This is a genomic window from Limnothrix sp. FACHB-406, from assembly GCF_014698235.1.
In the GTDB taxonomy this organism is placed as follows: domain Bacteria; phylum Cyanobacteriota; class Cyanobacteriia; order CACIAM-69d; family CACIAM-69d; genus CACIAM-69d.
This window is the reverse complement of sequence record NZ_JACJSP010000005.1, coordinates 172,653-230,323: the sequence shown is the minus strand read 5'-3', so window position 1 is coordinate 230,323 and position 57,671 is coordinate 172,653. Positions and strand designations below refer to the sequence as shown.

Below are 57,671 nucleotides of genomic sequence, written 5' to 3'. Positions count from 1 at the left end.
CATTTGCCAATGGCATGACCTTTTGGTTAATTTCCCTAATCCCGATCGGTTTTAGAATTTGGCAACAACCTAATCGCAAGGCATGGGCTTTTCTTTTGGGTTGGCTGGCCTGCTTTTCTGGGACGTTGATTTTTTATTTTCATGGCTATGTGAAACCACCTGATTCACCAAGTTTGTTGTCGGGCTTAGAAGATCCATTCAAGCTCGTGCAATATTTTTTGGGTTTTCTGGGTGCGCCCTTGAGCTTTTCTGATCAGCAATTGGCTCAGGTCTTGGGAGCCTTTGCGCTGATCGCTTTTGTGGGGGGTGTGGCTGTTTACGCTTGGAGTGCTTGGCAACAATTTCAGAAATCAGGCGATCGCCCAAATTTCCACAGTACTTTGATGGCCATGATCCCTTGGCTGTCTTTGGGCAGCTATAGCCTTCTGAGTGGAACCATTACGTCATTGGGGCGAGTGGGCTTTGGGATTGAGCAGGCGTTTTCTCCGCGCTATATTACGGTTTCTAATTATTTGTGGGTTGCTATTACTGGACTGATTGTCACTAGCCTGGGTCGAAGCAATTTATATGCTCTGAGACCTGCGCAAGGGATTGCTGCTGAAGCCGATTCAACAATCGCTTCCAGAACGAGTTCTAGAGCTGGTTTCAACGGCCTAAAAATCAACCAACTTTGGCGCTGGTTCTCTTGGGGAGCTGCTTTTCTATTGGGGGTGTGGCTAATTTTGGAATCTAACAGCTACCGCGCGGGTTTGGGAGGAATGCAAATCTTGAATCGACAATTACGGTTGGGTAAAGCCTGTATCACTTTATTTCCCGTTGTTTATGATTCATTTGGTTTGCAGCAGATTCACCCGGATCTGCAATTGTTGAGGCAATATTTGCGACCGCTGAATGATTTGGGGGTGATTAATCCTCCCCTGATCGAAACACCCAATTTGGCAGCGTTTGGCTCTCGGGATTTGGCGGGTGCGGCTGAAGGACAGTGGGATAGCTGGACTTGGGAATCGAAGGTGGTGTTAAAGGATCGACAACGCCCCTTGAGTCATCCTGAATCGCCCCATTGGGTGGCGAAGGGGTGGGCGATTTTGCAGCGATCGGGGCGATCGGCTGATGTGGTGATTCTGGCGGCGCGGGATCCCAAAACCCAGGTCGATCGCCCGATCGCCCTCGCTTGGGTAACGGAATCGCGGCCAGATGTGGCCCGCAAGCTTGGGGCTGATTTTCGGGTTTCGGGTTGGCAAGCGGCTTTCACGCCGGAGGAATTGCCAGCGGAGCCAACGGAGTTGAGTGCTTGGGCCTTTGATACCAATCAGGCGCGGGCCTATCGCTTGCCCAATCAGTTTTGGTGGCCGGGTCGGGGAGCCGTCGAGACCCCAGGATCCAAAACCCAAAAGGCTCAAGCTGTTCCCTAGGACTGAGAGGCCACCAAAACCACCCCGGTCATAATCAGTCCAACGCCGACGAGCCGAGCGATCGGGAGGGATTCCCCAAAAGCCACCACCCCAATCAGCACCGTGAACACGTAGATCAGGGAAACGGAAGGGGCGGCAATGCTGAGCTTAACCCGGGTCAACAGCAGGATATAGGCGATCGCCCCGAGGCCGTAGGCCGTCAGCCCTGCCACCAGTTCCCAGGTGGTGACCATGGACAGCAAGTGACTGAGCCAGTTGTCGCCGGTCACTTTGCCCAAGCGCAGGGCCCCCGCTTTTAGCAAAAATTGCCCCACCACGCTGGCCACAATTGACCCCAACAGCAAACCCAATTCCTGAATCGTCACCGATCGCGCTCCTGGCCCCGCAGGGCTGAGATCTTAAACTTGACCCACAAATTCAAATGCTAGGATACGGTGCAATTCCATCGATCGCGATCGGTTAGGAGCCTGCTTTCGCCTGTGTCTTCCAACGTTTCACACAAGCCTTCTCCCCGTCGTCCCCGATCGGGAGTTCGCCCCTTGCCCCGATCAACACCCGCCCCATCTCCCCCGATCGAGCCTCCCAGCCCGGGCCTGTGGCGTTTGGTCGTTGGAGCGGGGCAAATTACCGGCGGCACCCTGTTGACCGTCACCATGCTGGGCAGCGCCGCCGTGGCCGGAGCCTTGGTGGGCTTGGCCGTTAGCTTCCGCAACCTACCGGACGTGCGGATTCTGCAAACCTACACTCCCAGCGAAACCAGCTATATCTACGACATCAAAGGGCGTGTGCTGGCCAGCTTGCACGACGAAGCCAACCGGGTCGTGGTCCCCCTAAATCAAATCTCGCCCCACCTCAAGCGAGCCGTCATCGCGATCGAAGACAGCAGCTTCTATCAGCACCCTGGCATCAACCCCGGCAGCATCATGCGGGCCCTGGTCACCAACCTGGAGCGAGGGCGCACCTCTGAAGGTGGCTCCACCCTGACCATGCAGTTGGTCAAAAACTTGTTTCTGTCACCCCAGCGCCGAATTAGCCGAAAGGTGGCCGAGGCGGTTTTGTCGCTGCGCTTGGAACAAATCCTGAAAAAGGACGAAATTCTAGAGCTATATCTCAATCAAGTCTATTGGGGCCACAATAACTACGGCATTGAAACCGCCTCCCGCAGCTACTTTGGCAAGGCGGCCGCCGATTTGAACCTGGCCGAGAGCGCCATGCTGGCGGGCCTGATCCAAGCTCCCGAAGATTACAGTCCGTTTCTGAACTTCGAGCGAGCGAAGCAACGCCAGGCGATCGTACTGGGGCGAATGCTGGACTTGGGTTGGATCACGCCCGCCGAGGAGTTGGCCGCCCGCAATCAACCGCTGAATTTAGGTAAAAGCACTTCCTTCCAGTCCAGTAAGCTGCCCTACGTGACCGAGGCGGTGACCCAAGAGCTGAAGAAACGCTTCCGGCGCGAAGATCTGTTCAAGGGGGGGATGCGGATCCAAACTACCGTGGACTTTGATTTTCAGACCATGGCTGAGGCCACCGTCAGCGCTGCCCACGCCCGGATGCGATCGCGCGGGTTGCGAGCGGATCAAGTGGCCCTGGTGGCGGTGGATCCGCGCACCCACTTCGTGAAGGCCATGGTGGGCGGCGTGGACTATCGCAAGAGCCAGTTCAACCGGGCCATTCAGGCCATGCGCCAGCCGGGATCTGCCTTCAAACCTTTTGTGTATTACGCGGCCTTTGCCACCGGCCGTTACACGCCCAACTCCGCCGTGAATGACACACCCGTCAGCTACAACGATGGGGGCGTGATGTATCGACCCAAAAACTACGGGGGCGGCTTTTCCGGCTCGGTTTCGATTCGGCGGGCCTTGGAAATTTCGTTGAATATTCCCGTGGTGCGCCTGGGCCAGGAGGTGGGGCTGAACAAGGTGATTGAAACCTGTCGGCTGTTGGGTTTCCAAAGCCCGCTGGAGCCGGTGCTGTCCTTGCCGTTGGGGTCGGAGGACGTGACCCCGTTGGAAATGGCGGGAGCCTATGCCACGTTTGCCAATAATGGCTGGCATTCGGACACCACGTTTATTGTGCAGGTGACCGACAGCAGCGGGAAAGTGCTCTTAGACAACACGCCCCGGCCGCAACTGGTGCTGGATCCTTGGGCGACGGCAACCCTCACGGATACGCTGCGGGGGGTGATTACCAACGGCACGGCTAAGACGGCCAATATTGGCCGGCCAGCGGCGGGCAAAACGGGCACAACGGACTCAGAGCGGGATATTTGGTTTGTGGGCTATGTGCCGCAACTGTCGGTGGCGGTTTGGGCGGGGAATGACAATTACCGCCCGATCGGCTATGGGGCCACGGGGGGCAGCTATGTGGCTCCCATCTGGCGGGAGTTTATGCTGAAGGCGCTGCAAGGCGTGCCGGCGGAAGATTTTCGGAAGCCTTGGGAGTTCCAAAAGCCCTAGGATCTCTCGGATTCAGGATCTCTAGGATTAGGATCTTGAGGGCTAATTAACGATCTTCGATTTAACGATCTTCGATCGGGTCTTCAAAACCCTGATTCCGCCTTGGCGAGAGGATGGGCCCAAGGGTCCTCATCGGCCTCGTTGAGATTTGAGTTTGATTCTGGTTTGAGTTTGATTGAATTCAGATGCCGCTTGATGCTGCATTGAGACAACCTTGTGGTGGGTATTCGATTTTTTTCGATTTTTGAGGAGTAAAGCGATGGTACGGCGTTTTCTGGGGCGATCGGGCATGGGAGCGATCGGGGCGGTGGCCCTTCTGTATGGCGGTGTTTTGGGTTTAAGTCAGTCCGTGACGGCGGAAACAGCCCCGCCTCGGCCACCGGCCGCTGGCCAATGCCAGTGCGCTTGTCCCTGTGCCGCTGGCCAACAGCCCGCCAGCCCGCCAGCCCGTCCCCAAACCCCCACCCCCGCACCGGCCCGCGCCGTGCCCAACAGCCCCAACACGCGCGCCGAAGCAAACCGGCTGCCCTTGCCAGCTCGTTTTCCATTGCCCGCCTCGCGCTTGGCCCTCAAGGGTGGCAAGGTGACTGTGCGGTTAGTGAATTTCACCAATGCCAAGGTGGCCTTTGAGGTGATTGGCGTAACGGGCGATCGCCTGTTGACCGGTCAGCTAGACTCTCCCGATCGCGCCACCAGCGTTTTGGAGATGTTGCCCACCCCGAGCAATCTGGTGTTATATCGGGCCGATCGGGGTTTTCTGTTGGCTCGCCCCACCGTGACCCCCCAAGGCGATCTGGAGCTGGTGTTAACCGCCACCGACAACATTGATCACGATGTGAACTACGTGAACGTGACCGAACAGGGCGAAGTGTATTTGTACTAAATGGACAGCGGCCCATGGGCTTGACCATTGGCCTTGACCGGCGGACTAGACGAACCAAATCACTGAGTTGGTTTAGTCCATCGGCTGGGTCAATGGTTGAGTACATGGGCTGAGTCAATGGTTGAGTACATGGGCTTGGCTAACGTTTTTGTTGATGAGTTGATGATCGGTTTGATATTTCCTCTGGTTGATTTTTCTGTTTGATATTTCTGTTGATGTTGGTTGCTAGAAGGGGTCGCCAGTCTCTAGCTCGCGGGTGCTGGACTGAGGCAGGCCGATCGATTGCGGACGAATTGCGGATTTTATGAGCAACGAAAATCGTTTGGTAGTGTCAACGGACAGGATCGCCCAACTGCGGGTTGAGTTAGCAGAATATCCCACTGCTTTGGAGGCCCTGGCAGAGATTGAAGATTGCGAAGGCGATCTCGAAGATGCGGCGATCGCCCTGGCCATTCGGGCCGGTCAACAGCCCGATCGCAGTGATGGTTGGTTGGAAGGCTTGGCCAAGCGATGTCGCGCCCGGCTCTGTGTGCAAGAACCGGTTCGCCAATCCCTAGCCCAAGGGGCGATCGCAGCCACCCTGGGCTATTTGGATGATCAGCCCCCCTGTCCGGCCGTGTTGCTGTTGCCCGTGGTTCTGTGGGTCAGCCATCAAGGAGTCGAAACCTTTTGTCGGCCCCTCGATCGACCCAATTTGCCCGAGAGTTAATTGCAAAACATCGAAAAAGCGGTTTTGGGCGTTTCGGCCGCCGCTCGTGGTTGGGGCTTTCGGTGGCGGGCGCGGCTAGTTTCGCCTGAAATCCCCATAATCATTAACAAATCATCCAATCAGCATTCAATCGTCCATAAAATCGTTAGAAAATCATTTAATCGTCTGATCGTCCCTGGTTTTGATCATCCATGATGCTGAAGGGCCGGGGATGATCTCTCAATGGTCAGAGCTGATCATGGATGATGATGATGGAGAGGGTTGCATCGACCAAGGCCAAGGCAAGCTGCGAATTCAGAATTCTGCGTCGCCAACGCCCCGAACCCCGATCGACCCAACCCGCTCAGTGTTTTCAGGATTTTCAGGCCCTGCATATACCTGCGTTTGCATAAGGAGACGATCGTGGCGACAGACAGCCCCAAGGTGCAATTTGGCCCCCAGCGTTGGTATTCCAGCCTCACCATCAACGGCGAAGAGGTGGGATGGTGCACCAGTGAATTTGCTAACCAGTTGTCTGAGCTGTTCGATCGCGAAAAGAAACTAGAAGCGACCAACACCGTGTTGCGCTTAGCTTTCAAGCGCCTTTGCTCCGACATGGTGGCCAAAATGGGCGGCAACTCCCAACAGGTGGGCCAACTGATGTTGCGGTACTTGGAAACCACCATTCGCCCCACCAGCGGCCCCCGTGCCATTGCCTACCTGCTGCGCGATCGCCAAGCCGCCCTGGGCATGGGGAGCCAGGAGTTTGTGCAATTTTGCGATTCCTATCGTCTTTCGCCTCCCGAGCTGAAGGATATTTACGAAGGGCGGCCGATTAATGACGGGCAGCTCAAAAACATTGCCCGAATTGTGGGGCGATCGGCGCAAGAACTGGCCGAAATCCGCGATGCTGGCGGCAGCAGCGACACCGATCGCCTGGCCAAAGATTTGGGACTCAGCCCCGCCGAACTCATGGAGTGGTTAAATCAATAGCCGCAACAAGCAGCCTAGCCGCAGCAAAAAGCGCCGATCGCCAACCATTAATCACTTGCAGGATTTCCACAGGCGATCGTCCCTGAATTTTTACGAATTTTCGCCAAAATTTGGTATTTTCTTTAATTCCATGTCATGGATTGCTCAAAAAGTTTAACCAATCCCGCTCAGGGCTAATGAACCGGATTTTTCTTCGATGATTAGCCCTGATTGGGAATGGGAAACTTAGGCGCAACAGGGGCACGGAACGGGGGTACGGAATAGGAGCACGGAGCTTGGACGACGGTTGCGGCTCGGCCCGATGGGGCCGTAGTCGGGAATGATTGTGGGTTTAATTGAGCAATTTATCAGATATAAGAAAGCCCACCTGATGATCCTGGAAACCCAGCTTTGGTAAAGGTTTCAGGCATTTTGTGCTGAGGTGAATTAGCGGTCGAGGCACAGGAAATTCACCAGACTAGTAGTGGCTATGATGGTGGATATTAAGATTTTCTTCAGAATTCTCAAGAGATCTGATGAGTTACCCATATCCGTTCTACGGTACTACTAGAGGGCTATGGTCAATGCGTAAAATCAGTGCTAAAACCGAAGCTCCAAAGCTTGCCCACGGAACCGTAGAAGCAGCCCTAAAGTTGCGATTTTAAGCCGCAATCTTGAGTTGCAATCTTGAGTTGAGATTCGGGGTCAAGATTCTGAGTCGCGATTACAAGTTGTAACTTGAAGCTGCAATTTTGGGTTACGACTCTTGATTGCAACCTTTGAAAGCCTGAGTTTGATGACCACCGACTGAGTTTGTGCCAATTAGGTTCCATGAACTTAGTTTTCATCATCATGCTGAGACCGTCAAAGATCAGTCAAGATCACTCTGATCATGATGTTTGTTTATTGTTTCGTAATTTGATGGATTGTTTGGAAACCAACATCACGATCGGGAGCATCCCCTGCTAGGTCATCAATTTTTTGGGGTGGTAGCGGTTCTGACCAACCGTGACCAACTGTGATCAGCCTGTGAACCATGCTGTTAACCGTTGTAATCAGCCGCTTGTGATCAATCATTTGCGATTGATGATTTGCAATTCATGATTTTAATGAATTGCAACAATGAATAACTGAAATAAATGACTGAAATGAATGCCTGAAATGAATCATTGCTATTCAAAAATCACCATTAACCATTCAGTTTCGGTTTGATTGCTTGTTAAGCTTCGCCCTTTAATTTGTGTTTTTGAAGCACTAGGGAGGTTTGTGATGTTGGACTGTTGCGATCGAAGGACAGTGGTTCGCCCCCAACGACTCATGCACCGATCGGAAGGGGAATCAGCAAGATTGGTTATGGGCGAAAGTCGATCCGCTGCGATCCTGGATCGATCGCAACCCCTGATCAAAGGAATGGTGATTTTGGCTTGGGGGCTGTTGGCGGTGGTGGAACCCTGGTCTTGGCTGGGTCGGGGCCAGCGCTTTGCCCTGGCCGGTTCTCCCGAGCAGAGTTGGTTACTGCGAGCGGCCGCCCAACAGCCAGCGCCCACCCCTCCAGACTCCGGCGGCCCCAGCCGCAGCCAGGGATCGGGCACACGCTAAGGATTTAGACAATTTCCGCCAGGCTTCGCTGATGAATCTTCGTCCTCAGACTGCTGCCAAGCTCGACATAGCTGTTAATATTGGAAATTGCCTTTTGTCTGGCAATGTCTAAAAGTTTGTTGAGTGGGGCGCGATCGGTGCGCGTGACATCGCTCCTACACCGTAATTGCGCAGTGCCCGAGTGCTTACCCAGCGACCCGCCCATCAACAGCCCAACACACGATATCCTCAACCATGGCTAAGCGAGTTCAAGTAGTTCTGAGCAAAGACGTTAGCAAGCTGGGTAAGACCGGCGATTTGGTAGAAGTGGCTCCCGGTTATGCCCGCAACTACCTGCTGCCTCAGGGGGCAGCCGTTAACGTAACCCCTGGAATTTTGAAGCAAGTGGAGCGCCGCCGCGAGGCCGAGCGCCAACGCAAGATTGAAGAAAAACAACGCGCAGAAGCCAACAAAACGGCTCTGTCTACCGTGGGCACGCTGCGGATTGCCAAGTCGGTGGGCGAAGGCGATGCGATCTTTGGAACTGTGACCACCCGCGAAGTGGCTGACAAGGTGAAGGAATACGCCGGGATCGATTTGGATCACCGCGATATGACCTTGCCCGAAATTAACAAGCTGGGCAAGTACACGGTGTCGCTGAAGTTGCACCCGGAAGTGGTGGCAACGGCGACGATCGAAGTGATTGCCGAGTAGGATTGCCGCCGGGATGTCTGGGCACATCAGCTAGGCGATCGCTCATGGTCGATCGCTGGTGGCCCGCTCTCCATCATGCCTGTCCTGAATATCCTATCCATCGCTCAGATCCCCAGCGGGATTCCGAGCAACTCACGCCCATGGGGGTCTGGCTAGTTCCAGCCCCCATTTCTGTGGCATAGTGCCGATCAGAATGCGCATGGCCCTGAATTTCCTATTAGATTCCCTATTTTCTTTATTTTTGCGATCGCGAACCCATCGATCAAACTTGTTTGCAATATGAGTGAGTCGCTTGATTTTTCGACCGTGAGCGATCGACTGCCGCCGCAAAATATTGACGCGGAAGAGTCGATCCTCGGCGGCATTTTGCTAGATCCGGAAGCGATGAACCGCGTTGCTGAAATTCTGACACCGGAGGCGTTTTATTTAAGTGCCCACCGCACCATTTTTGAAGCCATGCGTGAATTGCACGCCCGAGGCAATCCTACGGATTTGCTATCGGTGACCACTTGGTTGAAGGATCGAGATCTCTTAGAAAAAGTAGGCGGCTCACAAAAAATATCGCAACTGCTCGATCGCACCGTTAGCGCAGTCAATATTGATCGCTATGCCCTTTTGATTGCCGATAAATATGTGCGGCGACAGCTAATTTCCGTGGGCGGTGATATTGCGCAGTTGGCATTTGACAATAGGGAAGAGTTGGCAAAATTGCTCGATCGCGCAGAGCAGCGCCTGTTTAATATCACCCAATCCAAAGCCAAAAACGATTTGACTTCTGCGGAGGTGATTCTCTCGGAAGCATTCTTTGAGCTGGAAAGTCGGGCCCTGGAATCTCAGATGCCGGGACTGAGCAGCGGCTTCTATGATCTAGATGCGATGACTCAGGGATTCCAGCGATCGGATTTGATCATTGTGGCGGGTCGGCCCTCAATGGGCAAAACCAGTTTTGTGATGAATGCGGCTCGCAATGTGGCTGCAATTCATAACCTCCCGATCGCCATTTTTAGTCTAGAAATGTCGAAAGAGCAACTGATGTATCGGATGCTCTCCAGCGAAGCGCAAATTGAAAGCAATCGCCTGCGATCGGGACGGATTAGCGAAAACGAATGGGGGCGAATTGGGTCGGCCATTCAAGGTCTTTCTAATCTGAAGCTTTATATTGACGACACAGCGGATATTTCAATTACAGAAATGCGATCAAAAGCCCGTCGCCTGCAAGCGGAACGCGGCGGCGCATTGGGACTAATTGTGATTGATTACCTGCAATTGATGGAAGGAGGCGGTGATAACCGGGTACAGGAGTTGTCAAAAATTACCCGATCGCTCAAGGCCCTGGCTCGGGAATTAAATGTGCCAATCTTGGCCCTATCTCAGCTCAGTCGTAGCGTAGAATCACGAACAAATAAGCGACCAATGATGTCGGATCTGCGCGAGTCAGGTTGCTTAACCGGCGATACTTTGGTGCTCATGGCTGATAGCGGCCAGCGAGTACCCATTCGTCAACTTGTTGGACGAAAAAACTTCTCTGTACTGGCTTTAAATCCAATTACCTGGAAACTAGAGTCTAAGCGAGTTAGCCATGCTTTTTCAACAGGAATTAAACCGGTCTTCCGTTTAACCACTCGTCTGGGTCGTCAAATTCGTGCAACAGCTAACCACCAATTTCTAACTTTAGATGGCTGGCTGCGGCTCGATTGCTTGCAACAGCGCATGAGAATTGCTCTGCCGCGCCAGCTTGCCCCGAATCAAACTACGACTATCACACAGCCAGAAGTTGCCCTGATGGGTCATCTCATTGGTGATGGTTGTACTCTTCCGCGCCACGCGATTCAGTACACAACAGTGGATTTAGATTTGGCAACCGCTGTTCAAAAACTGGCGGTTCAAGTGTTTGGCGACGATATCCAAGCACGCATTAAACCTGAGCGAAACTGGTATCAAGTCTATTTATCATCTGCCACTCCTTTAACGCATGGTGTTCGGAATCCAGTAGCAGAGTGGCTAGATCAGTTTGGAATTTTTGGATTGCGGTCATGGGAAAAATACATCCCAGAGCTGATGTTTCGTCAGGATGATTTGACCATTGCCAAATTTCTGAAACACCTATGGGCTACCGACGGCTCGATTCATCTCCTGCGTGGGAAAAATCTACGCCCCCTTGCTTATTATTCTTCCAGCAGTTGGCACTTGGCAGAAGGCGTACAAACACTTCTGCTTAGACTAGGCATCAATGCAAGGCTCAAGAAAATTTCTCAGAAGGGTAAAGGGCGAGATCAATATCATGTGGTTGTTACAGGTCATGAAGATCTTTGCCGCTTTGTTCAACAAGTTGGAGCCTATGGCATTAGAAAACAAACTGCTCTACAGTCGGTTTGTGAATACCTTGATTCACATTCTGCGAATACCAATCGAGATGTCATTCCGTCTAGAGTTTGGTCAAACCAGATCTTGGCAATAATTTCTGAGTTTGGAATGACTCAGCGACAATTCCAAAATGCTTTGGGTACTCGATATTGTGGAACGGCACTTTATCAACAGAATCTCAGTCGTGAACGTTTGAATAGAATTGCAGAAGTTCTGGATTCGAGCAGCTTAAAAAATCTGGCTAATAGCGATGTCTATTGGGATGAAGTGGTTTCGATCGAGCCAGATGGAGAAGAAGAGGTTTTTGATTTAACAGTCCCAGAGCATCACAATTTCGTGGCAAATAACATCATTGTTCATAACAGTATTGAGCAAGATGCGGACTTAATCTTAATGCTTTATAGAGAAGAATATTATAACCCAGATACTCCCGATCGGGGAATTGCAGAAGTGTTGCTGACCAAGCACCGTAACGGCCCAACGGGCACAGTTCGTCTATTGTTTGATTCGCAGTTTACGCAATTTAAAAATATGGCTGGCGGCGGTGGTGGCCGCTTTCAGCCCTAGGTGAAACCTGGCTGAAATCTTAGCGAATATTATTGAAAGTCTGATTTTAGATTTTGGCTTTGATCTTGGCTTGAGTATCGGCTTGAATAGCGATCGGGCGGTTGAGGAGCAATGGCAATTCAATGACGGTTTATGCCCAAATTTATGCGGTGGTTCAGCAAATTCCCCCAGGCAAGGTGGCAACCTATGGGCAAGTGGCCGAGCTGGCCAACTTGGCGGGCAAGGCGCGGTTAGTGGGCTATGCCCTGGCACGGGTGGCGGGGGACGATCGAGACATTCCTTGGCAACGGGTCGTGAATGCGCGGGGGGAAATTTCCTACTCACCGTTTCGGCAGGGCAATGATTATTTGCAGCGGGCGTTGCTGGAACGGGAGGGGGTGCAGTTTGATGCAGCCGATCGGGTCAATTTGCGGGTCTATCGGTGGCGGCCGGGGGAGCCTGATGGGCACACTAGCCTTTAGATTTGGATTCGGAAGTTGAACGGTTGAGCAACCGTCGAATTCTGCGTCTTGGGTTGGCTAGTTTTGGGTTGAAACTATGGCGGAGTTGGGGGCAGAGGGGGCGCGATCGCAGCTCCAAGCGGGTTTGGCGGCCCTGAAGCAGGGGCAACCGGCGGCGGCGATCGCCCCATTGGAAACGGCCAGCACCACCTTGACGGGGGCAGAGCAGGCTCGGGCCCAGGCGGCCCTGGTGGGGGCTTATCGAGCTGTGGGGCAATGGACCAAGGCGATCGCCCTTTGTGAATTGCTGCTGAACCATCCCAACCCCCAGGTGCGCCAATGGGCAACCCAAGCGCGATCGCAACTGAAGCCGCCGCCCCCACCGCCGCTCACCCCAAAACCCAAAGCCGCCGAGGATCCGGGATTTGTGCCCCTGGAAGCGGGAAATGCGGGATTTGTGCCCCTAACGGATCCCCAGGCGATCGGGAAGCGAACCCAGGTGGTGCGGGTGGCGTTGAATCCTCATCCCGGATCGCCAGCTTTGGGGTCTCCAGCCTCGGGGTCTTCTGCTTTGGCCTCCTCATCGGGATCTGCGAGCGCTGACCCGGGGACGAATCCGGCGATCGCCCCCGAAACCGCACCAACATCCCCATCGAAATCGGATCTTCCCCCAAGTGCCGTAGCCGGTTCCCCGTCCTTGTCTTCCAATCCCGATCGCCCGCCGGCCGTGATGGCGGTGGTGACAACGGTAGAGACGACTGCACCGGAAACGCAACCTCCGGCGGCGACGGATGCCCAAACCCCCGAACCCTACAGCGTTCAATGGCGCAACGGGGGGCGAGCCGATCGCCGAACGGCTTTGACCCCAAGGCCTTGGGGACAGCGGTTGGTGAGCCAGGCGATCGCGATCGTGCTTTTGGCCTCGATCGTGCAACAGTCTGTCCTGTTGGGAACCGCCACCTATAACAAACTGCTGGATTGGCTGTCGGTTTTGTTGCCTTGGTTGCCGATTTGGGGAGAGGCCACGCCCTACATCACCGATGATCCCTCGGTTTCGGCTTGGATCGCCTTGGGGCTGCTGTTTTTGGGGTTGCCCTGGCTGTTGGATGAGGTGATGCACCGTTGGGGCAGCCAAACGCGCAAGTTCTCAGAACTGTCTGCCCAGCGGCCGGAAACGGCGCGCCTGTTGCAGCGACTGGTGCGATCGCGCAATCGCCCGGTTCCCTATCTCCGGTTGCTAACCACGGATCTGCCGGTGGTGGTGGTCTACGGTTGGTTGCCGGCCCAAGCTCGCCTAGCCATTAGTCAAGGGGCGATCGATGGTCTGAGTGATGGGGAACTGGCAACTTTGGTGGCCGCTCAATATAGCCAGATTGATCGCGGCGACAGTGCGATCGCTAGTTGGGCCACGGTGGTGTTGCTGCTGCCCTATGGTTTGCATCAATGGGCGGCGCAATTGGCGGAAACCTGGCAGCTTTGGCCCGCCAAGCTGGGGGCGGTGGGTTTGTCGGCCCTGGCCTATGGGCTGTATCGGGTGGAGCGTTGGGCCCTGTTTGGTTGGAGTCGATCGCGCCAGGCCGAAGCCGATCGGCTCGGGGCCGCCGAAACAGGGGATCCCAATGCCCTGGCGCGGGCCCTGGTTAAGTGCGGTGCGGCAGTGGCGGAACAGGCGATCGCGAACCGGGCCCTATCCCCTTGGTTGGTGGCGATCGAACTGTTGTTGCCCTTCAGCCCCACCTGCGCCGCCATTGAAGGCAGCTTCCACCCGATCGCGCCCCCCGAACCCCTGTGGGCCTGGGGCCGACGCAATCCCTATCGCACTTGGCTCCAGCTCAATCACACCCATCCGCTCACGGGCCAGCGAATGGCCACCCTGGCGGAATTGGCAGTGCGCTGGCGATTGGAACCGGAATTTGAAGCCAGCGATCGAGCGGCCCAAGACCAACAACAACGTTATCTGCCACCCTTGCCCCGGGCTCGCCCCCTGCGACCCACCACCCCTCAAACCCTGTGGCTACAGTCCGGGCCTTGGGTGGGCATGGTGGCCGGCGTGGGGGTGGCGCTGCTGCTGTGGGTGATTGGGGGATTGGGGCGGCTGTTGAACCACCCGATCGGCTGGATGTGGGCCGATCGCTCCCTGCTGTGGGGCCTGGCCTGGATGGGCTGTGGACTGGGGATTTTCCTGCGGCTGAATGCCTTCTTTCCAGAAATTCGCGGCCGCTTACCCCTGATCTTTAATAATGCGGATGGGCCGCCCTTGGCCAGCGCCTTGGCCGAACCCAACGCTCTCCCGATCGATGCGGTGATGGTGAAAGTATCAGGACGACTCCTGGGGCGATCGGGCTGGGCCAATGGACTATGGCAAGATCTGTGGCTACAAACCCCCAGCGGCCTCTTGCCCTTGCACCTGGCCAGCCGTTGGGGTTGGCTGGGAACCCTGATCCGTCAAAGTCGCCAAGAACTCCCGATCGGCAGCCCCGTGATGGTCACCGGTTGGCTGCGGCGGGGCGGCATTCCTTGGATTGACGTGGAAAGCCTGAATCTTGTGCAGGGTCGGCTCACCAGCACCACCAGCCTGGTTTCACCCGATGCCCATCCCTTGCGATCGGTGCTCCTGGGGGCGATCGCCGTGGCCATCGGTTTCAGTATTCTGATGCGCTATCGCTGGTTTTAGGGGCGAGTTTTACTGGTGTGGCTGCCCTGACCAAGCCCCTTGCAATCAAAACACCGGTAACTCGATCGGGTATCTGGACTTTTGGATCAACATGGGTTATTCTCAGAGGCGATTTAATCTCCGGTAAACCGACTGATTTACTGGAAATTCAATTCGGGGCGTACAATCACCCCACCCCCGATTTTTTTACCCCACCCTGCGACCCACGCTTAAACAGGGTTAATTGCAAGGAGTTTTGCATCGTGACTGTGCCTTTTCGCTTAAATCGCCCCAGCCGCCGCCGCCTGCTTGCCTGCTTGGGCATGGGTTTGCTCGCGAGTGGGATGATTTCCGCCTGCACTGGCTCCAACAATCCCAACGCCAACGGCTCCCCGGCTGCCGGTAGCTCGCCCGCGACGGGCACACCAGCGGCCAACGCATCGGCTGCCAATAACGAACCGATCGAAATTACCTTGGTGTCCTATGCCGTGACCCGATCGGCCTATGAAAAAATCATTCCGCTCTTTGTCGAAAAGTGGCAAAAAGAACGGGGCCAAACGGTCAAAATTAACCAAAGCTATGGCGGTTCTGGCTCCCAAACCCGTGCCGTAATCGATGGTTTGGAAGCGGATGTGGTGGCCCTGGCATTGGGTCAGGATGTGGAAAAAATTGAAAAGGCCAAGTTAATTGAACCCGGTTGGCAACAGGAAGCGCCGAACGACGCGATTGTTCACAAGTCCGTGGCCGCGCTGGTGACTCGGCCGGGCAACCCCAAGGGCGTGAAAGATTGGCCCGACTTGGCCAAACCAGGTTTGAAGGTGATTACCGCCAACCCCAAAACCTCGGGCGGGGCTCGCTGGAACTTCCTGGTGCTATGGGGCGCGGTGACCCAAACGGGCGGCACGCCGGAGAAGGCGGAATCCTTCGTGAAGTCGGTGTATGCCAATGTGCCGATTTTGCCCCGGGATGCGCGAGAAGCCACGGACGTGTTTTTGAAGCAAAACCAAGGCGATGTGCTGATTAACTACGAAAACGAACTGCTTTTGGCCCAAGCCAAGGGCCAAAAGGTCGATTACGTGGTTCCGGCGACGAATATTTCGATCGACAGCCCCGTGGCCGTGGTGGATCAGGTGGTGGACAAACGGGGGACTCGGGAGGTAGCAGAAGCCTTCGTGAAGTTCCTTTACACCCCCGAAGCCCAAAAAGCCTTTGCGGAAGCAGGGTTCCGCCCGATCGACCCGGCCATTGAAGCGCAGTTTAGCGATCGCTTTGGCAAGGTGACCAAACTCTTCACGGTTAAGGAACTGGGCGGTTGGGATGCCATCCAAAAGCAGTTCTTTGCCGATGGAGCTATTTTCGACAAGATCCAAACCAAGCAATAGGTTTTGGGGGGCGATCGCCCACGGATCTCAACGGCTCCAGCGCGATCGCCCCGCACCATTCTCACAATCCCGATTTTGGACGGGAGGCAATCCGATGACTGACCCCATCCACACCAATTCTCCGGTCACGAATTCCCCGATCGACTCAGAATCGGGGCATCGATCACAAGTCCGGGTGCGCATCCGTGTGCCCAGTAACTATCGCCCTGATCCCGTCATTTCCACCATCATTTCCCGGTTTGGGCTGACGGTGAATGTGCTGGCAGCCCTGCTGGGATCTGACCAAGAGAGCGATGGTTGGTTTGATCTAGAACTCAGCGGCTCCAACGCTCAAATTCAAAGCGCCTTGCTATATTTCAACGATTTGGATCTGGAAGTGTGGCGTGATGATGGTGATCCGGACGGAATTTGAGTTCTGAGCTGAACCATACCACCCCGCTTTGATGGCGTTCTGAACCCACTCGATCGCCCTTCCATCATTCTGTTCGACGAGATCCAAACCAAGTAATCGGTTCTTGGGGGGCGATCGACAAGGTCCAGCGGCTAGCCCACTGGATCAAGATTTCGTGCTGATCATACGATCGCGCCAGAGTCTAGCGATGCCGGTCGTCTGGCTCAGTCTTGGTCTTGGGAGTCTTGGATCATTTTTTGCACCGTAGTCACTAGTTCTGGAATGTCATGGTGGCAAGTGTTAAAAATCTGAGCTTCGTCAACATCAAAATAAGTGTGGGCTAGTAAATTTCTGAGTCCAAAAATCTTTTTCCAGGGAATTTCGGGATATTGAACGAGAAATGTTCCTTCTGTTCTTTTGTCAATGGCTTTAAATGCTTCTCCAACCGCAAGCAGTACCATGCAAATAGCATCTAAATTACTGCGTCCAGCCTTGGTTGCCAAGAAGTCTTCGGGTTTTGAGATACAGTTCTTGCCGCAATCACTGGGTACAATAACAGCACTTAGTAAACCAGTTTCTAAGGCACTGTAAATCCACTAGTCGGGCTGCTAGTCTCGTTAATTGTTCCAACACCTCTATAGTTTCTGTTCTGAATTTCCACAAAAAGATTTTTAACTGCGACCACATCATTTTTATAGGATTAAAGTCTGGTGAATACACTGGCAGATATTCTACCGTTGCTCCTACTGCTTCTATCATTTCTCTTACCTCTGGACGATGATGAGAGTTTAAGTTGTCCATGATAGCCACATCACCTACTTTGAGCTGCGGTACCAAGTTTACTTTGATAAACTCCAGAAAGCCTTCCTTTTTCATTGAGCCTTTCAAACCTTTGATTGTTACAACTTCAGTGAAGACAAGCCTTTCAGCTTCTACCTTCAAAATTTGCTGCCAGTAGTCTACACGCTCTGCTTGCACTTCCGCCGTGATTACTTTCTCGCTCCTGTAAGTTTTTTTGAGGCTGATGTCATGTTGCTTTAAAAATCGATGCATCATGCTTGTGTTAGAACTGACACCCAATTTTTTTGAACTTCTTCGCAGTACTCTCGCAATGTAAAATCAGGATTAGTCTCTACAATTTCCAAAATAGCTTCTTCATGCTGAGATAAGATGCTCACCCGCTTCGTACCACACTTTTTAGGTGCTAAGCTTCCAGTGGAGCGATATAGGTTTAGAAGCCATCTGACTGTCTCTGGGCTAATCGAAAATTGTTTTGCTACTTTCCGAATCGAAGTGTCTCCCTTCTCGTAAGCTTCTACGATTTTTCGGCGCAAGTTCAGCGAATAAAGACTCATGAGTTTTCCTGATGACAACTCCACTACACTGATAACTATATCGTGCTATTTGTTATAGGCAAAGGCTGTATCCTAAAAATAGGCGAATGAGTTGGTTTAAGCTGGATTACTGATAATTTTTTATCTAAATTTAGGAATGAACGGATTGATTGGCATGGGAGAGCCAACCCGATCAATCCTGGTATTGGGACTGGCGGCGGTGATTGATTGGCTGGTGGGTGACCCTTGGAGTTGGGTGCATCCGGTGCAGGTCATCGGGGCATGGATCGATCGCTACCGTCGTTGGGTTTGGTCTTTGGCCACTCCCGATCGGGTTCAGCGCTGGTTAGGGGTGGGGCTGGCATTGTCCACGATCGGGGGCGCAGGGGCCCTGGCTGGGGCGATCGGGTCGCTAGCCTGCAAGCTGAACCCCATTTTGGGCTTAGGGGTCGAGGCGGTGATGGTGGCGGCTTGCTTTGCGGGTCGCAGCTTGCGGGATGCGGCGGAAGATGTGTTGGAACCGTTGGCCCGTGAGGATTTGCCGGAAGCGCGATCGCGCCTCAGTCGCTACGTGGGCCGGGAAACAGAGCATCTCGATCGCCCAGAAATTTTGCGAGCTGTGCTGGAAACCGTGGCGGAAAATGCCGTGGATGGCGTGTTGGGGCCGTTGTTTTGGGCCTTGGTGGGTGCTGGGGCAACGGTAATTTTTGGGTGGGGCCCTGGGGCGATCGCAGCGGTGGCATTGGGTTACAAGGCCGCCAGCACGCTCGATTCGATGGTGGGCTACAAGGACTCACGCCATCGGGATTTGGGTTGGTTCAGCGCTCGCCTGGAAGATCACCTCACTTGGTTGCCCTGTCGATTAACCGTGGGATCGATCGCCCTGATTTCAAGAAAGCCCTTGCAGGTTTGGGGTCGCTGTCGGCGGGATGGGGCGCTGGATCCTAGTCCCAATTCCGGCTGGAGCGAGTGCGCCTATGCGATGGCCTTGGGGGTGCAACTGGGGGGCGAAAATCGCTATCGCGGTCAAGTGAAATACAAGCCCCTGTTGGGAGACCCCCAGCGACCGATCGAACCGGAGACCGTGCGATCGGCTTTGGGGTTGACCCGAGTGGTCTTTTTGGGGTGGTTATGCGGGGCGATCGGGCTATTGGCGCTAGGATTTTTGCCATGACCACTGTTTCCCACCCAATCCATGGGGGCAACCTGGCTTGGGCCGCCGCGATCGCCCATTGTGCGCCCTCTGAAATTCTGGACTTTTCCGCCAGTATCCATCCCGGGGGCTTGCCACCCAGCATTTTGGCCGCCCTCACTGCCGCCTTGCCCTCCCTGGCCGCTTACCCGGATCCAAACTACGGCGAATTGCGCCGGGCCCTCGCTCAGCACCACAACCTCGACCCAGATTGGATTTTGCCAGGCAATGGAGCGGCGGAACTCTTGACTTGGGCCGCTCGGGATTTGAGTCAGTTGGCCGCAACCGTGCTGCCCGTGCCGGCCTTCGCTGACTACGGCCGAGCCTTGCGGGCATTTGGGGCCAAAATTGTGCCGATCGCGCCCGTGGAGCCTTGGGTTTGGGATTGGGGCAACTGGCTAAATCGCGATTGCGCCGCCTATGGTTTGGTGCTGAACAATCCTCACAACCCCACCGGGCAACTGTGGAGCCACGATCTTTTGCGGCCCCTTTGCGATCGTTTTGGGTTGGTGGTGGTGGATGAGGCGTTCATGGATTTCTTGCGCCCGATCAAGCAACCCACCGTCGTGAACTGGGTTCAGGACTATCCAAACCTGATTGTGATTCGATCGCTCACCAAGTTCTACGCCATTCCGGGACTCCGGCTAGGCTACGCGATCGCCCAGCCCGATCGGTTAACACGCTGGCAACAATGGCGAGACCCCTGGTCTGTTAACGGTTTAGCCGTAGCCGCCGCCCTTGCCGCCCTTGCTGATCGCCCCTTTGCCGAAAAAACCTGGACTTGGCTGGAATCGGCCCGATCGGAACTGTTTCTGGGTCTACAAGCCCAACCGGGCCTGATCCCCTATCCCAGCGCCGCCAATTATCTATTGGTCAAAACCGCCCTGCCCAGCAATCAGCTCCAGCAGCAAGTGCTACGGCGCGATCGGATCTTGATCCGAGACTGTTCCAGCTTCCCAGAATTGGGCGATCGCTTCTTTCGAGTTGCGATCAGAACCACCGCCGATCATCAGCGACTGTTGCGATCGCTTCAGCAGGCGATCAGATCGCCCCTGAATAGTTGCGAGAAATGATTTTGTCAAGTCAATCTTTGCGATCAGTAGCCTAGGCTACCAGTTCACAAAGCGCTGCATTCCTCATTAACTGGGAAATTCAGCGCTTTGTGTTTTTTCAATAAATTCAAATTTACAAACAGCAGTATTTAAAGATTTCGTGAATATGCGTGACGTTTTTCTTCATTCAAATTAGTTTGATGGGGTCAGCAACTAACCCTTAATACCCATCAAAACACTATGCGACTCACCATATCTGCGGCCATTATTTCAATTGCAACAGCGATTGCCTCGGCCAATCCAGCGGCTGCTTTAACACTGCTAAATAGCTCTGGCTCTTGGGGCACTCCATCGGGAACACCCTTTTATGGCTTCCAGACGGTGGGCGCTGAAAACCAAGTTCGGTGGGGTATTCCAGCAAGCGAGGCCGGCCCCAGCGGACTGGGATTTACCGGTGTCGGTGCAACGCCCATCACCCTCGGCAGCATTTTTCAGTTAGGAACTTTGCGGCATTTCAACAACCCAATTTATGATGCAGCCAACTCCGTTGGGTTATCAGTAACGCTCGATTTTGCAGAAATTGCTGATGAGATCTTTAACTTCACAATGAACATTGACGAGACCACGAACTCGGGCACTTGTTCTTACTTCAGCGTGACCCCTTGTGCGGACAAAATCAGTTGGAATAACGCCTTGGGCGATCGCTCCTTCTCCTACGACGGCAAGGAATACACCCTTGAGCTATCCGGCTTTAAGCTTTCGCCCGATGGTGAGTTAGTGTCCGACTTTATTTCCCAAGAAGGCGGAACTAGCGAAGCCTATCTCTATGGTCGAATTCGTGAAGTGCCCGAAGAGCGCAGCACACCGGAGCCGTCGCTCATGTTTGGCTTAGCAGGATTCGCCGCTTTGGGTTTGCGTCGCCGTTGGGTCAATTCCTAGGGATTTTGTCACTGTCTCAGTGCTCTGTAGCTCTGGGAAACCATAGATTCAACATCACATTTTTGGTCTTTGCTTAATTGGGTCTTTGCCCAAAAAACACAGTCCAGAAAAGTAGAGACTACAAAAAGGGTCTCAAGCGTTTAATCATTTGCTTGAGACCCTTTGGAATTTTGGAATTTTTCTGGAACTTACGAGTCTGTCATTAACCAAGAGACAGACTCTAAGCTTTTATTCGCCAACGGGAGCGAAACGGTTGCGATCGTTCATCTTCACGGGCGCGTCGGGACGGGGACGATTGGGGTTCGGGCGGCGATCGCCACCCCCACCAGCACCCCGACGACGGGAGCCACCCCCGTAGTTACGGCCACCGCGATCGCCTCGGCCACCGCGATCGCCCCGTTCGGGACGCTCAGTTTCAAAGTTATCGTCACCAAAGACCCCTTCAACTTGCCAAGCGGGCCGTTCCATGTCGTAGAACATTTGCAGCGCTGCCGCCGCCACTGCCCGAGGATCGTACTCCTCACCCAGTTGCGACACGATCGGCAGGAACGAGGCCACCCGATCGCTGGTCAGCGCTTCCTTAACCCGGTTCTTGAGGCGATCGATCCGGCGCGCTTCAATCTCGGCACGGGTTGGCAAATTCACCGGCTGCATCGATTGGCGCGTGTGCCGCTCAATCTGCCGAATCCGGTAACGCTCCAGGCTGTAAGACAGGGTAATCGCACGCCCCGTTCGACCTGCGCGGCCCGTCCGACCAATCCGGTGAACGTAATTTTCCAGGTTATCGGGCAGATCGAAGTTGAACACGTGGGTCACCCGATCCACATCCAAACCCCGAGCAGCAATATCCGTCGCCACAATCAGCTTCAACTGCCCCCGACGGAAGCGCGTGATCAGGCGTTCGCGTTGGGCTTGGTTCAGGTTGCCATGATATTCATCGGCGCTGTAGCCAGCCGCTTGCAGTTGCACGGTCAGTTCCGCAGCTCCCTGCTTGGTGCGCACGAAGATCATCGCCGACTCAGGATCTTCTAGCTCCAAGATCGGCAGCAAGGCCCGGATTTTGTTGCAGCCCCGGGGAACCGTATACAGCACCTGTTCAATTCGGGTGGGAGTCGCTTGGGGCTGCTCCACCGTCACAAACACCGGATCCTTCAGGAAGTTCGCCACCAGACGACGAATCGTCGGACTCATCGTTGCGGAGAAGAAGGCCGTTTGGCGCTCGGCGGGCAGCGAGCTACAGATCTTTTCAATGTCCTGAATGAAGCCCATATTCAGCATTTCATCGGCTTCATCCAACACAAAGTAACGCACCTGGTCGAGGCGCAAAGCACCGCGATCCATCAAGTCCATTACCCGACCGGGCGTGCCGATCGCAATTTGCGCACCCCGTTGCAGTTGGCTGATTTGCCGATCAATCGATTGGCCACCGTAGACCGTCACGGTTCGCAAACGAGAACCAGGGCCCACAAATTTCTCGATCGCCTGGGAAACCTGTAACGCCAGCTCACGAGTTGGGGCCAGAATCAATGTTTGAACAGTGCGATTGGCATCATCAATCTGCTCCAGCATGGGCAGCCCAAAGGCCGCCGTCTTGCCAGTTCCAGTTTGAGCCAAGCCAACCACATCTTTTCCTTCGAGCAAGGCGGGAATCGCGCGTGCTTGGATGGGGGTGGGTTCAGTAAAGCCAAGGGTTTCCAGATGAGCAGCACGGGTTTCCGAGAGGCCGAGGCTTTGGAAGGAAAGGGTCATGAGTACGCTTCGTAACGGATGAACAACCAAAACCCAATCTCGCAGTTAGCCCCGAAAACCCGCAGCACGATCTAGATTGCACGGCTGGGAATCTTATTTGAATAGCGGTCGTCTGTGTTGCCGCAGAGTCAATACGTCCTTTCTGATGGGATGACGCGTTGACCCTAACCGCACGATCGCCCCCCGAGCAAGCGGGGCAGATTAGGCAAAATTGGGCGCTTTAAACAGTCAGACGAGTGTTAACTCGTTCTTTACTTAAAATAACTTAAAAAATGGCAATACGATCGCAAATGCCCTAGATTTTTCTGGGATCACGCCATGTCAGGAAACCGCGCGATCGCCCCAAACGCTTTTCTAGCTAGAGATTCCACAACAACTAGCACCAAAATTCTTGGGCAGGCAGACTCCTCTAGGCTCCCCAAAATCTCCCCCTGCTATGGTTAGCCATCAGTCGAGAAGCATCCCCTGGTCAGCAGCGAGGGAGATAGTTTTACTACGGGTCTACCAAGTTTTGCGGCTCCTTGTTCACCGTTCCTCGGTTTAAAACTTCCGTTTTGACTGCTGCCAAGCGACAAGTAGTCTGTTGAGTTGCTTTCCCCAGCTCCGTACTCAGATTCGTTTCTCCAGCCTCTGGCGCATCCTGAGAACAACTGCGCCGGTCTAGACCATAACGTCCCTCGGGGTTACCTCGAACAGCCAGGATCACCTTCTGGTTTTGGTTACCTTTGTTTTGTTGCAGCTCCTGCAAGCTTTCAGCGGAGCCTGTTTCATCCAAAACGCAGGCATAGACACTACGAACGCCCTCAAAGTCGCCCGTCAATGAAGCCAAGCTTGGGGTTACCTGGTACTGTACCGGACATTCTCGTTCCGCACTCAGCGTTTGATCCCGCGTATCGTCTACAAAATCCACCAATGCCTGAATCTGCCTAGAATCAAGCTTCGGTCTATTGCTATCAGGCCAATTACCTTCAGCCGTTTTCGGCCAAGTTTGCAACGTCAAACCCAAATTTACATCTAACGGATCATTGAAGGGATCTTGATCATTACCAGCATCATTAAACCGCTTGAGAACACCTCGCGAGATTCGAGCACGACCATCCCACTTATTATCCTCATTACCCTTATCTAAGAAGTAAACAACCAGAGTGTAAGTCCTACCTGATAAGCTGTAGTCGCTACATTTGTCCGAATTGCAACTCTCAGGAAGTGGCTCCAGCTTCCAAAAAGCAATCAACGGAAGGCTGTCTTTAGGCGGTTCCAAGCCTCCATCGCCACCAAATAGACCTGGACAATAATCAGTTTCTCCGGGAGAAGATTGCCCCTCCCATAGGCATTTACCGGTGTAGACATAAATCGCTTCCCGAAGTTCATTACTCATGAACTCCGCAGCAATTCCCATATCACGCATAGTTTCTGATCGTGCCAACTCTCGGCGGTTGGTCGAAACCAGTTCCACCACAATTCCTAACAAACCTGAAATAATCAGCCCTGCAATCAACGCTGAAATTAGCAATTCAATCAGCGTAAATCCAGATGTTTGGGTTGAATCAAGCTGACGGTTTTGGATTGCGCCTTTGCGTTTACTCACAAATCCAGGATCATAAGCCAGTTGGATCGCTTGATAACGGCGCTTAACTCGTTTGAGGACTCGTTGAAGGGTAATCATGGAGTTTCTTCACCACTTGTTTTCGTCTTACAGTCTTCAGCCCCTCCGTTGAGGAGATAGCACATTTTTTCGTAAGCACCTTTGGTGTCCGAAACGGCCAGTTGTGTGTAGAGCACTGCCAAGGGCTTGATTCCCTGCTCACCCGTGCCACTGGTTAGTTGCAGAGAAGCTGCTTTAATGTCCAGGGGCTGAGTTCCGCTCCGAATGGGCTGATAAGCCCAAACCCGCACCCCCAGCCGAAAAGCCACAGGAATGAGACCTACACCACCTTGAATAGCAGTTTGATCAGATGCGGGGCTACGAAATGTCTGCACCGCGAAATCGGGCAAGCAGTCACCGTCCACATCTACTGGCCGCAACTCCAAAGCGCCCACGAACGGCACGCCTTTATCACAGCTATTCCGGGTAGACTCCAGATTTTTTAAATCGGGAACCCCCGAAGGTGCTGGCGTTTTTTCAAACTCATTGCCTCCGTTACTGCTTTCCTGGGGCAGGAGAGACAAATCACTACGAACATCTCCCCGCTCCATGGTGACGCGCACTTTGTCCACTTCACCCTGGGCTACTTGAATGGCCTGTTCTGCCCGGTTGCTCTGGACTCGCGAGGCTGTTGCCAGAAATAGGGGAGGCGTGATCGCCACCGCCACCACAGACATCATCACCAAGGCCACGATGCATTCCAGCAACGTCAGCCCAGATTCTGAGCCTGAGATTTGGGACTGCCTGCGCCAGCGGCGAACCCAGTAATTGAACGCGGCGTTAGACATGACGGGTAAGCCTCGCAAGTTCATCGGGACAGATTATCAGCAACCATCAGGGGTGGTCTCAATTGAACGTCGTAAAGCACAGATGTAGGGATCACCGGCTTCCGGTTCGTTGTAGAACTCGCTCCGAGCTTCACCTGGCGTTATGAAGCGACTGGAAATGGGGCCCACTGGAGCATATTGCAATCCCACGTCGTAGCCCCAGAGTCGTCTTGGGGTCTGGTAGTAGGGAATATCATCCTGACCGCCGACTGGGCGCTGATTGATTTCCCAAGCATCGTGCTCATAGGGGCCCGTTGAGGACGTGCGGAAGTTTAGCTGCAAGAAAGCTCCTGAAATGGTTTGAGACTGGCTGGAGCTACTGCCTCCCCAGTTTTCCAGCATGGGGAGGAAGTTATGGAAACCGCCATAGCTCTGGTTTTCTCGGCTGGAGCCAATGCCGCTGATAAAGATGGCATTCGCTTCGGTTGTGCTCGCACCGGGTAACACACCATTCGCACCACGACCATAGCGTTGGCCCAAGGGAACTGTTTGGTAGTTACCGGTGTAGGGATCGGGTCGTCCAAACTCCGGACGGGCCGCGTCTTCATTGATCCGCTGTAGGGGCTTGCCAGTGTAATCCACTGCCACAGAACTGGTGAAATCAAACCGGTTTTCATGCCACCAATCCAGCACCAAATCCCGTTCCTGATCAGACATTTCTAGGGGACGGTTTTGGGCATAGAACGAAGTGGTGGGCGAAGAAAGCGAGCCAACCCGCTGGCAACCATACCAATCTGCGAGTTTGGGTGAAGCACTAAGGAAGGTATCGCGAATACTGCCATCACAGTAGTTGCCAGACAGTAGGGTGATAGCGTCAGCCAATAGCTCTACTGGCCGCCAAGTGTCCTTGTCAGGTTTCGCAAAGTCTTGGTTCAGATCCTGTCCAGGACTACGATTCCCTCGAGAATAGAAGTTGCCGTAAGTGTCCCGGTTTAAAAGCGCGTTGAACTCTTCAGCCAAGACTCCACCCACTCGGTGCAAGTTGAAGTCACCCTTCACGAATAGAGGATTATCCGTAATGAAGGAGATTCCAAAAATGTTGGCATTGTCAGCACCACCGCCTTCGCGTTTAATCAAAGCACCATTGATCAATCGGAACCCATGGGGTCGTCGATCGGGATCGGCATAGTAGTCCACGGGTTTAGGACTAATGCCAGTTACATCGCTGATCGGCGGATCTTGCCCCAAGGGATTGCTGCGACCGATGCTCATGCGAGCACTTTCGGTATCTATGTTGTAGCTCGACCAGGTGGTAGAGGGCGATCGCTCGATCGCGTCTTCCCGAGTATTGTCCTCCCGGAATGCATAGACGATGCCACCTGCCTCGTTCTTCTTCAGGTTGCCAAAGGTCAACCACAGATCTCCCAAGGCAGATGGAGCGTAGGTTTTTTGCCGCAGCATATCGATATCGATATCCAGCACCCGCTCTACGAGACGCTCTCGCCCGTCCATCAAGGCTGCATCCTTGAAGGCAACCCGGTGATACTCGATCGCCTTGTCTGCTTTGGCCCCATCGTTGTCCACTGCCACAAACAACATCTGGGAGCAGTTAGGAGCTGAATTGGTACAACTACCCGTTGGCGTGAGGTTGTCGTCCACAGGTAGCAGCCAATCAGCCAATTTCCGAGGCTTGATCATGATTGACTCCAGATCCTTATCACTCAGCACCTGGAAATTACCCTGAGCAACCGTCAGATAGGGATCGAAATACAGCTTGTCGTAAGGCGCATAGAACGGATCCGTAGCCCTAGGTTGGGCATGATCTACCTCCACAGACAGGGTAGCAGTGCCCACTTCCAAGTCGGGGATCAGCGTTTTATCTCCATCCGCATCGTGAGCGATGAAGTCTTCAGACAGAGGCCGCGGGAACAGATAGTACAGCGCAGGATATTCGGGTTCTACGGGGCAGAGGGTACCTGCCAAGTGCAAGAACCGCTTCTCTTCCGCAACCGTTCCAGGAACTCCGTAGCCGAAGTAGTTATTTCCCGTTGTCTTGCTGAAATCACAACCAAACTCATAGGTTTTGGCTTGCTCATACACCCGGCCGCCAAAAGCATAGCCGACGGTTAATGATCCGGAGGGCGGTGTGGGGGTCAGGTCATATTGGACGGTGTAGCTGTAGTGATGTTTGGCGGTTTCCGCAGGGATGCTGCCAGCGGTGTTTTTGACCCGGCCGAAGTGGGTGGCAAAGCCAAAGGTGCGATCTCGCTGGATTTGCTCTCGGAGTGCAATTAACCTGGCCCATTGTTGCAACTCAGTGGGCTTCAGGGGGTTACTGTCCAAACGGTTGAGGGCCGCTCCGCTGGTGCTCTTATCTGCCAAGGCCGCCACATAGGCTTCCGGAGGAACCAGTGGTGTCACTTCATCGGTGGAAGCTGTGGTCGCCGCGAACGGATTCTCACCAGGTTTCAGGGCCGGATCCGCAGCCGGAATCCGCTTCAGCAGGGGCGGACTAGCCAGGGGTTGACCGCCCTGGGTTTTGAGGCTAGCCAACTGCACTTCCACAAAATCTGCACCCTCCTGATTACGGCTATTGAAGTCAGAGGGACTGCGCAGCCCGGAGTTTCCTGGATAAACCCGCACAGAGAAGGGCCCCGTGGTGTCTCCGGGGCGAAAAATGTCAACCCGTCCCAACTTGCGGTCATTGGCGCTGTCGGTGCGTGCTCCCGAGAGCCAATCCGCACGGGAGGGGTCTTCCTTTTTATTCCAGGCTGGATCGTTGTCCCCAATTTTGCCGAGGGCTTCCGCCAGCTTATCGAGAACGGTGGTTTGGAAGTCCGGATCGCTGTAGTCGATCGCATCCAAATAGGCAATGTTGTAAGCCAACATTCCAGTACTCAGAGCCGCAGTCTGCTGGGTGGTCGCATCAGCCGGACTGTTGTTGGTGTCATAGAGGGCCCGGCGCAAATTACTAAAGTCGCCCCACTTCACCAACTGCGGGAGCGGGTGAGTTTTGCCTGCTTCCTGCTTGGCGGGAAATGCACCATCCTTGTCCCCCGCAAAGGTCGCCAGGTTTTCCAAAGCTTTCCGCAAGGTCGCGTTTAAGTTGACCGGGGTGCTGGTGGGGCCAGTGCTAACACTGACTAGCTCATTGAGCCGATCCACATCCATTTCCCAACCGTTCGTGCCGCGGCCATGGAAAAAGTCGATCGCAAGTTCCTCTGATTCGTCTCCAAAGCGCTCCCCAAAGGCTGTCCATTCCGGTTTGGTCTTGACACCAGCCGCGATAGGAAGTTTCTCAAAGGTTGCCGACTGTTTCAGGGTGTCGGGAGTCCCCGGGTGAACAGTACTCGTCAGGGCAGCCACCGGCTTTACCCCTTGCCCAACACCTTTGTGAAAAAGCAACGTGCCTTGGACGGCGGCCGGATTATCTTTATAGCTACGACGCTGTAAGGACTGGAGCGGCGTTGTTGCATCAAATTCATCCGCTTGAGAGGGATAGCCCAGGGGATTTTCTAGGGGATTTTCCAGCTCTAGGCGCTGACCGGTAATGATTCGAGTCCCCTCATTGATGGCGCGGCGCTCCCAGTAGCCATCGGCTCCCACTTCTGCCGGTTGTTCCGTATTGGTGTTGCGGGTTAAGCGTTCGTCGGCAGTAATATTGTCACCCACCTTTTTAGTGCCGGGCATCCTCAGCTCTGAGGAACGGCCATAGGTTGGTCGAGGGCCGTAACGATTGTCAGCCCGGTAAAAATCATCCAAATAAGGTTTAGGCAGGGATTGACCGCTGAACCGTGTTTCTGCGTACTCCGCTCCTTCAGCTTTTTGCCAGTTTTCCGCACGGGCTTTAACAGACTTTCGGCGAACGCTAACATCCTCAGTGTATAAGAGCAGCGGATCAAGGGCTAAGTCAATTGCTTTGCCTCCGAAATTTACCGAGTCAGTTTCTGTCGTAAAGTTGCTGTTTCCTTGGACGATCAAGCCACTGGTTGCCTTGTAGTCAACTGATAATTTGGGATCGCCGGCAAAATTTCCGCGAGGCCCTGACACAGCACTCGAAATCAGGTCACCTGGGAAATTTTTACAAATTCCCTCACCAGAATAGCTTTTGCAATTTCCTGAGGAGCTTGCTGGCGAGGCACTAATGCTGGAAGCTTCCGGGTCTTGGTAAAGGCAGGATGAAGGGGCGCTTACCCAAAACAAGCGTGTAGGGTTACTGGCTCCAGCCCAGAACATAGATCCTTCAGTGTGCATAGCTCCATTCCAGTTGAAGCGTGCTCCAGAGAATAGCTCTAGGTCGTTACGAAACCATGCCCCCCATTTATTCCCCTTTTCTACAATTCGGTCTTGCTGGAATTCAAGGGTTGCAATGGTGTTTGTTCCGCCTCCCGATCGAGCGGTATTGGCTCGGGGAATCACAACTGCATCAACCTGAAAGTTCTTGCGGAGGGTAGATGTTTTCTTCTGGTCTTGATACCAGCCAGCTTCAATTGGAGGAAGGATGCCAGGACTGATTTTATTCAGCTTGCCTGCGATATTGCAGGGGCTGTCTGCCCCTTCTTGTTGAATTAGGGGCCCTGTGCGGGTTCTCAAAGCTGCAACACGAGCTTGCAATGAAGCACGCTTCATGTCGGTGTCAAGCTCGCCGCTGGCAGTGGCTGGTAACGAGTTGAAAACGATTGAGTAGGCAACATCAGCGTCCTGCTCACCATCACCATTTGTGTCAACGGGAAACCGCCAGGCCGGATCTAGCTCTCCGTCCCTATTCATATCAATCTGAGTTTCGTCAGGGAGGGTGTAAGACTGATTCCGGGCAGGATTGAAAACTGCATCAAACGCGCTGCTGCCAGTTAGGTTTTTGTTCAGCAACATACTGAGCAAGTATTTTTCGGAGGGCACGCCATTAGTCGTAATTCTTGGGTCTTCTCCGCTAAAAAGCTTTTCAAGCTTCGCTCTGGCGCGATCGATTGCGGGGGTGGCGGCGTTGTAGATCACCTTTTGGGCCCGATCGGCTGCGACTTGATCCGTGCGGTTGAGGGTGCGCAACGAGAGAGCAGTAATCGTAAGGGCCACCACCACCAGCAACAGGGCCGTGGTTGGCAACACGAAGCCCGCTTGCGATCGCAGCCGTCGCCAATAGGGATTAGAAGCCAGGATTTGGGGTCGATCGCCCGATCGCCCTCGACGATGCAACAGTCGCTGGAACTGCGCGATCGTTCGTCCCAATTGGAACGAAATAGCCAAAACTAGCCGCCGCAGGATCATCATATTGGCTCTACCAACTTGGCCTGAGAGTTCTTGAAAAACTGACCCGAAACACACCCATTACAGCAAAGGGCGGGGCGTTGGAGAGTGACCGTCAATCTCAGAACGGTTTCTCGCTACCCCAACATGACTCACTGTCCCTAGACCGGCGGCGCTCCGAATCGGTTCCATCCCAACCACGCCAGGTGGCTGTGCTTGAACCGCCCAAAAATTATCGGCTTGCAGCCTTGAAGTGTCGCGCTTCAGGGGAGCAACCAAACCGGAGCATCGCCTAGGGCTTGAGGGAAGATCTAAGCACTTAGCCCAAACGTACCCATCCGCGATTCTGGATCGATCGGGAAATCAGAAGTTTTTCTTAATTCTTTACATTTTAGGGCTTGACAGATTCCAAGTCGAACGGACCAGCTACCTCACTGGAGCGATCAGCCCGTCCATCCAACCTGATTGGCTTCCGCCTAGCCATTGCCCCAAGTCAGATCAGCAACCTGTTTAGGCACAGCGGCCGTCAGCACGTCATGGCCACCCTCGGTCACCAATACATCATCCTCAATCCGAATCCCAATGCCGCGCCACTGTTCCGGCACTTCCGGTTGAGCGGGCCAATCATCTTCCTCGCCGGGCTGCTTCGGTTCGATGTCCGGGGCAATGTAGAGGCCTGGCTCCACCGTCAGCACCTGGCCCGGCTGGAGATAGCAGGGATCATCGCCATAGGTGTAGACCCCCACGTCATGCACATCCAATCCCAGCCAATGACTGGTGCGGTGGGGATAGAAGGGGCGATAGAGTTCTTTTTCAATAATTTGTTCTACGCTGCCGACCATCAGCCCTAAGTCTAGTAGACCTTCAACCAGGACTTTCAGGGCCGCGTCATGGACGTTGCTGTAGGGATCACCAGGTTTGACCGCTGCGATCGCCGCCATCTGGGCCGCCAACACTAGCTCGTAGAGGGTTTGTTGCTCGGGGCTGAAGCGGCCATTCACCGGAAAGGTGCGGGTGATGTCGCTGTTGTAGTAGCCGTAGGCGCAACCGGCATCGATCAGCAACAGATCGCCATCTTGAAGTTGGCAGTTGTTTTCCACGTAATGCAGGATGCAGGCGTTTTCCCCGGCAGCGACGATCGCCGGGTAAGCCGGCCCCCAACCACCACGCGATCGACAAAGCCGATCGAGTTCCGCTTGCACTTCATATTCCCAAACGCCGGGCCGGGCCATCTCCATGGCCCGCTGGTGGGCCTCGGCGGCGATGTCGGCCGCTTGGCGCATGGCCGCCAGTTCCAACGGGGACTTGATGTTTCGCAGTTGGTGCAGGCGGGCGATCGGGTCTTCGAGGGCTACCGGGCCGCGCCCTTTGCGGAAATAGCTCCGGCGCTGCTGTTTCCACAGATCCAGAATCTGCGCATCGAACTGGGGATCATGACCCAGACTGTAAAAGATGCGATCGCCCGTTTGCAGGTATTGCGGCAGCTTGGCGGTTAACTCTTCGATCGGGTAAACCACGTCTGCCCCGATCGCCTCTTTGGCCGCTTCCACCCCCAGCCGCCGGCCCGACCAAGTTTCCGCCAGCCGATCCTTAGGACGCACAAATAAGATGAATTGATGTTCCTCGTGGTTAGGAGCTAGCACCGCTACGGCCGCTGGTTCATCAAACCCGGTCACGTAATAAAAATCGCTGTCCTGGCGGTAGTTATATTCCACATCGTTGTGCATCACCGCATGGGGCGCACTGCGGAAAATGGCCACGCCGGAGCCGATTTTTTCCAGCAACCGGGCTCGGTGCGATCGATATTCCTCTGCCCAACCGGGAGCCATGTAACCCGTGGGCGATCCGCTGCTAACCCTTGCTGTGGCGACCATCGGCGATTGCATCCTTAAGCGATTCCTAACTCAAGCCAAAACTGATAGACAGTGGTGGCACGACAAATCTAAAACGTTCAATCAGGTTTGGAGAGCCGTTTTGGCAACCCAAAGGCCTTGGAACCGTTGCCAAATTCCCAAAATCCTGATGTTGCCGTTGAGAGACCGTGAGCAGCAAGGGGCTTAAGCCCCTTGTCTACGATGTGATCGAGGCATGAAAAATCAGCCGCTTCAGCCTGCCCCTAGGCGATAACGACAGCCCCTAGGCCGCTTCACCACCCACAACCACATTGCGAATCCGCAGGCTGGGGCCACCGCAACCAACCGGTAATCCACTTTGGCCGCCCTTGCCGCAACCGCCGGACTCATCCCAATAGAAGTCGTCCCCGATCGCCTCAATATCTGCCAGGGTCTTGAAGGCATTGCCCGACAGGGTGACATCCCGCACCGGCTCGGCCAGTTCGCCGTTGCGCACCATCCAAGCCTCGCCGGCCGTGAAGGTGAACATTTCGCCGTTGGTCATGCCGCCCAACCAGTTGCGTGCATAAACCCCCTCTTCGATCCCGGCGATCAACTCCGCTGCGGGCGTTTCGCCACGCTCGATCCAAGTGTTGGTCATCCGGACGATCGGGGCGTAGTGATAGTTCAAGCAGCGGGCATTCCCCGTGGGTTGTTCCTCCAGTCGGCCTGCCGTTTCCCGGGAATGGAGCCGCCCGGTCAACACGCCGTTGGTGATCAATTGGGTGGTGCTGGCCGGTGTGCCCTCGTCATCGTAGGCATAGCTGCCCCGATGGCCGGCAGGTGCAGCACCATCAAAAATTTGCAGATTTTCGGGGCCAAAGCGGCGACCCAGGCTCATGGTTTCCAGCAAATCGGGATTTTCGTAGGCCATATCGGCTTCGGACAAATGCCCAAACGCCTCATGCACAAACAAACCCGTCAAGATTGGGTCAATCACCACCGTATAGGTTCCGGCCTTCACCGAAGGGAGCGACAGGGCATCCACCGCCCGCCGGGCCGCCCCGCGCACCTGGTCATCTAATTGGGTCAGGTCTTCATAGCCGTTGCGGGAGCCGGTGGTTTCCCGGCCCGTTTGCACCGTTTCGCCATTGCGGGCCGTGGCCGCAAACCGCATCTCCATATCCACCCAGGATTGCTCCAGCATTGTGCCTTCGGAGGTGGCTAGCAGGGTGCGTTGGGTGCTGTCGCCGTAGCGCACCATCGTGGTGGCGATGCGACCGTCAACGGCGCGCAAAATTTCTGCATAGTGGTCGCAAAGGGCCTTTTTGTCCGAGAGGGACACCTGCCGGGGATCAGTGCCGGCCAAGGGCAAGGTGCAGGTGGTCTGAACCGGCGCGACCGAAGCCAGGAGGGTTTCATCATCCCCCACCAGATGGGCCGCCGCGATCGCCTCTTCCAATCGTTCCAGAAGGGTATCCAGTCGGTTAAAGCTGGCAAAGCCCCAACCGCCCTTGTGGCAAGCCCGCACTTGCCCCCCGATCGCCACGCTTTCGCTGAGGGTTTCCAGGCGACCCCCGCGCAGCAGAATATCGGTTCCCTGAGATTCTTCGAGGCGGATGGCCAAAAAGTCCACCCGATCGCGGTAGCGGGCGATCGCCTCAGTCAGTCGGTTACGAGCATCGGTCAGCCAGTCAGTCATAACGCGGTTGCGGATTCAGTTCGCTGGAACGCTTGCGAGCACTCACTTTGGGCAGTGGCTTCTATTATGGCTTGGCTGGGGCCTTCCGGGCCGGAACCGGGCCCGATCGCCCAAAGCTTGCCTAAAGGTGGCTTGGTTGCCCGCTGGGGACAAGTCAATTGCCCGCCAATTGCACGCAAGTTGCACTATTGTCGATCCTAGGCTTGGGTTATGTTGCTGGCTTTCAGTTCCCATGGCTCCCCAAGGCTGCCAACTCCTTAAATTCCACCCCAGATTTAAATTCCACCCCGAGATCATGAATTCCGTTGAACGTTTGATTGTGATGGCCGAAGACGAACTCACTGAGTTCAGCACTGATGCCCGCAAGGTCGAAAAATTGCGCCGCAAAATTGGTCTGACCCTCTCGGCTGCCGAACAACGCCAAGCCAAGGAGCAATTAAAAGCGGAGTTGGCTGAAGGGGGACAATTGGCGGAGTTTGTGGAGAAACAGCGCCAGTCGATCGCCCTGCCCTTTTGGGGGGTGACGGGTCTTGGGTTGCTGATTGGTGTGTCCATGGAACAGCCGGCCGCCTTTGTGTTTGTGATTGCCGGAACCTTGGCCGCCTGGACGGTGCAAAAGTGGGGATGGCGTTTGCAAGCCAAGCGGTTGATTTTGAACACCCTTGAGGACTTGACCAAAGGCGGTGGGAATGGCGGAAATAGTGATTCCGCCGCCGCCAACTAGCCCCATGACGGCAGTAGAAGCAGGGCGATCGCGCACTCCCGTTCAACAGCGAGTGATCGCAGTTCTGGATGATTTGGAAACGCCCCTGAGCCGTTGGGTGAACGGGGCCATTGCCGTTTCAATTCTGTTGTCGGCCGTGACCTTCGTAATTGAAACCTTCACAATTGATGATCAATTGCGGATGGTTTTGACCGTAGGCAACCGCATGTTGGCCGGGGTGTTTGCGGTGGAATATGCCCTGCGGCTGTGGTGCGCAGAACAGAAGTGGCGCTATGTTTTTAGTCCTTACGCGATCATTGATGCGATCGCGATCGCGCCGCTGCTGATTGGGTTTTGGGATGTGCGGTTTTTGCGATTGTTGCGGTGGTTTCGAGTGTTGCGCCTGGTGCGCTTTCTCGATCGCCGCTACCTTCCCCAATGGCTGGCGGCGGACGATCGCCTGATTATCACTCGTATTTTGTTTACTCTTTTTTCCATTGTTTTTATTTATTCTGGCTTGATTTATCAGGTTGAACATCCCAAAAATCCTACCGTCATTGAAAATTTCCTAGATGCCTTTTATTTTGCGGTGGTTACCATGACCACCGTGGGCTATGGCGATATTACACCCGTTTCCAAGGTGGGAAAATTGGTCACTGTTTTGATGATTTTGTCAGGAATTGCCATTATTCCTTGGCAAATTAGTGACTTGATCAAGAGCTTTGTGAACACCAACGATAAAATTCGGAACGCTTGCGATCGCTGCGGTCTGATTTTTCATGACCCAGATGCCAGCTATTGCCGTCGTTGTGGAGCAGCTTTGCCCAGTTCTGCCGATGACATTGCTGATTTGTAAATCACGATTTTTTGGTATTAATTCAACTAGTTTTGTCCCAATTAGCATTAAGCTAATCAACCCCAAATTTCCAGTTTAGTCTTGCCCCAATTAGCATTAAGCCAATCAACCTATGATCTCTAGTTCTGAACCCATCCTGTCACCCGATTTATTAGCTTTGGACTTTGATGGGGTGCTCTGTGATGGACTGTTGGAATATTTTGAAATTGCTCGCAAAACCCATCAGGAACTGTGGCAATTCGCTGACCCGATCGCCCCAGAGCTAGCGGAATCGTTTTATCGGCTCCGGCCCGTAATCGAAACAGGTTGGGAAATGCCCGTTTTAATTCAAGCCTTGGTGGATGGGCATTCAATCGCGGACATTCAATCCCATTGGAGATCGATTGCAGAGACCATTGTGCAACGCGATCAATTAACAGCGGCCCAACTTTCACAACAATTAGACAGCAACCGCGATCGATGGATTCGGGAAGATTTGGACGGCTGGTTGGCGTTGCATCGCTTTTTTCCAGGGGTGATTGAGCAATTAAAAACCTGGCTTAATCCAGCTAATGCCTACTCTTCTTTAGAGGTTGTGATTATTACCACCAAGGAAGAGCGGTTTGTGCGGCAACTGCTCGATCGGGCAGGGGTTCATCATCAATCCTTAGCAATCTTTGGCAAGGCAACTCGTCAACCGAAAGCCAGCACCTTAAAGCAGTGGACTGGGCAAAAGTCTAATATTTGGTTTGTGGAAGATATGCTGCCAACCCTGAATAAAGTGATCCAAGAACCGGCCTTGGATCGAGTGGAATTATTCCTAGCCAATTGGGGCTATAACACCGAGAGCGATCGCACCCAGGCGACCCAGAGCGATCGGATTCATTGCCTCAGCCTTGAGCAATTTACCCAACCGTTTTCCCAATGGTTAACCGCAACCAATGCAGCTCGTTAACTCTCAGAAAGTTCTGAAGAACCAAACCTGAGCGATCGAACTTGAGCAATCAAACTTGATACGTTACCAACTAAAATCGACCTAACCAGACAAGGGGCTTAAGCCCCTTGCCCCTGTGGTTCTTGGTAACACTACAGTTTTGATTGCAACTCAGGCTGAGTGAACCAAATAGGTCAAGAATTGCGGCCAGTTGGTACACCGGGAATTGTGACATCCAAAGCGGTTACCGGCTGTCCTAATTGATTGAGTGGTGGCTGAATTGACTTCTGATTTCCCACCACCAAGGTCACCAATTGATCAGGTTTTAGATAAGTCTGTGCTGCCCGCTGCACATCCTCAATGGTGGTAGCTTGAACGGCTTTTTGGTAGCGGAAAATAAAATCAGAAGGATAACCGTAGTAATCGTAGGTCATTAATCGGCCGAGGGTTTGAGACGGGTCAGCAAAGTTGAAAATGAAGGAATTGAGGGCTGATTCCTTGGCAAAGTTCAACTCTTGATTACTAATTGGTTGGCTACGAACTTTGGCAATTTCTGCCTTTAAGCCCTGAATTAGGGGCACAGTTCCTTCGGAACGAGTTTGGCCACCGGCTTGGAAAGTGCCAGGAAAGTCATAATTCGGGCTCCAGTAGCCATAGACCGAGTAAGCAAGGCCCTGGCGTGATCGCAGTTCGTTAAACAGGCGACCCCCAAAGCCATTCAGCACATCATTGAGGACGGCCATGGCGGGGTAGTCGGTGTTGCTGACGAGGCCGCCCAGGTGACCCAGAACAACGGAGCTTTGGGTGAGCTGGGGCCGATCAACCACAAACACGCCGCTGGTCTGCACTTGGCTGACGGCGGGTAGCGGATTTTCACGGTTGGGGCCCGGCTGCCAGTCGCCCAGGCGGGCTTCGATCAGGCGGCGCATGGCTGTGCGATCGAAGTCCCCGGAAATGCCCAAGATGATGTTCTGGGGAACGAAATAGCGCCGATAGAACGACTCCACGGCCGGGCGATCGATCCGATCGAGCGTGGCATATTCCACCGTGCGGGCGTAGGGGCTGTTGGCTCCGTAGAGCAATTTGTCAAATTCACGGCTGGCGATGCCGTCGGGGTCGTCGTTGCGCCGGGCAATGTTCCCCCGCAGTTGGGTTTTGGCGAGGGCAATTTTTTCCGGGGCAAAGGCGGGCGATCGCAACACTTCCGTGAACCAGCCGAAGACCGACTCCAAATCCTCGCTGAGGGCGCTGAAGCTGACACTACCGGAAGCAATGCCAATGCCGGACTCGATCGAGGCGGCCCGGTCTTCCAGGAGTTGATCCAATGTGGCGGCATCATGCTGCTGAGTACCCCCCGATCGCAATACATCCCCCACCACGTCGGCCAAGCCGGCCAGGTCTTCCGGTTCCCACCGGGATCCCGTCCGCACAATGGCTCGGCCCCCAACCAGTGGCAGTTCATGATCTTCCACCAAATAGACCGTCAGGCCGTTGGGCAATTGGAAGCGATCGTAATCCGGCAGCTTTACCTCCGGCGGCGGCGGTAATTGCAACTCCGTGTAGTGCAGGGGGGTATCAGCCACGGCCGGCTGTCGCACTCCCAACACCAACAACCCCACTAAAAGGGCAATGGTTAACCAGCGCCAGCGCCGATCGCGCCGAGGCTGGGCTGCGAACTGGTGCGGGGAACGGCGCGCCCCGATCGAACGAAAAACCTTCATGGCTACTCTGTACCCTCAATGAACCTTGCGCCTTGCGTTTTGTTCTCGATTTTGGATCTTGAATTCTGGATCTTGAATTCTGGATCTTGAATTCTGGATCTTGAATTCTGGATCTTGAATTCTGGATCCTGGATGTTGGAATGCTGGCTATTGGGCGACAGCGTTTGGATCGCCGCTTTGTAGATCGCCACTTGTTGAATCGCCGCTGCTGGCTGGGAGCGTTTGAATCGTGACTGAATGGGCAACTTTTGCACCATTCAGCCTCCTCAACCGATCGCCCCAAAGGCTATTTGGGCAATAGCTTCAGCACCGTGCGATTTTCAGGGGTGAAGGTCTTGCGAGCCACCCGTTGCACATCGGCCGGCGAGATCGAGCCAATTCGATCTAGCTCCGCAAACAAATTGCGCCAATTGCCCGTTTTGGCTTGATATTCCGCCAGCAGGGCCGCCATGGTGCTGTTGGAGTCGATCGCCCGCAGTTGGTTGGCCCTGGCTTGGGTTTTCACGCGCTCTAGTTCCGCCTCGCTCACCGGCTCATTTTTCAGGCGATCGAGTTGGCGATGCAGTTCCACCGCAATTTCATCCACAGAATGATCCGGCGCACTCAGGGCATAAAACAGCATCAGTGTCGGGTAGCGATCGCCCGGAAACCCGTATAAACCCGCGATCGAGAGGGCCAATTGCTTTTCCTGCACCACCGACTGATAAAGGCGAGAAGTGCGCCCATCCGACAGCAAACTAGCGATCGCCTCATAGACCACATAATCGGGATCCGTCTTGGCCGGTGCGTGATAGCCCTCCAAGTACCAAGGCTGAGATTCAAGCTGCAAATTGACCGATCGCGTGGCTGTTTGGCGCGGCTCCACCGGAATTGGCAAATTCGGCAGGGGCCGCCGTTGGAATCGACCGAAATAAATTTCCGCCAGCCGCTTCACCTCCGTCGGCACCACATCCCCCACCACCACCGCCGTCAGATTATTGGGCGGGTAATGGGCCTCATAGAAACGGCGCACATCCAACCGGGTCAGGTTGCGGATGTCTTCGTCATAGCCAATCACCGGCCGATGGTAGGGATGAACCTTAAAGGCTGATTCCAAAAACACTTCCACGGCCTTCCCGATCGGGGAGTTATCCGTGCGCATCCGGCGCTCTTCCAGGATCACATCCTGTTCCTTATAAAACTCCCGAAACACCGGATCCAGGAAGCGTTCTGACTCCAGCGACATCCACAACTCCAGCTTATTGGCTGGGAAACTGTAGAAATAGCGCGTGGCATCCGCAGAAGTGGTGGCATTTAACCCCACGCCGCCCGCCTGTTCCACCAACCGCCCAAACTCGTTTTGTTTCACGAAGGGTTGGGCCTGCTGTTCCAAGGCCAGCAACTGTTGGCGCAGTTGTTGGGCTTCGGCGGTTTTGCCCTGGTCGCGCACCGTTTCGTATTGGGCCATCAAGGCATCCATTCGATCGAGAATCGCCTTTTCTGACTCAAAATCCGTTGTGCCAATCCGGCTGGATCCCTTGAAAGCCAAATGCTCCAGAAAGTGGGCCACGCCTGTTTTGCCGTCCGGCTCTTCCGCACCGCCCACATTGGCATAGGTCATGAAGGACACCACCGGAGCCTGGTGGCGCTCCAGCACAATGAATTTCATCCCGTTCTTGAGGGTGAATTCAGTGATTTGCTGTTGCACCCGATCGAGGTAGGGCTTAATCGATGCGGCCTTGGCTGTGGCCGAGTGGCCATTCAGCCCCGCCGTCGTTACGTCTTTGCTGATCACGTTGCTAACCACCGGGCCGCTCATCGGCTCAGACGTGGGGGAAGTAGAAATGACTTTAGAAGCAGCATCGGGGGCAACAGTCGTCATGGATGGCCCAGAGAACCATGGCGATGTGTCCAGGGCCCAGGCCGCCGAAACCACACCGGAACCCAACCACAGGGATCCTGTGAGACCCGCCAAGCCGGCCACCAGCCCGATCGCCCGGACAAGGCCCAAACCCTGATCCCGCAGGACTTGTCCCAGATGATGCACCAATGCCAAGCGATCGCCCGATCGCCCTAACTGCTGCCATTTGCCGTGATTTATGCCTGACAACATGCCTGCCAATCGTGGGTATATGTTGAAGTGAGAATTACAGTGCCGATCGCGTTCAAAGAGCGTTTAAAGGTGGAGAACAGCCGCACCCGCCTCAGGCAAATTTAAAGAAATATTGCCTTGATTGAAACACCAGCCTGGTGACCCAAGCTGGCGAGCAGCTTCCAGCATAGTCGAGCCGCCGGATTTCATGGGTAATTCAAAGCCATCGGCCGAAACTTACGGAATCATGAACTTCGGTAGGCAAAGGATCAGTTTTATAACGTTCCCTTAATTCCAGACCCAGTAGCCCCTGGCCCCGTTGACAATAGCGATCAATTAGCCCCTTGCCATTTTCTCTTGACCTTCTGTTGTTCACCCATCTTTTTTCCTAATGGTCGATCACCCCTTTTTGCACCCCTAATCCCACTGGCTTGCGTCCAAGGAGTCCTAGCCATGCTGCGTATCGCTCACCGCCCATCCCCTTCTGAAACTGAAACCCGCACCCGCATTCTGCAAGCGGCTCAGCAGCTATTTGCCCGCCAGGGTTACGATGCCACCACCACCCGCGACCTGGCCCGGGCGGCTGGCGTGGCCGAAGGAACCCTGTTTCGGCATTTTGATCACAAAAAATCGATTTTGGTGGAAATTGCCACCCAAGGTTGGGTCGAAATCCTAACAGACCTGTTGATGGAACTCAGCGAAATGGCCAGCTATCGAGCCATCTCGCAAGTGATGCGCAAGCGGATGAGCAACCTGAAGCAAAACGCCGACATGATGCGGGTTTGTTTCATGGAAGCTCAATTTCACCCAGAATTGCGCGATCGGATCCAGGTGGAGGTGATTGCCAAAATGATGGATGTGACCGAAGCCTTTTTCCAAACTGCGATCGATCGGGGAATTTATCGCCCCATGAATCCCCGCATCATTGCGCGGGTCTTTTTGGGCATGTTCGCGATCGCCGGCTTCAGCGAGTTGACAATTATGGAGCCGAATATTTCCCCCCGAGAACTTCAGGAAATGGCTGAAGGCATTGCTGATATTTTTCTCAACGGGGTGCTCGACAAAACCAACACTTAGTAACTCCTCAGCGATTAGCTCAGCAGGGCAAAAGTTAAAGAGAATTTGACTTGGCCCTTTTGACCTGCCGTGCCCCTAGGCTTGGTGCAAGGTGGCAATCACCCACACATCGCATAGCAATAGCAACAGGGCGCAACCCAGCAGGGCAATGTACATCCAAGGTTGCGCCAAGGGCCTGACATCACGCATATCAAGGCCCGTTTGTCCTTGCACTTGCTTCACCAAACGGGAAAAGCCCGCAACCCGCATGGGCAGCAAATAGCCTTCGCCCGATCGACTCAGGAAGTAGTAAACCAAGCCACCTTGACCGGTCGTTTTGGGTTTCAGCGCTTGGATATCGCTCCAGGGCAAAAACCAACCCTTGCGAATCAGCCAGCGAAACCAAACGGGATAGGTGACGCGGATCCCTTCTGTGGTTAGCTCCACCTGTTCAGATAAGGCCCCCCACAACAACACCAGCCCGATCGCCAGGCCAACCCACAGTGTCGAGGGCGAAATGCTTGGGGAAATGCTCGGATCGTTGGCTGCCCCATTCACCTGGGTCAGAAAGGGCAGCGGAAGGGTTAGGGCCCCATAAAGCAAAACCAGGGTGAGCCGAATCAAAATTGAAATTCGGTAGGTTTTGGGGAGGGGGAGTTCTGGGGCGATCGGGGGTTGGGGATCCGCTGCGGACGAGGACGGGGCGATCGAGTTCGGAGGTGGCGAAGACATCCAGCAAACTCCTCAGGCTTCACAATTCTTGATGGTTTTCGCCTCTAGGGTAACGCGCTGGCTCGATCGCCCTCAGTATTTCCGCCCCACTAGCGGTTTGTTCATCAGCGGTTTGTTCATGGACGCTTTCTTGATGAGTGCTTTCTTCAAGAACGTTTTGCTCAGAACCCATCAGCCACCCAATCGCCCGCCAGGGATCGGCAGCCAAACATGATAAACCCCCGGTCGCGATCGCCACTGGGGGTTTGCTCAACCGATCTTGAACAGGCTCGCGATCGCGACCCCCCAAGACCAAGAACTCAATGATCGAGAGCTGTTGATTAGCTGCCGATCAACGGACTCGAACGGACTCGAACTTACTTGTACAGTTCGGTCGAAAGGCGGAAAGCCAGAATGCCGGGGATGATGGCAATAACTAGGGCGACGTAAACTTGCGTATCCGAAAGCATCGCTCTAAAGACTCCAGATGTTAAAGGGACTGACTTCACTACTTTCAACCACCCGGCTCAATTCAGGAATAGGTTCGTTACAAGGCGTAATAACAGCGTTAGGCTAGTAGGAGTTGCAAAATTTGCCATCAGACCATTGGCCCGAAATGCTCGATCAGTTCCTCGACTTTTACCCCAGCTTTGGCGTTGACACCGCGCTGTTGTTATTGGTGTTGGTGGCGTTGGAGGCCGTGCTCTCGGCAGACAACGCAATCGCCCTCGCTGCGATCGCCCAAGGATTGCAGGATCCCCAACAACGCACCCGGGCCTTAAATTTTGGGCTAGTGGCAGCTTTCATTCTGCGCATTGCCCTGATTTTGCTCGCCACTTGGGTGATCCGCTATTGGCAAATTGAAATGGTGGGGGCCCTCTATCTCCTGTGGCTCAGCTTCAAGTTTTTCACGGGGGAAAATGACGACGATGGCGAGGGCCACAAGGCATTTCGGTTCCAAAATCTTTGGCAAGCCGTTCCCACCATTGCCTTCACCGACCTGGCCTTTTCCCTGGATAGCGTCACCACCGCGATCGCCATTTCTGACCACACCTGGCTGGTGCTGACGGGGGGAACCCTGGGAATCATCACCCTGCGCTTCATGGCAGGGCTGTTTATCCGTTGGTTGGATGAGTATGAAAACCTGGCGGCCGCTGGCTACGTCACCGTTGGGTTTGTCGGTGCGCGTCTGTTTTTGAAGGCGATCGAGGGAGCCTTGGGGGTCGATCTTTGGGTTCCGCCCGATTGGATGACGATCAGTTTCATCGCCATCACCTTCATTTGGGGATTCTCGGTGCGCAAGGAGTCCGTGCAAACGGAAACGGTTACCGCAGAGTCGATCGCCCCCAACCCCAACTCCGAAGCCCAAGACCAACCAGCGCCAGAGCCGATCGACCAGCGCTAGGGCTTCTGGCTCAGAAATTCTCAGTAGAGCCAGGCAAATCTAGACAGATCTAAATGGATCCAAATAGATCCAAATAGAGATCTAAACAGATCCAAAATCATTCCCAAAATCCGAAGGATTCCGAGCTGCTCCGCCGGATCTTTCGGATTTGCTGTTTGGAGGTGGACTCCAATTTGCGTAGGTGAAAAAATAAACCGCCCAGCACAGTATTCCAGGGCGATCGCTCAAGTGTTGAGCAGGCATGGCAGACCCACAGTTGGGTATTGAACGAACCAAAGCCGCGATCGCAGGATGGACTGAACTAGGCGGATAACCAACCTAACGGAGCAAAGAACCTTAGGAGTCGAGACGCTGCCGCGAAAGGGCTTGCAACTGTTGCAACAGGGACTCGATATCCGCTTGCAGGTGCAGGAACTCAATTTGTTGCTTGACATCGAAGGGCAACTGCACTGCCTCTGCCGCCGCCGGTTTACTTACCACAGAAGACGCACTAGCCATAGGTTTATTGAAGAAAAATGAAGATCGTGGTGGTTTGAAGCAAGTATTTTGGCGCAATTCTAACGCGAAGTTTACAATTGTCCACCCCTCGTTACGAATTAACCCCGTCTGAGACAGACCCCGATCGAGACTCTATGACCCACAGTGCGGGCCGATCGCCCCATTTCCCGTGCTTCGGGTGTGGGTTTCCGATCCGGAACCTCACCCCCACCAAGTCCTCGGGGGATCGTTAACCTGTTGCCAGGGGCCGCGGTCATTTTGCACGGGCCGGTTTCTCATTCTGTGGCTCAACTCCACGTCCTCAACCCATTGCTTAATTTGATCAACTAATCGAATAGTCAAGATCAGCTAATCGCTAGACCAATTGCCTAATTGAATTCACCAGACCTCGTTCACGAAAACCCCTTTCCTCCAGATCGACTGATCAACGATCATCTTGTAGGTTGGATTGAGGCGCGAAACCCAACAACAGCAAGGGTTATAGTGATCTAAACCAATTGCCTGATTAAGCTGATCGCCCCGTTGAAAGATCGCCACAGAAAATCGCCGAAGCCTCCAGGCATTCAGCGTTTTCAGGAAATTATTCGCAGGAAAAGTACGCTCAGGAAAATGATTTTCAGGAAATCAATCTTCAGAGGCTGAATCACGATGAACCAGCCGTCAAAGTGCTTTGTCGCAAACCGCCTTTTTCTTGAAGTGCTGAAGGCTGGGACGACAAAATCAGCATTATTGATTTTTCTCGATTAATTTTGTCTCGATCGACTGCATCTCGATCGGTTTTGGTGGCCGGCTTCGATGGGTTGAATATACCCCTTGATCAGAAAGAGTGCCGACGACTGTCCGTGTTTCGTCTCGGCACTCTTACTGGTTCGCTCCTCACACACCACCAGAATGATAGCCGAGGAATTTGAATCTGTCACCCCATCGCCACCCAAAATCCATCAGAAATTCACGTCCTTGTCATGGAAACCCGTCCCCATCAAGGGTTGGGGCACTTGAGAAATTTTTTCGCGCGTCATGATTTTGGGGCTGAGTCGGCGCAAATCCTGTGGATCGCCCCCCGATCGCGTTGTATCGATCCAAGGAACCAAAGGAACCAACTGAACTAAGGCGGTTTTCTCAAAATATTACCCAAAATATCTACTCATCGATATAAACCGATGAAATAAATCGAGATCAAATTGGCCAAGTCAATGTCAAATCAGCAAACCCAACCGGCCGATCGAGCAGTTCATGCCACCCAGATCAGGGATTGTGGCTTGTTTGACTAAGCCCAGGAAAACTGTGAAAAAATTGGGCAGATATCTACCCGAGTTTTTCCCGAGTTTTGAATATACTGGGCAGCAATGGAACTTTGATACATCCTCCATCCCAAATCGAAACCAGCAGCCCGAAACTAGAACCCATGAGATTTTGGGTGCAATGTAAACGAGCTGTTTCAGGAATGGGGCCTCCGTATTTTCACGGTTATGATACGGGTGATCCCTTGGGCTATCTACGTTCGATCGCTGTCCCTTTTGCACTGGGTTTCCTGTCATGTATTCGCCTCTGACGCAGTCCGAATTTGATCGCCCCTTCCTGACTTGGCAGCGTGTGCTGGATTGGGCCCAGGATCACTACCGCTGCCGCACTTTCGGCAAAGATGAAAAGATTCCCACTCGCCCGGGCCTCTTGTATCTCGTAGAGCGCGGTGCGGTGCGACTGGTTGGCTCGTCGGTCATGACTGCCACGGCTGCCATTCAGGATCAAGATGAAGACGAGGACGGACTCGATCCCGCAATGGATGAGGCTTTTCTGGGGTTTGTGGGGCCTGGGCAGCCCTTTGAAATCATTGCCCAGTCGCCCTTCGCGCTCCAAAGCTACGCCCATGTGGATCGCACCAGTGTGCTGTGGATGTATTGGAACGACTTGGAAAACTGGCCCCACTTCCGCCGCGAAGTGCTGGATGCGTTCCGTCAACAGCACCAACGGAAGCTGCTTTGGTTGAGCACCTTGGGCCAACGCCGCACGATCGATCGCCTGTTGGGTTATCTGACCCTCCTGATTGAGGAGTTTGGTCAAACCTGTGACGATGGCTATTACTTGCCCTGGACGCTAACCCATGCCCAAATTGGCAGTGCGATCGGCTCAACGCGAGTGACCGTGACCCGCCTGATGGGGAAACTGCGGAAGCGCGGTCTGATTAGCACCCACGGCGATGGTCTAATTTGCCTACCAGCGGAAGTGATGGGTAAATCCTTGCGAGATGTCAGCCCCAAAGCAACCCTAATTACCGAGTCTCTGCCCCTGGCTGCGGCTGTGTAGGCGAGATGACCCGATCGGGACGATAGCGGGGCTATGGCGAGGCCATGTGGGCATTTTCGCTGTTCTCATCACTGCCCTATTCACTGTCCCATCCACTGCCCCAACTGTTGGTCATTCCCAAGGATCCTCGGTTGAGGGAGCAGCAGCCTACGGCAAACCTACACCGCTGAAGCAAAATAGAGACGGTTCTGGTTGAAAGTGACGGAAACGAAAATCAATGGGCCGGATTCTGAACCATGGATTCAGAGTCCGGTTTCGATCGCTTTCCCGTGAGTTCGCTTTCGGTTTAGAACTTTGGTTCGCATCGTCGCTGGGAGGGGGGAAATGCCAAACCAGGACGATTGCTATTGCTCTTTTTTGGTACTGCTGCACCAGGGCCTATGACGGCGCAATCTTCGGTTCTTGATCTTGCTCGCCAGGGAGATCCCATGGCGATCGCCCGGTTGATGAATCAATCCCTTGAGCCTGCCGGGGTACAAGTCCGCACGGATCTGATCCAGGATTGCCTGACGGTGATGGCGGCGGGCGAGTTGGGGCCGCCGGATCAGGACTTTTTGGTGGATTTTGTGCGGCGGGGAATGCTGGGGCTGGCTGCGCCCGTGGTGCGGCGGGTGGTGGTGCAGGGCTATGCGCCCGGAGCGGCGGCTCCCAGTTGGCAAATGGGCATTGATCTGCAAGGAGCCGGGACGATCGCGCCTCGCCCATTGGTGACCCAGCCTTCGAGTCGATCACGCCGGGCCGGAGGGGCACGTTCTGGGCAACCCTCGGAGCGATCGGTTGTTCATACCGTGGCCGCCACGGATGCCACCCTGTCCACACCACGGGTCATCGGCTGGGTGAGCATTCTAGCCCTGGCGATCGGGGCCACGGCGGCGGCCCGCTGGGCCATCGCTTGGCTCGGAGAAACCAACATTTACGAAGTGGCCTACGTGGGCCATTTCCTCCGCAGTTTGGAAATTTTGGAACTGCTGAATCTGTTGGTGTTTGCCGTGTTGGGCATGGGCGCAGGCATCGCGGCCGGTGTGTTGCCGCCTCCTCGGGGCCAACAACTCACCGCACTCGTGTTGGCCGTGGCCGTGCCCGGTCTGTTTGCCATTGCTCCGGCCGTGCGGCAACAGGCCTGGATTAACCGCGCCGCCGACCATCAACGGATCACGCCCGAGCAAGCCAAAATTCAAGTTGAGCGCTTTTTGAGCAAGCAGGTGGGACAAAGCGGCCTTTGGGGGTTTTATACCTACTCAGCTCGCTATCCGGAATTGCCCTTGGCTCCGGATGCCATGCGGGAAATTCCCACCATCGATCGACAGGTGAAAGCCACCCTGGCCAATTTGCTGCGCTGGCAAACCAAATCCATTGAGCAACTGTTGGAAGGTTGCACTTGGGGCGTGCGGGGTTTTTATCTCCTGTTGGCCGTGCTCACCACCTTGACCCACTTCCAACAGGGCTTGCGCTACGGGTGGCGTTGGTTTGGCTGGCGCTAGGCCGATCAGCCGATCAATCGTTCGGAAAGAGATTCAGAAATTCAGTTGGTAGAATCAGGGCAAATTTCCTGGGTGGATAGTTTCACTGTCGCCCGCTCGATCGCACCCTTTGGCAACGCACCCTTTGGCAACCTATGACCCTCTCCCCCGTCCTTGACATTCGCAATTTGCAAGTGGAATTTGGTGCCGGTGAGTCGGCCATGCGAGCGGTGGATGGGTTGTCCTTGCAGTTACAGCCCGGTCAAACCTTGGGACTGGTGGGGGAATCTGGCTCGGGAAAATCCGTCACGGCCTTGGCGATCGCGGGGTTGCTGCCCGAATTGGGTCGCGTCAGGGGGGATGGCATTTGGTATCGAGAACCCAATGCCGAAGAAGCGGTGAATTTGCTGAAGCTTTCACCGGAAGCTCTGCGGCGTTACCGAGGGCGACGGATTGGCATGATTTTTCAGGAACCCATGAGCGCCCTGAATCCGGTCTATACCTGTGGGTTTCAGATTATTGAGGCGATTCGATTGCACCGGGGCCTGTCGGAGGCAGCGGCCCGACAACAGGCGATCGCCCTGTTGCAGGAGGTGAAGTTATTGCCGCCGGAGTTGGAACTGCGGGCCCAAATTCGCGATCAGTGGCGCAACGGCAACCCCAGCGATCGGGAATTGCAACAGGCCGTGACCCAACGCCAACAGGCCATGCTCGATCGCTACCCCCACCAAATGTCCGGTGGTCAGCTCCAGCGGGTGACGATCGCGATCGCCCTGGCCGGCGACCCGGCGATTTTGATTGCCGACGAACCCACCACCGCCTTGGATGTGACCGTGCAGGCGCGGATCTTAGAACTGCTGCGGGAGTTGCAACGCCACCGCGCCATGTCCATCCTGTTCATCACCCACGATTTGGGGCTAATTGCCGAACTGGCGGACGATGTGGCGGTCATGTACCAGGGGCAGTTGGTGGAGCAGGGATCCGTGGAACAAATTTTTACCGCCCCCCAACATCCCTATACCCAAGGGCTGCTGGCCTGCCGGCCGCGCCCAGAATTGCGGCTGCGCTATTTGCCCACGGTGGCGGACTTTTTGAGTGCAGCAGCGCGGGATTCAGCCCCGATCGAACCGGGTTCATCTGCCGGCTCATCTGCCACATCCCTTGCGCCCCAGACCCCGATCGCCCTGGCCATTCCACCGGACGAAACGCGCGATCGACTCACCAAACTCCAAGCATTGCCGCCCCTGCTGTCCGTGCGGGATTTGCGCGTGGCCTACGCGGTCAAGGGCTGGCTGAGCATGGCCCAACGGCACGCCTTGGCTGTGAATGGTGTGTCCTTTGAGGTGTTTCCTGGGGAGACCTTGGGCCTGGTGGGTGAAAGTGGTTGCGGCAAAAGCACCCTGGCGCGATCGCTCCTGCGGTTGATTGAACCCATGGGTGGCCAAATTCGCTTTGATGACCAAGATATTTTGCAGCTCAAGGGCAAGGCGCTACGGGCCCTGCGGCGCGAAATGCAAATTATTTTCCAAGATCCCTTCAGTTCCCTGAATCCGCGAATGACCATCGGGGCCGCAGTCATGGAACCGATGCTGATCCATGCCCAAGGCAAAACCAACCACCCCCTACCCGCCCGCAAAATGTATCGCGAGCAGGCGGCCTACCTCCTGGAGCGGGTGGGTCTCAAGCCCGACTGGATGAACCGCTATCCCCACGAGTTCTCTGGCGGTCAGCGCCAACGGATTTGCATTGCCCGGGCGCTGGCCTTGAATCCCAAGTTTCTCATCTGTGATGAGTCCGTGTCGGCGTTGGATGTGTCGGTGCAAGCGCAGGTGCTGAATTTGCTGAAGGAATTGCAGAGCGAATTTAGTTTGACTTACATTTTCATCTCCCACGACTTGGGCGTGGTGAAGTTCATGAGCGATCGCATCGCCGTAATGAACCAAGGCCGGTTTGAGGAATTGGGCCCCGCTGATCAGGTCTATGACCACCCTCGGGAAGATTACACGCGCCAACTGATCGCGGCCATTCCCAAGGGCCGGTTCGATCGCGCCATGGCGCAACCCCAACCCGATCGCCAGGCTTCTTGAGCCGATGCCAAACAAGACCAGTCTGAAAAGACCAACAAGGCGGCCAGCGCCTAACAAGCCGCTAGATCGATCGCCAGTTGCCCAGCCGCTCAATTAACCGCTGCACCACTCCCATCAGTTGCGTCAACTCCTGCGATCGGGGGTTGAAATCTTGAGACAGGGAAGCCCGCACCTGCATCTCCGCCAGCTTCTTTTGCAGTTGGCGGGTCAGGTCGATCGCGTCTTGGCTCAGTTTCGAGAGCTGTTGGCGCTGATGAAACTTCAAGGCCGCTCCCCGCAAAACCTGCAACGTGGCTTCTTCGCCCAACCGGCCCGGCGCAATTCGCAACCGCAGGAGCAACAACTCACTGCGATAGATGCGCTCGATCTCGACCTGGCGCGGTTTCCCCACGGGAGGCAACAGGGGCAAATTAGCGAGTAACTTTAGCTCATCGATCACCCCTTGAAAGGTGGAAGGGAGCAACGGATCCAGGGCCGCTTGCATAATCCCATCGCGGCTACAGAGAATTCGGGTGCGATCGATCTCAGGGCGATCAAAATATAGCCGGCCAATCCCTCCTTCAATCGCCCGTTGCAACAACTCCTGCATCAGGGCCCGAGGCGGCAAATCTCCCAATTCCGACAGCGGGCGATCGGCATAGCGAGTGTGCAACACCAGAGGACTGGGATTTAAGTCGGCCCACTCGATCGGGACGGACACCGTGGGATGAATCCAAGCGGCCTCCACCTCCGAAGCACTCGGAACAGCGGTTTGGGCCGGCGGAGTCGATCGCTCCAACGCCTGCACCAAAGCTTGCTCCAACTCCGCCAACTCCGCCGGTAAATCTACGGGGCCATTGGTCGGTCGCTCAGTTGATAAATCGACGGGCAACAGGGAAGGGGCCGCGCCCTGTCCTGTGCCTCGGTCACTGGCAGTCACCACTGCATGGTTTGTAAGGGTATCCATAGGTAGATCCGGAATATCATCCGGTGTCAGCGAAGGGGAGCCGCAGGCTTCCGCTAACTCCCCCTTCCGGTGCAATTGTTGCCAATCAGGATCTGGGGTACTTTGGGCCGCCGTCACCAAGGTTTCGGTCACATCCACCGCTCCCAAATCCACCGCTCCCAAATCCATTGATCCGGGATCCAATGACCCAGGATCCAGCAGCGAGGGATGTGCCGCCAGGTGATGCAACTGATGTTCCTCGGAACTGCCAGCGCTTAACCAATTCTGGGGACTGGCCCAAGGGTCAAATGGTTCGGGGTTGTCATGGTTTTGAAACCGACCAACCGGTTGGGTTTCCATGTCTTCGCCTGGATCTAGCTCGCCTGGGGGCGACAGAGCACCAAGCTGATTCCAGTGCGCAAAGTCTGCGGGAGCGCTGATGGTTTCTCCCAACTCATCTAGCTCCTCATCGTCCCAATCGTCCATCAAATCATCCACAACAAAACCATGCTCGATCGGTGGCAAGGCCGGTTGTAAATCCGACAGACAATCGCTGACTTCCACCAGGGGACGCAGCTCCGGATCCAACGGCCCGGAATCCGTTCCCGCGCCCAAGGTGCCATGGCCCAACGAGGCCGCTGGCGAATCTGGAGCGGCGTTCGATTGGGAGTTGCCCAAGGAGGGTTGCCAAGATTCAGAATGGCTGGGTTCTACATAACCCTCAGACTTTCGCTGACAGTCGTAGCTCAAAAATGCGGAAAGTAGCTCCTGTTGGGTTTCCAGGGCGATCGGGCGGTAGACCAACTGATCATTCAGGTGAGCGAGCATCCGCTGGACATAGCTCAAGTCCGCGTCGCGATTCACCACGCCCAAAATGATTTGATTGTCTTGCCGGTCTAGGGGCAAGACTTGGTGATAGAGGCAAACTTCAAACGGCAAGATGCGATCGATCAGCGCAAAGACTCGCTCAGGGTCGGGTTGAACGAGGGGATCGATCGGGGATGGTAACGACTCTTGGGCAGACACCGGCGGTGCTAACCTCAGGCAATACAAAACATCGATATTTCACGACAACCATTGACATGGATCAACGGCCTGCCACCGAATGGCGCAGGATGTCGATCGCCTTGGATGAACCCCATGGGGCCGAAAAACCCCATGGCCATTGTACGGCGGCAACTACGGCAGCAACTTCAGAACACATGGCGCGATCGCTCTGCCAGGAGGTTAGGGATACCGTACTTCTGACCGTCTGAATCGTAACGTCTGGATCACAGCGTCTGGATCGCAGCGTCTGAATTCCACTTCTCAGGCCATGGCCGTGATCGTCAGGCGCGAGGGTCTTCAGGCGCGATCGGCCCCCATCCACAAAAGCCCACCGTAAAATCCACTATTCCCCAAGGCAGTGAACAATCCGGGAAATATCCGGTTCAAACGTCGAATTAAGAACACCTTAAGCGGTTTTGGGCCCCATCATATCGCAGCGAACTATCCAACCGAGTAGCCAGTAGCAAAGGATACATCTTCATAGGGGAGGATTGGCCCTAAAGGCGGACTGTCCCCAAAGGTCTGAGGGGCGATCGACTCCGAACTTGGCCAAAGACTTGGCGGAGCCGCAAGGGCGAAGGGGTGATCGGATTCCCCAGGGTGACCGGCGTTCGTGGCTGCTTGGGCGTTGTCCAGCCGATCGGCGCGATCGACCTGGGCCAATCCATCACCCCCCGTTGTTCCGGCCGTTACCCAGGGCGACAGGGTACGCAATGGCTCAGTCGGTGCGGGCGATGGCAGGTCGATCGCCCACCGGTCGATCAGTTGAGCCATCGCTTGATGCGTAGCCGTTTGCTGACTCACCAGAGCTTGCAACACATCGCAAAGGGCAAACACCTGATATTCCTGCTGTTTAATTTGCTGTCCTTGCTGTTGCAAATGTTGATTCTGTTGGGCCAATAACTGCCCCTGCTGTTCCCAATGTTGGGCCTGCTGTTCAAGATTGCGTTGGCAGAATTGCTCTAGAACCTGTTGCAATTGTTGTCCCTGTTGCTGAATTTGCTGAATTTGCTGCATTTGCTGATTTTGCAGCACAATTTGCTGCTGAATTTGTCGCTCAATCTGCTGGCTAATCTGCTGTTCGATTTGTTTTCCAATTTGCTGATTAACTTGCTGATTAACTTGCTGATTCACCTGTTGATGAATCTCTTTCGATTGTTGCTGAATTTGCCAACTTTGCAATTCAAGTTGTTGTTCGATCTGGCGCTCGATCTTTTCTTCGATTTGTTGTCCCTGTTGCTGCAAAGTTTTTTGCAAAAATTCACCCTGCTGTTCCAAGCATTGACTCAGCCGATCGAGCTGACTGGAGAGGCATTGAACCGCTTCTGCCGTCCTTAGCGAGATCTGCCCTAGCTCCAAAACCACCGATTGCATCTGATCGCGCCAAGAATCAGTCATACCCATTACCAACTCAGGGAGTAATAATCGCAATGAGCACCCCCCTAGCCCTGAATTTCGATTTGGAAATCCTTGACCTCAAGTCCAAGCAATGAATAACCAAAGGCAGCGACTTTGATTCAATTAGCTAGGAATGAGTTGGATGGTCTGAGTTGTCCGGCTAAGAAATTCCAATCAAGGTTTCAAGGCGTAGATAGAGCATAGATTACAGGCAAAACTATTGAACCCTAATCAACATCAAGCATTCATAGGACATTGATCAAAACCGAAATCGAAAATGATCAGATTCCTAACAATCAAAAACATTGATCAAGATTTAATAATTTTTGAATCGCAACTCAACGAAACTCCTTTGAAACTTGATTGAAACTTAATGGAACTTGCGGGCAAGACCTCCAAGTTTCGTCAATCACACCCTGCCAAGTGGCCCGATCGAACTCTTGTCGATCGGGCTGTTTTCAGCAAATTGCGGCCGTTTTCGCGGCAATTTGGATGGATGACAATCGGGCTGAGGAGTTGCTCGACTAAAGTCTTCTTTACGTTTTGCAGCAGACCGGAACAGCAATCGCTAAGGTTGTGGCAATTGATGGCCGTAAGCGCAAGGCCGCGCTGCGGTGGTTGGCGATGACGGTGATTGTGCATCAGGCTCCGTCACTGCCCGCCATGCACTGTGATTGCTGCCGTTGCTTCGTGCCACTGCTCGCCTGGAGGACAAGCCATGCTGGACATGTTGGATCTCAGCCTGAAGCTGGATAAGGCCACCTATGTCGCAGAGCGCGATCGCTTGGCTCTTCAGTTGCGATCGCTCCAAGCGGACTGTCGGGAAGCCCAATTACCGGTGATCATTGCCCTGGAAGGCTGGGCGGCGGCGGGCAAGGGGGCGATCGTCAAGGAATTGCGCGACTCCTTGGATCCACGCGGCTTTCAAGTACATCCAATTTTTCCGCCAGAACCCCATGAGCTGGGATTTCCCTGGTTACGGCGTTTTTGGTTGCGGTTGCCGGAAGCGGGCACGATCGGGCTGTTCTATCACAGTTGGTATAGCCACCTGCTGGAAGATCGCCTGTTTGGCCGGCTGCCGGATCAACAGTTTCCCGAAGCCACCCGGGAAGTGAATGCCTTTGAGCGACAGTTGGCGGATGAAGGCGCGGCGATCGCCAAATTTTTTATTCATCTCGGCCGTGATGAGCTGAAAAAGCGCCTGAAAAAATACCAAGCGGATCCTTTTCAGGCATGGCGGGTGCGACCGGAAGATTGGCAACAGGCCAAGCACTATCGCCAATATCGGGACTTGGCGGAAGCGATGCTGGCGGAAACCAGCACAGGAGCGGCTCCTTGGACTTTGGTGGAAGGCAACAGCCGCCGCTGGGCGGTGATCAAAGTGTTGAGCGAAACCATTGCCACCATTGCCGGAGCACTCGATCGCCAACGCAGCCAGGCTTCTCCCCCGCCCGCCCTGCCGGCCCAAGCGGAGTTGCATCCCGGTGAACCGGACTTGCTGGCACGGGTGAACCTCAGTCAAGCCCTGTCTCGCAGTAAATATGAACGGAAACTGGCGGAACAGCAGGCCCGGCTGCGATCGCTGCAAATGCAAATCCATCGCCAACGGTTACCCGTGTTGGTGTTGTTTGAAGGTTGGGACGCGGCGGGCAAGGGGGGAGCCATCTCGCGGTTAACGGGCATGTTGGATCCCCGCAGCTATGGGGTTCATGCCTTTGCGGCCCCCACGGCGGAGGAACGCGCGCACCACTACCTATGGCGATTTTGGCGCTGGTTACCGGCGGCGGGCACGATCGGGATTTTTGATCGATCGTGGTATGGGCGGGTTTTGGTGGAACGAATTGAAGGATTTGCCACCGAAACGGAATGGCGACGGGCCTATCAGGAAATTAATGAATTTGAAAGCCAACTAATGTCCAGTGGCATGGTGTTGGTGAAAGTTTGGTTGCACATCAGCCCAGAAGAACAACTGCGCCGGTTCCAGGAACGCAAAGACAATCCCTTCAAGCAATACAAACTCACTGACGAGGATTGGCGCAATCGGGAGCGGTGGCCCCTGTATTCGGTGGCAGTGAACCAAATGGTGCAACGAACCCACACGCCCTTGGCCCCTTGGACTTTGATTGCCGCAGAGGATAAGTACTTTGCGCGGGTTGCGGTGGCTACGGCGGTGGCCGACGCGATCGAACGTCGCCTCACTCGCTAGCGATCGCTCCGTGAACGTCGAGATCCGAAAGATCCGAAACGTAAAAACACCAGCGATCAAAACTAAAAACACCAGCGATCAAAACATCAATTCCAGATAATCATCCACGGCCCCTCGTCGATCGAACCGAGGACAGATACAATGCTGAGAACAAGTGTTGCGAAACATTGCATTTTGTAAGCAATTGTACCTAGTCTGTAAAGACCGCCTTTACCGGTGAATGAGCAGCCGGCCCAATTGCTGTCTTGGCGATCGACCCCAAACCTTACCCCAGAGCCACTTCCTGTGTGGAGCGTCAGGGCGAGGTCTCACTTGCGATCGCCTCATCAATCCCGCAACGGTTCTCGCAACGGCTAAAACCCCACCACTCACCTGACGACGAAACCATGCCGATCGGCCCCCTGAAGAACCTCTTCGGTTCCCAAAAAGACGCTTTCTTCTTGGAAATTGGTGATGCACAAGGTACGGGAGACAGCACCCCGGCCGCCCCGGCTCCCCAAGCCCCCGCTGTGGTTGCGGAACCGGCAGCCCCCGTGGCCGCCGCTCCGGAAGCTCCGGCCCCAGCTCCCAAGAGCACCAAAACCAGCATTAAAGCAGCCAAGGCCGCAGCCCCCGCAGCCCCGGCCAAGCCGCCCGAGCCACCTAAGCCCGCTCCGGCCCCGGTGACCCTGCCGCCGGAAACGGCTTTTGCATCGAAGTTTGTGCCCAGCAACACGCCGCGTCGTCGTCCGGGCCCCAGCCTGAATGGCTTCAAAGATATGGCCAGGGATATGGGTCGCCGCTAAGGCTGATTCGATCGCCCAAACAGGTCGATCGATCTGGTGCAAATCACCAATTCAGCAAGATTTCAGCAAGATTTCAGCAAGATTCAGGCTTCAGTACCCATTCAGCAGGGGGCTTCGGCCCCTTCTTTTTTTGTCAGGTTTGGTCAATCGCGTGCTGATGGCGTGCCGATTTTGTACCGGTTTTATATCGGCGACATACGGATTCCAATCAGGGGTCTAAATTAGCCGCGCAGGTTGCGAATTTCCCGCTGCACTCGCCGCAACTCATTTTTTTCCAAGTGCCGAATCACAGCGCGGGGCATTTGCTCCCGCTGGGCCAACACCTGCAAAAACAGGGCTTCCGATTGCTTCAGCAAATCAAGATTTTGGCTGCTGCGTCCTTGTTCGTAGAGAATTTGCCCTTTTAAATGCCAAAGGTCGGGATTTTGGGGACTCTTGGCCAAGGCGCGATCGACTGAGGCGATCGCCTGGGAAAAGTTTTTGCGCCGGCGGTAAATGGCCGCCAACAGGCGATCGACCACATAGTCGGGGCTGCCCCGCTGGAGGGAGTTCACAGCCCCATCCACATTGCCAAAGGGCAAATTATCCGCCAACAACACATCCAGCGATCCCCGAATCAAGTTCAGTTCCGGATCGTTGGGACTGATGGCCGCCGCTGCATCCAAGGCTTCGTTAACCTGGGACAGTTTGGCCAAGGCTTCTGGTGCACCCTGAAGGGGGCCGCGACCACCTTCGGACACAATAAACGCCCCTTCCAAGAAATGTCCCACGCCGATGTAGAGATTACCGCGCAGGGCATCAGTGGTTTTGAGGGTGTTGGCAGCGGTAAGGGTCTGATTGGCGGCGGTTTGCACCTGATCCCACTGACCATCGAGATAGGCCAATGCACCGGCTAAGGCATAGCCCAAAGGCTCTTGGGGTTCTTGGGCGATCGCCTCTTGGGCTAAACGGCGAGCGACGGGATAATTGCCATTTTTGAACAGCATGACGAAGGCCGCCTCAGCCCGATCGCCCACGGGGCGAGGATTCTGGGATCGGAACGGATCCGCCCCGGCCGGCCAAGCCCCCCAGCCCCAGAACAGCCCGATCGCCCCAGCCAGCCAGGCCACTGATCTTGACCTTGATCGGGACAGGCGGGGCCGAGTCGATCGCTTTCGAGCGCGATCGGCCACCACAGGAGATCGCCCTTGAGCAACAAAGCGGCCGAGATCCATAACCATCACTCCTGAACGTATCGAAATATCGGATCGAACAATCGAACATGCGTTGAATCATTCATTCGAGCCGTTGAGTAGCCCCCTACAATAGGGCCCGATCCACCTCCGCGCCCCCTTTCTTCCATGCTGCGTTTGGACTCCGTTAGCTATCACCCCGCCGCCGCCGCCAAGGCCATTTTGCACCAAGTGAATCTGGAATTGGTTCCCCAACAACTGACCTTGGTGATTGGCCCCAGCGGTTCCGGTAAAAGCACCCTGTTGGAAATCTTGGCCGGCTTGGCCAGCCAAACCAGCGGACAAGTGCTGTGGCGCGATCGCCCCCTATTTCCCGAGTCCCTGCAACAGTTAGCGG

Annotated in this window: 44 protein-coding genes and 2 pseudogenes (2 of these 46 cut by a window edge); 27 read left to right on the top strand and 19 right to left on the bottom strand. The window is 54.7% G+C overall.

Going from position 1 to position 57,671, the window contains the following annotated elements; genetic code table 11:
- A protein-coding gene (locus H6G53_RS07645; RefSeq protein WP_190531812.1) for a hypothetical protein crosses the window boundary here: on the top strand, nt 1-1,412 show its 3' portion. Its footprint begins 283 nt before the window's first position; the window shows 1,412 of its 1,695 coding nt (coding positions 284-1,695); its start codon lies off the left edge, out of view; it ends in the stop codon at nt 1,410-1,412.
- Here the strand turns inward: H6G53_RS07645 and H6G53_RS07640 are convergent.
- Entirely contained in the window at nt 1,409-1,777 is a 369-nt protein-coding gene (locus H6G53_RS07640; RefSeq protein ID WP_099533921.1) for an EamA family transporter, read from the bottom strand. The two genes, H6G53_RS07645 and H6G53_RS07640, sit on opposite strands and share 4 nt — an antisense overlap.
- Before the next feature lie 228 nt (nt 1,778-2,005).
- Here H6G53_RS07640 and H6G53_RS07635 point away from each other — a divergent pair, with 228 nt between their 5' ends.
- From H6G53_RS07635 to H6G53_RS07585, 11 genes are all read left to right on the top strand, one after another.
- The gene (locus H6G53_RS07635) at nt 2,006-3,868 is read left to right on the top strand and encodes a penicillin-binding protein 1A (protein ID WP_347278284.1); all 1,863 of its coding nucleotides are present in this window, start codon (nt 2,006-2,008) and stop codon (nt 3,866-3,868) included.
- 259 nt (nt 3,869-4,127) lie between these two features.
- Nucleotides 4,128-4,751: a hypothetical protein gene (locus tag H6G53_RS07630; RefSeq protein ID WP_190527715.1), complete on the top strand. Its 624-nt coding sequence runs from the start codon at nt 4,128-4,130 to the stop codon at nt 4,749-4,751.
- Between the two features lie 328 nt (nt 4,752-5,079).
- Nucleotides 5,080-5,460: a hypothetical protein gene (locus H6G53_RS07625; RefSeq protein ID WP_234406971.1), complete on the top strand. Its 381-nt coding sequence runs from the start codon at nt 5,080-5,082 to the stop codon at nt 5,458-5,460.
- A gap of 402 nt (nt 5,461-5,862) precedes the next feature.
- Complete coding sequence (locus H6G53_RS07620; RefSeq protein ID WP_099533807.1) at nt 5,863-6,432, top strand: hypothetical protein; 570 nt, start codon at nt 5,863-5,865, stop codon at nt 6,430-6,432.
- A 1,332-nt stretch (nt 6,433-7,764) separates the two neighbouring features.
- Nucleotides 7,765-8,010: a hypothetical protein gene (locus H6G53_RS07615; protein WP_190531809.1), complete on the top strand. Its 246-nt coding sequence runs from the start codon at nt 7,765-7,767 to the stop codon at nt 8,008-8,010.
- A 234-nt stretch (nt 8,011-8,244) separates the two neighbouring features.
- On the top strand, nt 8,245-8,703 hold the full coding sequence (gene rplI / locus H6G53_RS07610; RefSeq protein WP_099533812.1) for a 50S ribosomal protein L9: 459 nt from the start codon (nt 8,245-8,247) through the stop codon (nt 8,701-8,703).
- Nucleotides 8,704-8,982: 279 nt separating this feature from the next.
- Nucleotides 8,983-11,634: a replicative DNA helicase gene (locus H6G53_RS07605; RefSeq protein WP_190531807.1), complete on the top strand. Its 2,652-nt coding sequence runs from the start codon at nt 8,983-8,985 to the stop codon at nt 11,632-11,634.
- A gap of 122 nt (nt 11,635-11,756) precedes the next feature.
- Nucleotides 11,757-12,095 (top strand): MGMT family protein, encoded by a 339-nt coding sequence (locus tag H6G53_RS07600; protein ID WP_190531805.1) that lies wholly within the window; start codon nt 11,757-11,759, stop codon nt 12,093-12,095.
- 76 nt (nt 12,096-12,171) lie between these two features.
- Nucleotides 12,172-14,748 (top strand): M48 family metalloprotease, encoded by a 2,577-nt coding sequence (locus H6G53_RS07595; protein WP_190531803.1) that lies wholly within the window; start codon nt 12,172-12,174, stop codon nt 14,746-14,748.
- Between the two features lie 302 nt (nt 14,749-15,050).
- Nucleotides 15,051-16,109, top strand: coding sequence for a sulfate ABC transporter substrate-binding protein (locus tag H6G53_RS07590; RefSeq protein WP_190531856.1), 1,059 nt, complete (start codon nt 15,051-15,053; stop codon nt 16,107-16,109).
- A 94-nt stretch (nt 16,110-16,203) separates the two neighbouring features.
- On the top strand, nt 16,204-16,521 hold the full coding sequence (locus H6G53_RS07585) for an NIL domain-containing protein (RefSeq protein WP_190531801.1): 318 nt from the start codon (nt 16,204-16,206) through the stop codon (nt 16,519-16,521).
- A 203-nt stretch (nt 16,522-16,724) separates the two neighbouring features.
- Here the strand turns inward: H6G53_RS07585 and H6G53_RS07580 are convergent, their stop codons facing one another.
- From H6G53_RS07580 to H6G53_RS19215, 3 genes and pseudogenes are all read right to left on the bottom strand, one after another.
- Nucleotides 16,725-17,003 carry a DUF86 domain-containing protein gene (locus H6G53_RS07580; protein WP_190531800.1) on the bottom strand — a complete coding sequence of 93 codons (279 nt, stop codon included), beginning with the start codon at nt 17,001-17,003 and terminating at the stop codon, nt 16,725-16,727.
- Nucleotides 17,004-17,040: 37 nt separating this feature from the next.
- Nucleotides 17,041-17,388, bottom strand: a pseudogene (locus H6G53_RS19220) (transposase); the annotation flags it as partial.
- Nucleotides 17,389-17,412: 24 nt separating this feature from the next.
- A pseudogene (locus tag H6G53_RS19215) lies at nt 17,413-17,855 on the bottom strand (IS630 transposase-related protein); the annotation flags it as partial.
- Between the two features lie 136 nt (nt 17,856-17,991).
- Between H6G53_RS19215 and cbiB the strand changes: the two are divergent.
- The 3 genes from cbiB to H6G53_RS07560 all read left to right on the top strand — a co-directional run bounded on the left by cbiB (nt 17,992) and on the right by H6G53_RS07560 (nt 21,017).
- Nucleotides 17,992-19,008: an adenosylcobinamide-phosphate synthase CbiB gene (gene cbiB / locus H6G53_RS07570; RefSeq protein ID WP_242030802.1), complete on the top strand. Its 1,017-nt coding sequence runs from the start codon at nt 17,992-17,994 to the stop codon at nt 19,006-19,008.
- Nucleotides 19,005-20,099, top strand: coding sequence for a threonine-phosphate decarboxylase CobD (cobD, locus tag H6G53_RS07565; protein ID WP_190531798.1), 1,095 nt, complete (start codon nt 19,005-19,007; stop codon nt 20,097-20,099). Before cbiB ends, cobD begins: the two co-directional genes overlap by 4 nt.
- 219 nt (nt 20,100-20,318) lie before the next feature.
- Entirely contained in the window at nt 20,319-21,017 is a 699-nt protein-coding gene (locus H6G53_RS07560) for a THxN family PEP-CTERM protein (RefSeq protein WP_190353716.1), read from the top strand.
- 228 nt (nt 21,018-21,245) lie between these two features.
- Here H6G53_RS07560 and H6G53_RS07555 read toward each other — a convergent pair whose 3' ends face one another.
- The 6 genes from H6G53_RS07555 to H6G53_RS07530 all read right to left on the bottom strand — a co-directional run bounded on the left by H6G53_RS07555 (nt 21,246) and on the right by H6G53_RS07530 (nt 33,956).
- Nucleotides 21,246-22,766, bottom strand: a complete 1,521-nt coding sequence (locus tag H6G53_RS07555; RefSeq protein WP_190353717.1) for a DEAD/DEAH box helicase — start codon at nt 22,764-22,766, stop codon at nt 21,246-21,248.
- 493 nt (nt 22,767-23,259) lie between these two features.
- Nucleotides 23,260-24,432, bottom strand: a complete 1,173-nt coding sequence (locus tag H6G53_RS07550; protein ID WP_190531796.1) for a PilW family protein — start codon at nt 24,430-24,432, stop codon at nt 23,260-23,262.
- Nucleotides 24,429-25,199, bottom strand: a complete 771-nt coding sequence (locus H6G53_RS07545) for a prepilin-type N-terminal cleavage/methylation domain-containing protein (RefSeq protein ID WP_190531794.1) — start codon at nt 25,197-25,199, stop codon at nt 24,429-24,431. The genes H6G53_RS07550 and H6G53_RS07545 overlap by 4 nt, the downstream gene beginning before the upstream one ends.
- A gap of 36 nt (nt 25,200-25,235) precedes the next feature.
- Nucleotides 25,236-30,422 carry a hormogonium polysaccharide biosynthesis protein HpsA gene (gene hpsA / locus H6G53_RS07540; protein WP_190531792.1) on the bottom strand — a complete coding sequence of 1,729 codons (5,187 nt, stop codon included), beginning with the start codon at nt 30,420-30,422 and terminating at the stop codon, nt 25,236-25,238.
- A gap of 476 nt (nt 30,423-30,898) precedes the next feature.
- Entirely contained in the window at nt 30,899-32,251 is a 1,353-nt protein-coding gene (locus tag H6G53_RS07535) for an aminopeptidase P N-terminal domain-containing protein (RefSeq protein ID WP_190353954.1), read from the bottom strand.
- Between the two features lie 307 nt (nt 32,252-32,558).
- A complete protein-coding gene (locus tag H6G53_RS07530) occupies nt 32,559-33,956 on the bottom strand; it encodes a TldD/PmbA family protein (RefSeq protein ID WP_190353720.1) in 1,398 nt (465 codons plus the stop codon).
- A 295-nt stretch (nt 33,957-34,251) separates the two neighbouring features.
- Here H6G53_RS07530 and H6G53_RS07525 point away from each other — a divergent pair, with 295 nt between their 5' ends.
- The 3 genes from H6G53_RS07525 to H6G53_RS07515 all read left to right on the top strand — a co-directional run bounded on the left by H6G53_RS07525 (nt 34,252) and on the right by H6G53_RS07515 (nt 36,449).
- On the top strand, nt 34,252-34,680 hold the full coding sequence (locus tag H6G53_RS07525; protein WP_190353721.1) for a hypothetical protein: 429 nt from the start codon (nt 34,252-34,254) through the stop codon (nt 34,678-34,680).
- Nucleotides 34,646-35,515 carry an ion transporter gene (locus H6G53_RS07520; RefSeq protein ID WP_242026283.1) on the top strand — a complete coding sequence of 290 codons (870 nt, stop codon included), beginning with the start codon at nt 34,646-34,648 and terminating at the stop codon, nt 35,513-35,515. Before H6G53_RS07525 ends, H6G53_RS07520 begins: the two co-directional genes overlap by 35 nt.
- A 112-nt stretch (nt 35,516-35,627) precedes the next feature.
- A complete protein-coding gene (locus H6G53_RS07515) occupies nt 35,628-36,449 on the top strand; it encodes an HAD family hydrolase (protein WP_190531790.1) in 822 nt (273 codons plus the stop codon).
- A 173-nt stretch (nt 36,450-36,622) separates the two neighbouring features.
- Here the strand turns inward: H6G53_RS07515 and H6G53_RS07510 are convergent, their stop codons facing one another.
- Both H6G53_RS07510 and H6G53_RS07505 read right to left on the bottom strand, forming a co-directional pair.
- Entirely contained in the window at nt 36,623-38,149 is a 1,527-nt protein-coding gene (locus H6G53_RS07510) for a pitrilysin family protein (RefSeq protein ID WP_190531788.1), read from the bottom strand.
- A 286-nt stretch (nt 38,150-38,435) separates the two neighbouring features.
- Entirely contained in the window at nt 38,436-40,241 is a 1,806-nt protein-coding gene (locus H6G53_RS07505; protein ID WP_242030801.1) for a pitrilysin family protein, read from the bottom strand.
- Between the two features lie 432 nt (nt 40,242-40,673).
- On the opposite strand from H6G53_RS07505, the gene H6G53_RS07500 reads away from it, so the two are divergent.
- Nucleotides 40,674-41,297 (top strand): TetR/AcrR family transcriptional regulator, encoded by a 624-nt coding sequence (locus H6G53_RS07500; protein WP_199291392.1) that lies wholly within the window; start codon nt 40,674-40,676, stop codon nt 41,295-41,297.
- A 75-nt stretch (nt 41,298-41,372) separates the two neighbouring features.
- On the opposite strand, the gene H6G53_RS07495 is transcribed toward H6G53_RS07500, so the two are convergent.
- Both H6G53_RS07495 and psaM read right to left on the bottom strand, forming a co-directional pair.
- A complete protein-coding gene (locus H6G53_RS07495) occupies nt 41,373-42,008 on the bottom strand; it encodes a hypothetical protein (protein WP_190527745.1) in 636 nt (211 codons plus the stop codon).
- Nucleotides 42,009-42,364: 356 nt separating this feature from the next.
- Nucleotides 42,365-42,457 (bottom strand): photosystem I reaction center subunit XII, encoded by a 93-nt coding sequence (psaM, locus tag H6G53_RS07490; protein WP_099535010.1) that lies wholly within the window; start codon nt 42,455-42,457, stop codon nt 42,365-42,367.
- A 146-nt stretch (nt 42,458-42,603) separates the two neighbouring features.
- Here psaM and H6G53_RS07485 point away from each other — a divergent pair, with 146 nt between their 5' ends.
- The gene (locus H6G53_RS07485) at nt 42,604-43,392 is read left to right on the top strand and encodes a TerC family protein (protein WP_190353725.1); all 789 of its coding nucleotides are present in this window, start codon (nt 42,604-42,606) and stop codon (nt 43,390-43,392) included.
- A 336-nt stretch (nt 43,393-43,728) separates the two neighbouring features.
- Here H6G53_RS07485 and H6G53_RS07480 read toward each other — a convergent pair whose 3' ends face one another.
- The gene (locus H6G53_RS07480; RefSeq protein WP_190353726.1) at nt 43,729-43,890 is read right to left on the bottom strand and encodes a hypothetical protein; all 162 of its coding nucleotides are present in this window, start codon (nt 43,888-43,890) and stop codon (nt 43,729-43,731) included.
- A 941-nt stretch (nt 43,891-44,831) separates the two neighbouring features.
- The gene (locus H6G53_RS07475) at nt 44,832-44,981 is read right to left on the bottom strand and encodes a hypothetical protein (RefSeq protein ID WP_190531786.1); all 150 of its coding nucleotides are present in this window, start codon (nt 44,979-44,981) and stop codon (nt 44,832-44,834) included.
- Nucleotides 44,982-45,426: 445 nt separating this feature from the next.
- On the opposite strand from H6G53_RS07475, the gene H6G53_RS07470 reads away from it, so the two are divergent.
- The 3 genes from H6G53_RS07470 (at nt 45,427) to H6G53_RS07460 (ending at nt 49,741) form a co-directional block, all read left to right on the top strand.
- A complete protein-coding gene (locus tag H6G53_RS07470) occupies nt 45,427-46,194 on the top strand; it encodes a Crp/Fnr family transcriptional regulator (RefSeq protein ID WP_190353727.1) in 768 nt (255 codons plus the stop codon).
- A 380-nt stretch (nt 46,195-46,574) separates the two neighbouring features.
- Nucleotides 46,575-47,675 carry a hypothetical protein gene (locus H6G53_RS07465; RefSeq protein WP_190531785.1) on the top strand — a complete coding sequence of 367 codons (1,101 nt, stop codon included), beginning with the start codon at nt 46,575-46,577 and terminating at the stop codon, nt 47,673-47,675.
- 134 nt (nt 47,676-47,809) lie between these two features.
- On the top strand, nt 47,810-49,741 hold the full coding sequence (locus H6G53_RS07460) for an ABC transporter ATP-binding protein (RefSeq protein ID WP_190531783.1): 1,932 nt from the start codon (nt 47,810-47,812) through the stop codon (nt 49,739-49,741).
- Nucleotides 49,742-49,802: 61 nt separating this feature from the next.
- On the opposite strand, the gene H6G53_RS07455 is transcribed toward H6G53_RS07460, so the two are convergent.
- Nucleotides 49,803-51,692: a hypothetical protein gene (locus H6G53_RS07455; RefSeq protein WP_190531781.1), complete on the bottom strand. Its 1,890-nt coding sequence runs from the start codon at nt 51,690-51,692 to the stop codon at nt 49,803-49,805.
- A gap of 56 nt (nt 51,693-51,748) precedes the next feature.
- Here H6G53_RS07455 and H6G53_RS07450 point away from each other — a divergent pair, with 56 nt between their 5' ends.
- Nucleotides 51,749-51,922, top strand: a complete 174-nt coding sequence (locus H6G53_RS07450) for a hypothetical protein (RefSeq protein ID WP_158234538.1) — start codon at nt 51,749-51,751, stop codon at nt 51,920-51,922.
- A gap of 232 nt (nt 51,923-52,154) precedes the next feature.
- Here the strand turns inward: H6G53_RS07450 and H6G53_RS07445 are convergent, their stop codons facing one another.
- Entirely contained in the window at nt 52,155-53,111 is a 957-nt protein-coding gene (locus tag H6G53_RS07445; RefSeq protein WP_190531778.1) for a hypothetical protein, read from the bottom strand.
- 718 nt (nt 53,112-53,829) lie between these two features.
- Between H6G53_RS07445 and pap the strand changes: the two genes are divergently transcribed.
- On the top strand, nt 53,830-55,317 hold the full coding sequence (gene pap / locus H6G53_RS07440) for a polyphosphate:AMP phosphotransferase (RefSeq protein ID WP_190531777.1): 1,488 nt from the start codon (nt 53,830-53,832) through the stop codon (nt 55,315-55,317).
- A 386-nt stretch (nt 55,318-55,703) separates the two neighbouring features.
- On the top strand, nt 55,704-56,102 hold the full coding sequence (locus H6G53_RS07435; protein WP_099535019.1) for a hypothetical protein: 399 nt from the start codon (nt 55,704-55,706) through the stop codon (nt 56,100-56,102).
- Between the two features lie 221 nt (nt 56,103-56,323).
- Here the strand turns inward: H6G53_RS07435 and H6G53_RS07430 are convergent, their stop codons facing one another.
- Nucleotides 56,324-57,316: a Sll0314/Alr1548 family TPR repeat-containing protein gene (locus H6G53_RS07430; RefSeq protein ID WP_190531774.1), complete on the bottom strand. Its 993-nt coding sequence runs from the start codon at nt 57,314-57,316 to the stop codon at nt 56,324-56,326.
- A 126-nt stretch (nt 57,317-57,442) separates the two neighbouring features.
- Here H6G53_RS07430 and H6G53_RS07425 point away from each other — a divergent pair, with 126 nt between their 5' ends.
- Nucleotides 57,443-57,671: the start of an ABC transporter ATP-binding protein gene (locus tag H6G53_RS07425; protein ID WP_099535021.1), read on the top strand. 407 nt of this gene lie beyond the right edge of the window; the window shows 229 of its 636 coding nt (coding positions 1-229); it begins with the start codon at nt 57,443-57,445; its stop codon lies off the right edge, out of view.

Excerpts from the sequence above, each read along its gene's own strand:
- H6G53_RS07520 (WP_242026283.1), top strand. The coding sequence starts at position 34,646 with ATGGCGGAAATAGTGATTCCGCCGCCGCCAACTAGCCCCATGACGGCA.
- H6G53_RS07465 (WP_190531785.1), top strand. The coding sequence starts at position 46,575 with ATGACGGCGCAATCTTCGGTTCTTGATCTTGCTCGCCAGGGAGATCCC.
- H6G53_RS07585 (WP_190531801.1), top strand. The coding sequence starts at position 16,204 with ATGACTGACCCCATCCACACCAATTCTCCGGTCACGAATTCCCCGATC.
- psaM (WP_099535010.1), bottom strand. The coding sequence starts at position 42,457 with ATGCTTTCGGATACGCAAGTTTACGTCGCCCTAGTTATTGCCATCATC.
- H6G53_RS07515 (WP_190531790.1), top strand. The coding sequence starts at position 35,628 with ATGATCTCTAGTTCTGAACCCATCCTGTCACCCGATTTATTAGCTTTG.
- H6G53_RS07505 (WP_242030801.1), bottom strand. The coding sequence starts at position 40,241 with ATGTTGTCAGGCATAAATCACGGCAAATGGCAGCAGTTAGGGCGATCG.
- H6G53_RS07510 (WP_190531788.1), bottom strand. The coding sequence starts at position 38,149 with ATGAAGGTTTTTCGTTCGATCGGGGCGCGCCGTTCCCCGCACCAGTTC.
- H6G53_RS07480 (WP_190353726.1), bottom strand. The coding sequence starts at position 43,890 with ATGGCTAGTGCGTCTTCTGTGGTAAGTAAACCGGCGGCGGCAGAGGCA.
- H6G53_RS07485 (WP_190353725.1), top strand. The coding sequence starts at position 42,604 with ATGCTCGATCAGTTCCTCGACTTTTACCCCAGCTTTGGCGTTGACACC.
- H6G53_RS07550 (WP_190531796.1), bottom strand. The coding sequence starts at position 24,432 with ATGATTACCCTTCAACGAGTCCTCAAACGAGTTAAGCGCCGTTATCAA.
- rplI (WP_099533812.1), top strand. The coding sequence starts at position 8,245 with ATGGCTAAGCGAGTTCAAGTAGTTCTGAGCAAAGACGTTAGCAAGCTG.
- H6G53_RS07495 (WP_190527745.1), bottom strand. The coding sequence starts at position 42,008 with ATGTCTTCGCCACCTCCGAACTCGATCGCCCCGTCCTCGTCCGCAGCG.
- H6G53_RS07460 (WP_190531783.1), top strand. The coding sequence starts at position 47,810 with ATGACCCTCTCCCCCGTCCTTGACATTCGCAATTTGCAAGTGGAATTT.
- H6G53_RS07530 (WP_190353720.1), bottom strand. The coding sequence starts at position 33,956 with ATGACTGACTGGCTGACCGATGCTCGTAACCGACTGACTGAGGCGATC.
- H6G53_RS07555 (WP_190353717.1), bottom strand. The coding sequence starts at position 22,766 with ATGACCCTTTCCTTCCAAAGCCTCGGCCTCTCGGAAACCCGTGCTGCT.
- H6G53_RS07560 (WP_190353716.1), top strand. The coding sequence starts at position 20,319 with ATGCGACTCACCATATCTGCGGCCATTATTTCAATTGCAACAGCGATT.
- H6G53_RS07615 (WP_190531809.1), top strand. The coding sequence starts at position 7,765 with ATGGGCGAAAGTCGATCCGCTGCGATCCTGGATCGATCGCAACCCCTG.
- H6G53_RS07500 (WP_199291392.1), top strand. The coding sequence starts at position 40,674 with ATGCTGCGTATCGCTCACCGCCCATCCCCTTCTGAAACTGAAACCCGC.
- cbiB (WP_242030802.1), top strand. The coding sequence starts at position 17,992 with ATGAACGGATTGATTGGCATGGGAGAGCCAACCCGATCAATCCTGGTA.
- H6G53_RS07545 (WP_190531794.1), bottom strand. The coding sequence starts at position 25,199 with ATGTCTAACGCCGCGTTCAATTACTGGGTTCGCCGCTGGCGCAGGCAG.
- H6G53_RS07595 (WP_190531803.1), top strand. The coding sequence starts at position 12,172 with ATGGCGGAGTTGGGGGCAGAGGGGGCGCGATCGCAGCTCCAAGCGGGT.
- pap (WP_190531777.1), top strand. The coding sequence starts at position 53,830 with ATGCTGGACATGTTGGATCTCAGCCTGAAGCTGGATAAGGCCACCTAT.
- H6G53_RS07445 (WP_190531778.1), bottom strand. The coding sequence starts at position 53,111 with ATGACTGATTCTTGGCGCGATCAGATGCAATCGGTGGTTTTGGAGCTA.
- H6G53_RS07430 (WP_190531774.1), bottom strand. The coding sequence starts at position 57,316 with ATGGATCTCGGCCGCTTTGTTGCTCAAGGGCGATCTCCTGTGGTGGCC.
- H6G53_RS07600 (WP_190531805.1), top strand. The coding sequence starts at position 11,757 with ATGACGGTTTATGCCCAAATTTATGCGGTGGTTCAGCAAATTCCCCCA.
- H6G53_RS07470 (WP_190353727.1), top strand. The coding sequence starts at position 45,427 with ATGTATTCGCCTCTGACGCAGTCCGAATTTGATCGCCCCTTCCTGACT.
- H6G53_RS07630 (WP_190527715.1), top strand. The coding sequence starts at position 4,128 with ATGGTACGGCGTTTTCTGGGGCGATCGGGCATGGGAGCGATCGGGGCG.
- H6G53_RS07605 (WP_190531807.1), top strand. The coding sequence starts at position 8,983 with ATGAGTGAGTCGCTTGATTTTTCGACCGTGAGCGATCGACTGCCGCCG.
- cobD (WP_190531798.1), top strand. The coding sequence starts at position 19,005 with ATGACCACTGTTTCCCACCCAATCCATGGGGGCAACCTGGCTTGGGCC.
- H6G53_RS07435 (WP_099535019.1), top strand. The coding sequence starts at position 55,704 with ATGCCGATCGGCCCCCTGAAGAACCTCTTCGGTTCCCAAAAAGACGCT.
- H6G53_RS07535 (WP_190353954.1), bottom strand. The coding sequence starts at position 32,251 with ATGGCTCCCGGTTGGGCAGAGGAATATCGATCGCACCGAGCCCGGTTG.
- H6G53_RS07525 (WP_190353721.1), top strand. The coding sequence starts at position 34,252 with ATGAATTCCGTTGAACGTTTGATTGTGATGGCCGAAGACGAACTCACT.
- H6G53_RS07450 (WP_158234538.1), top strand. The coding sequence starts at position 51,749 with ATGGATCAACGGCCTGCCACCGAATGGCGCAGGATGTCGATCGCCTTG.
- H6G53_RS07590 (WP_190531856.1), top strand. The coding sequence starts at position 15,051 with ATGGGTTTGCTCGCGAGTGGGATGATTTCCGCCTGCACTGGCTCCAAC.